Source organism: Pseudomonas sp. Fl5BN2 (genome assembly GCF_009908205.1).
Taxonomy (GTDB): domain Bacteria; phylum Pseudomonadota; class Gammaproteobacteria; order Pseudomonadales; family Pseudomonadaceae; genus Aquipseudomonas.
The window spans coordinates 1-57,225 of record NZ_JAAARL010000020.1; the positions used below are offsets into that span (position 1 = coordinate 1).

The window sequence follows — 57,225 nt, forward strand, 5'->3', positions numbered from 1 at the left end:
GGGGGGTGGGAGAGGGGAAAAAGAGACAGGCCCAAAACCAATCCCCGCCCCTGCCCCGCCACACTCAGCAACTTCGCCAGGTTGGCGACAACCCGTCCGCCCGTGGCGGCAAAGGGATGGCCCGCCGCCAGGGAGCTGCCTTTGACGTTGAGCCGTGCACGATCGATGCTGCCCAAGGGGGCGTCGAGGCCTAGCCGGCTCTTGCAGTATTGCGGGTCCTCCCACGCCTTGAGGGTACACAGCACCTGGGCGGCAAAGGCTTCGTGGATCTCGTAATAGTCGAAGTCCTGCAGGCTCAGCCCATTACGTGCGAGCAATCGTGGTACCGCGTATACCGGGGCCATCAGCAGTCCCTCGGCAGCGTTGACGAAGTCCACCGCAGCGGCCTCGCCATCGCGCAAATAGGCAAGGATCGGCAGGCCGCGTTCCTTGGCCCATTGCTCACTGCCCAACAATACCAATGAGGCACCATCGGTCAGCGGCGTCGAGTTGCCGGCGGTGAGAGTACCCAGGGCACTGCGATCGAATGCCGGCTTGAGGCTGGCGAGCTTCTCCAGGGTCAGGTCCGGGCGCAGGTTGTTGTCTCGGGTCAAGCCAAGGAAGGGCGTGAGCAGATCGTCGTGCCAGCCTTCGGCATAGGCAGCAGCCATTTTCTCGTGGCTTTCCAGGGCCAGCTGATCCTGTTCGGCACGTGGAATGTCCCAGGTCTTGGCCATCTGCTCGCAGTGCTCGCCCATGGACAAGCCGGTGCGCGGTTCGCTGTTGCGCGGCAATTCTGGCTTGAGGTGATGAGGCCGCAGTTGCAGCAGGATCTTGAGCTTGTCGGCGGTGCTCTTGGCCCGGTTGGCCTGCAACAGGATCTTGCGCAATCCTTCGTTGACCCCGATCGGTGCATCCGAGGTGGTATCGACACCGCCGGCAATACCGCAGTCGATCTGCCCCAGGGCAATCTTGTTAGCCACCAGCAATGCCGCTTCCAAGCCAGTGCCGCAGGCTTGCTGGATGTCGTAGGCCGGGGTAGTGGGCGACAGGCGCGACCCCAGCACGCATTCCCGGGTCAGGTTGAAATCCCGGGAATGCTTGAGCACCGCCCCCGCCGCCACCTCCCCCATACGCAAGCCATGCAGGTTGTAGCGCTCGATCAGGCCTTCGAGCGCCGCGGTGAGCATCGCCTGGTTGCTGGCGGTGGCGTAAGGACCATTGGAGCGGGCAAAGGGGATACGGTTACCGCCGATAATCGCTACGCGACGCAGCTGTGTCATGGAAAGCTCCCTGTTCTGTGAATGCGACTTCGGTAAGTACCTCCCCACTAGCTTAGGAGGCTTCTCACTGATCGAACGACTGCATGCCATTCATGGTCCACACTTTGAACCCCAGCCTGCGGAGTGCGTTCCATGTCCGACCGTTATATCGACTTCGCCAATTCGTCCATCGGCCAGCGTCTGGTCGGGGCCCTTGGCCTGCCGTCGCCGGTACGTCTGGAGCGCTGGCAGGCAGGCCGCCTGCGGCCCATCGAGGGCGCGCTGCTGATTGGCGGCGGCGCCCTGGCGCAGCAGGTCAGCGCCCTGGCACCGCGCCTGACCGATGCAATCTACAGCTACGGCACCGATCCGGGCCTGGCCACCCCCTGGATTCCCGGCCACGGACCCAGGCTCAAGGCTGTGGTGTTCGATGCCAGCGAGCTGCTGCAGACCGATCAACTCAAGCAATTGCGCGAGTTCTTCCAGCCATTGCTGCGAAGCCTTGAACCCAGCGCCCACCTGGTGCTCCTCGGACGTGCCCCGGAAACCCTCGAAGACCCCTTCGCCGCCAGCGCCCAGCGTGCCCTGGAAGGCTTCAGCCGTTCCCTGGCCAAGGAACTGCGCAACGGTGCCACCCTGCAATTGCTGTACGTGGGGGCCGGTGCGGAAGAGCAACTGGAAGGTGCGCTGCGCTTCTTTCTCTCACCCAAGAGTGCCTTTGTCTCCGGGCAAGTGATCCGCTTGCAGCCCTGCGCCACCCAGGTCCAGGACTGGAGCCGCCCGCTGGCCGGACGCAAGGCCCTGATCACCGGCGCAGCGCGGGGCATTGGCGCAGCTATTGCCGAAACCCTTGCCCGAGATGGCGCCCAAGTGCTGCTACTGGATGTGCCCCAGGCCAAGGCCGAGCTGGAAGCCTTGGCCGCCCGACTCGGCGCACGCGCCATCAGCCTGGATATCTGCGCCGAGGACGCGCCGGCACAGTTGATCGAGCAACTGCCGGACGGCATCGACATCCTGGTGCATAACGCCGGCATCACCCGGGACAAGACCTTGGCCAACATGACCGCGGAATTCTGGGATGCGGTGCTGGCGGTGAACCTCAACGCGCCACAGGTACTGACCCAGGCCCTGCTGGACCACGGTCGCCTGCACGACCATGGGCGGGTGATCCTGCTGGCTTCCATCAGTGGCATCGCCGGCAACCGTGGCCAGACCAACTACGCCGCAAGCAAGGCCGGGCTGATTGGCCTGGCCCAGGCCTGGGCACCGTTGCTGCACGCACAGGGCATCAGCATCAACGCCGTCGCGCCTGGTTTCATCGAGACTCAAATGACCGCCAAGGTGCCTTTCGCCCTGCGCGAAGCCGGGCGCCGCATGAGCTCCCTGGGCCAGGGCGGCCTGCCCCAGGATGTCGCCGAAGCGGTGGCCTGGCTTGGCCAGCCGGGCAGCGGCGCGGTCAGCGGACAGGCCTTGCGGGTCTGCGGTCAAAGTGTCCTGGGAGCTTGAAAATGACGGCGCACTGGCACGAACTGAACATCCCCTCGTCCTTGCCTGCGCTGTTCCTCAAGGCTGCGCTGCGCCGGCGAATCAACGGCACGCAGTTGCCCGAGCAGGGCCTGCGTTGCTGGGTCAGCCTGCAACCCAAACAGCTGGAGGCCTATCGCAAGGTCTGCGGCTTTGTCGATAACGGCCTGCTCCCTGCCACCTATCCCCATGTATTGGCGTTCCCCTTGCAGATGCAACTGCTGACAGCCCGGGATTTTCCTTTTCCACTGCTGGGGCTGATTCACCTGGCCAACCGGATTCGTGTATGGCGGCCCATGGGTAACGTCAGCAGCGTGCGGGTCGGGGTCCAGGTACGCAACCTGCAACTCCATGCCAAGGGCGCGGTGTTCGATCTGGTGACCACACTGGACGATCTGCTGGGACCGCTTTGGGAAGCCGAAAGCCGGATGCTCTGCCGCGGCGTCAAACTGCTGGGAGAACCTGCGGGGCAGATCCAGCCCTCTGGCGAGTGCCTGAATGAAGTCAATCGCTGGCAGGCCGAGAGTGATATCGGCCGGCGCTATGCCAGGGTTTCCGGCGACTACAACCCTATCCACCTGAGTGCCTGGAGTGCCCGCCTATTCGGGTTTCCCCAGGCCATTGCCCACGGCCTGTGGAACAAGGCACGGACCCTGGCGGCGCTGAACGAGCACTTGCCGGCGGCGAACCTGGAAGTCACGGTGCAATTCATAAAACCCGTGCTGCTGCCTGCAGAGGTCAGGCTGTTGGCCAGTGCGGCCGGTCCAAGCGGTGAATTGCAGTTGTTGGGCAACGGCGATCTGCAACACATGCAGGGTGGCTGGCAGCCGATCGCCTGAACGGCCTTCAACCGCGACGGATCAACACGACACCAGCGACGATCAGCAACAACCCGGCAATCTTGCCAAGGCTGACCGGTGCCTCGCGAAACCCCACCCAGCCAAAGTGATCCAGAGCCAGGGCCATGCTCAATTGACCGGCCAGCACCAGCGCCATGAACAGCAAGGCACCGATCCGCGGCCCGGCGAAGGCGGCAGTGGTGATGAAAAACACCCCCAGCAGGCCACCGCACAAATGCCACCAGGTCAGTCCCTTGAGGGCCCCCAGCGAAGGCATCTCGCGCTGCATCAGCACCAGGATCAGCAACGCCGCGGTGCCGACAAAAAATGAGACCAATGCCGCAGCCAGCACACTGCCAAGCTGCTTGGCCAACTGGCCGTTGATCCCGGCTTGCAGGGCGAGAAAGGCACCCGCAAAAAACGGCAGGCACAACAACCACCAGACTGGGGACACCATCACAAGCTCCTGAAAAGTTTCGGTCGCGCAGTATAGGCCGGAGCCTGGTTCAAGACCCTCCCCCAAACTAATGACGGCAAGGGCAATTGCAGACCCTGCTCAAGCCAGGACCAGAGCTTATTAATTGTGTGTATATAACTTTAGTTTAACGCGAACTGAGCTCAGCTCATTACATTTTATATGTCGTTGTTTTAAATGAGATTTTTATAAAAATACTTTCAAAACGATACTTTAATACTAGTTACTTTTGAGTAAATAAATCCTATGAAAATAAATCATTAATACCAAGATCATAATTGTTCAAAGTCCCCTGCAAGCCTTTTATGTAGACAACGGACGAAGGCATCTCCAGCACCAGAACTGGAGGGCTATCGAAAATAACGAACGTTGTTACAGGTGCAAGGGATAACTCTAATGAACACTCAATTTGGATGGAAAGCGTGTACGGCACTGGCCATGATCCTGACCCTCAGCCTGACAGGCTGCAGCGGCGGCGGCGGTCATAAGAGCGGCGGTAGCGACTCATCTACTAACAGCGCCAGCGGTGGCACCACCGGAGGAACTGGCGGCACAGGTGGTGGTACAGGTGGTGGTACAGGCGGTGGCACAGGTGGTGGTACTGGTGGTGGTACTGGTGGCGGTACAGTGACCACCAGCAGCCTGGTGTCCGATCTTGGCACCACCGTCAGCGGTCTCGGCACTGGCGTCAGCGGTCTGGGTGATTCCCTCGCCGCAGTTCCGGTGGTCGGCGGTGTCGTGCAGAGCGCTGTCAACACCACGGGCAATGTCGTAGACACCGTGGGCGAAGGCTTGACCAATGGCCTGGGCCAACTGGGTACCAATCCCAAGGCTCTGAGCACAACCACAGCAACCGTTGGCAATGTGGCCAGCGATGTGGGCACCGGAGTCACCGACCTCAGCGGCAAGCTGGCCGCCACGACCCAGAGCGTTCCGGTGGTCGGTGGTGTAGTCACACAAGTGGCGCCTGTGCTCGGCGGTGTCGGCACCCAGGTGACCATGCTCGGCAATACCCTGAGTACCGTCACCAGCAGCGGCCCCGTAGGCACACTGAGCGATGGCGTGGGCGACAAGGTACTGGTCCCCGTGGTGAGCCTGGCGGAAGGCGTGACCGGCAAGGTCGGCAGCGCTACCGGCCTTGGCGCGCCGGTCAATGGGCTGCTCAATGGCGTGGCCGACGCGGTCGATAACACCGGCAACAAGGTCAGCGATACCGGCAACGGCACCCCTGGAACCGATCTGCTGGGCAATGCCCTGAGTAATACAAGTAGCGCCGTAGGCACTGCGGGCGGTTACCTGGGCGGTTCTGGCAGCGGCACCGGTAGCGGCGGCACTGGTGGTAACAACGGCCTGCTGGAAACCGTCGGCGGCGCCGTGGCGAACCTGAGTAACGGCCTCAACACTGGCAGTAGCAATGGCACCGTCAGCGCCGGCGGTGTCACCGGTGGCGCGGTAGGCGGCCTGATCGCCTCGGTAGGCGGCGCCCTCGGCGGCAGCGGCACCCCCAATCTGCTGGTCACCGCGCCTCTGGCCAGCGTCGGCGTGAACCTGGGCTCGGCATTGAACCCTGTCACCAGTTCGGTCTCCGGCCTGACCCAGCAAGTGGGCGCAAACAGCGGCCTTGGCGGCCCCGTCAGTGGTCTGCTGGGCCAGGTGGGCGGCGCGGTCAGCAACACTGGTAGCAACGGCGCCGGAGGCACCGGCGGTAATCCGGTCGGTAGCGCCCTGGGCGGCACCCTCGGTGCAGCGGGCGGTACTGTGGCCTCGGTAGGAGGGTTGGTCGGCGGCAGTACAGCCCCTAGTGGCGGCCTGGGTGGTGTGCTGGGTGGTTTGACCGGCGCCCTGGGTGGTACCAAAAAATAATTTGCACCTGGCCGATTCGACGGCCTCCCCTACAGCGCCTACGCTTGGTTGAGGGCGAGAGATTCAGCTGGATCTCTCGCCTTTTGTTTATCCAGAGCATCATATCCCGGCACCAGATCAAGGCCCTGACCCTGAACGACGCTTGGCATGAGGATTTTTAGCACCGCCGCAGTTTGACCATGGAGTGTCCTATGCGCACATTGGCCAGTTTGTTGTTACTTGGATGCTGCACTTCCGCTTACGCCGACTCCCTTCCCCGCTTTCTCAACAGCAACGACAGCATCAACAACCTGCCGATACCCAACCTGCCGGTAGATGCCTACCGCCCGGTGACTCCAAAACCGCAGTTACCCGAACAGCCCGTTCCCCCTCAAGGGCAGCAGCCGTTGATGATGGGCACCAAGGTCACGGTGCGCCAGGTTCAAATCGAAGGCGGTACCATCTACCCCCTGCAAGAGCTGGCAGCGATCTACCAGCCCCTGATCGGTCATGAGGCCAGCTTTGGCCAACTGATCGAAGCCACACGTAGCATCACCCGGCGCTACCAGGACGACGGCTACCTGCTGTCCTATGCCTTCATGCCACAACAGAAACTCGACCAGGGCACCCTGCGGGTGGTGCTGGTGGAAGGCTATATCAGGGACTACCAGCTGCAGGGCGACATCGGCCCGGTGTCCGCCTACCTGGACAAACTGGTGAGCAAACTCAAGGCTGAGCGCCCACTGACCCGCAAGACCTTCGAGCGCTACACCACATTGATGAGCCGAGTGCCCGGAGTGACACTACAAGCCGTAGTGCCACCACCGGGAACCACCGATGGCGCAACCAGATTGGTCGCCGTAGCCAGTCGCAAATCCATCACCACCAGCCTCAACAGCACCGACGACAACCGCAACGGCCTGCAGGCTCTGGTAGGCGTCAGCAGCAACTCACAAACCGCCTGGGGCGAGCAGCTCAGCCTCAGCGGGCTGTTCCCACCGGGCAAGGACAAGGAGCACTACTACCGCCTGGACTACAGTCAGCTGCTGGGGTCGGAAGGAACGCAACTGAACCTGTATGGCGCACGTTATCGCAGCGATCCGCGTACCAATGTACAACTGGATAACGGACTTGAGCTGGAGCCCCATCGCGAAAACGACCGCTTCTCCATCGGCGTCAGCCACCCGTTTATCGCCTCGCCCAATGAAATGCTCACCGCAGGCACACGCCTGTACGCGGTGAACGACAAGACCCGCTACCAGGTCACCAACAACCCGCTGACCCTGGAAGAGAAAACAGACATCCGCGCCCTGGCGCTGGAAGGCGACTGGAGCAAATCCGACCCGCGCCAGTTGCGGATCCTCAGTGCCGGCCTGTATCGCGGGCTAGACAGTATGGGGGCCAACACCAACAACAGCCTCTACGACCTGGACTTCTTCCGTCTGCGCCTGGCTGGGGTGCAAAGCAACCGCTTCTTCGATAACTGGCAGGGCGTGCTGTCCGGCGCCCTGTACTGGAGCCAGGACAACCTTCCCGACAGCGAACGGGCGAGTTTCGGCGGCCAGAACTTCGCTCGCGGCTACCCCGATGACCAGGCCACCGGCGACAAAGGCTGGGGCGTGGCCTATGAGGTGAACTACAGTTTCAACCGCGAAGGACCCTGGGTCCGGGTGTTGCAACCCTATGTGGTGCTGGACCGCTCGAAAACCTGGTTCAACCAGTTGCCGGTCAAGGGCAGCAGCCTGTCATCGGCCGCCGTTGGCCTGCGCTTCGGAGACTCCAAGCACTACAACATTGCCCTGGAAGCCGCCAAGCCGATGTCCGACGAAGCCCTGGACACCTACAATCGCCAGCCGCGCTACACCCTGAGTTTCAGCTATCAACTCTGATCCATTAGGTGACTAGACCCGCCCATCGGCGGGTCTTTTTTACCCGCGGGCCAAAGGCTCGGTTGGTGTGAGGAGCTACCGCTGAATCGAAGAAAGGCAGGTACCTCGGCCAGTGCCGGGACGGGGCCCGGACCGGAGCTGGAAATCAGGGACCAACTATATGCAGGCGAGGTTGGGGAAACAGATTGTTGAGGGTTTCCAGCAGGCGCACGTGATAGATCGGCTTGCGGAACAGATCCAGTACCTGCAGGCGCAGCAGGTCGCTGACGTCGTCCATATCGGCGTGGCCCGACATGACAATGACCGGTAGATGCTGACGCGAGGTGTGTTCGCGCAGGCGCTTGATCAACGACAGGCCACTCTCCTCTGGCATGCGCAGATCAGTGATGACCAGGGCAATGTCGGGATGGCGGGTGAGGTGCTGCAAAGCCAGCTTCACCGAGGTCGCGGTAAAGCAACAGAAGCCCTCACCTTCCAGCAACTCGGCGAGTTCCATCAGCGCGTCCTCTTCATCATCCACAAGAAGAAGTTGCTGGCGTGGGGTGGAGGGTGTGTTCATCAACATTACCTTGAGCGGACTGTCCGGCGACCTTTACTGCAAGTGCGATAGCAGCCTCAAGGTAGGGATCGCGTTACCGTCGCACCTCCCAGATCCGTGAGGATATTGTTGAAGATCGCCAGGACCCGGTCACCCATTGGCGTGACGAACGCCACCACGATCACGGCCACCATGGCGATCACAATCGCGTATTCAATGGCCGAGGCGCCATCCGTCTCCTTCAACAGCAGGCGAGCACGAAGCAACAGGCATTCAAACAGCATGACGCACCTCCTTGGGGAGTCCCTGCAGCGTGCAGCCATTCACTCGCTCACTGGCTCATGGAGTAGGACGGGTAACCGTGGCACCTCCCAAGGCGACCAGTACGTTGTTGAAAATGGCCAGTACCCTGGCGCCCATTGGGGTCACGAACGCCACCACGATGACGGCCACCATGGCGACCACGATTGCATACTCGATCGCTGAAGCGCCTTCGGTACGGTCAAAAAACAGGCGCGCCCTGAGATACAAATATTGAAGAATCATCCTAGCTCTCCTTTGCGCCACTTGGCGCTGATGGAAGCGCACGGGAACAAAATCCCTTGATGCCACCAGAGCATTGTCAACAAAGTCCGGACCAGCAACTGTAAGAACTGATTAATCAATAAGTATTAGTTGGAAGGTTGGCGCCAAAAATCCAATCCCAATTGAGATTGCCCTACTTTTGTTAGCTATTTTTGGCTAGTTAATGGCATTTCGTCCTAGCTCTACTACCTTCACATAGCGAAATAGTTGCATGTTCATAGCTGCCTGATTGCGAAATTAACTCGTTTGGAAGCACGGGCCGGTAGTGCAGCAGGAAAGGGAGAGCCCTCATGAACAGTCGCGTCACCATGGGCCTGGCCGGACTTCTTCTGGTGGGTGCGGTGTTTTTCGGCTACTGGGGACTGATGCTCAGCCGGCAACCCGTGCCACCACCGCCAGCTCAACCGACGGCCCCCAGCGTCGTCGAACAAACCACCAGCAGTGCCGAGGACCAGACTCGCCAACCGGTGGTGGTCCTGGTTCGCGACGTGCCGCCTTTCATGCCCCTTACCGCCGCCGATCTGGCGCTGGAAAAATTGCGCACTGCACCGGCTGGCAGCCTCAGCGCCATCAGTCAGGCAGTGGGCCGCACGCCCTGGCGGCAATTGAACGCCGGGACCTGGCTCAACCAACAGAGCTTCGACAGCGGTGGTGCCCTGGCGCGGATGATCCACAGCGATGAGCGGGCCCTGGCAGTCGCCGTCGACGAAGTCATCGGCGCGGCGGGGCAACTGAGCCCGGGCGACTATGTCGACGTGCTGCTGTTCCTGCGCCAGGACACCAGCAACCCGCAGCAATCGGCACAGATCGCGGTGCCTGCCATGCGCGTGCTGGCTGTGGGCGAACAACTGGGACTGACCAACGACGGACAACCCGCCTCACCCACCCTGAGCAGCGATGACAAACTCAAGCAGGACCAGCGCCGGGTTGCTGCCCGCACGGTGGTCCTGGCCGTTCCCGAACAACTTTTGAGCCGGCTGATGCTGGCCACCCAGGTCGGCGTGTTGCGCCTGGCCGTACGCAGCAGCGAGGAACAGCGCCTGGCTCATTATTGGGCCGGCAATGCAGACGCCAGTGACCACCTCGATGTGGCCAACGGCAACCTGTTCCAATTCACTCAACTGGCCCTCGGCAGCGCCCCCCGCAGTCCGGTCGCCCACGGTGGCGCACCACGATCGGCGGTGGAGGTGATCCGAGGTAACCAGGTCACTCAACAAACTCCCTGATTGAGCAAGGATGCACTACATGCGCAGTCGTTCCATGCCGCTGTTCACTTGCCTGCTGACCCTGAGCCTGGGGCCATTGCTCTGGACCCAGGCCCTGGCCGCTCCGGCGGCAAGCTGCTCGAACCTGGCGCCATTGCCCGCAGTGCTGGAGGTTGGCGAAGGCTTGCAACAGGAACTGCAATCCCCAGTAGCGATCACCCGGCTGGCGGTGGGCGATCCGAAAATTGCCGATGTCCACGTCAACGGCAGCCAGGCCTTTCTCCTCACCGGCATGGCCCCAGGTGCCACCAGCCTGATGGTCTGGACCTCCTGCTCCAGCACCCCACGGCAAAGCATGGTGTTTGTCCAGGGCCGCGCCACCGCCGACATGACCAGCACCCGCCTGCCGGCCACCGACGATCCGCTGCTGCCCAGCCAGGTGCAGACCGACATCCGCTTCGTCGAAGTCAGCCGGACCAAACTCAAGGAAGCCAGTGCCTCGATCTTTGGACGCGGGCACAACTTCCTGTTCGGCTCCCCCGGCACCGCCCCAGTCACCAGTGGCACCGCCGGGGGCGCCACGCCGGTCTTTGGTGGTCGCCGGAGCAACATTCCCCTGGATAACGGCACCTTCAATATCGGCTTCGGCAACGGCCGGGTGCTGGCCTTGATCAATGCGCTGGAAGGCAGTGGCTTCGCCTACACCCTGGCGCGTCCGTCCCTGGTGGCCCTCAGCGGACAGAGCGCGAGCTTCCTCGCCGGCGGCGAGATCCCGATCCCGGTGCCCAGCGCCGGTAGCAACAGCGCGACCATCGAATACAAGGAGTTCGGCATTCGCCTGACCCTGACCCCGACCATCGTCGACCGCGGTCGTATCTCGCTGAAGGTTGCACCAGAGGTCAGCGAACTGGACTACAGCAACGCCGTGACGATCGCAGGGGCCCAAGTTCCCGCCCTGACCATTCGCCGTACCGATACCAGTATTTCCCTGGCCGACGGCGAGAGCTTCGTCATCAGTGGCTTGATCAGCACCAGCAACAGCTCCCAGGTGAACAAGTTTCCGGGACTGGGGGACATTCCGGTACTCGGCGCCTTCTTCCGCGACACCTCGATCAAACGCGAGGAGCGCGAGCTGCTGATGGTGGTCACGCCCCATCTGGTCCAACCCTTGGCCGCCGACGCAAAACTGCCGGCCTTGCCCGGCGAACGCCTGCGCAACTACGACCCGAATTTCTATCGCATGTTCTTCCTCGAAAACGGCAACTTCGACAAGCGCAGTGGGCTATCGCAATGAGCCAGAACCTGAGCCAGACGTTCCTCGCCATCACTCGCAACAACACCGACCTTGAGTGGCTGCAAGGCGCCCTGGCGCCCCTGGGCCAAGTGGTAGGGGCCGATGGCAGCCTCGATGAGTTACTGGCACTGGTGGACGTCACCTTCGCCAACCTGGTGTTCGTCGGCCTTGACCGCGAGCATGTGGTAGCCCAGGCCGCACTGATCGAAGGTGCCCTGGAAGCCAAGCCGATGCTGGCGATCGTCGCCCTCGGCGACGGCATGGACAACCAACTGGTACTCAATGCCATGCGCGCCGGCGCGCGGGATTTTGTCGCCTACGGTTCGCGCTCCAGTGAAGTTGCCGGCCTGGTCAGGCGCTTGAGCAAGCGCCTGCCAGCAGTGACACCCAACACTCAGCTGGGAGGCTTGACCGTGCTCTACGGTACCCAGAGTGACGGCGATGGTGCACTACTGGCCGGACACCTGGCACTGGTGGTGCAAAAGAGCGGCCAGCAAACCCTGCTGCTGGACCTCGGCCTGCCCAGGGGCGACAGCCTCGCGTTGCTGGGGCTGGAGAGTTCGTTCCACTTCGGCGATGCCCTGCGGCACCTGCGACGCCTGGATACCACCCTGATCGACAGCGCCTTCACCAGCGCCGAAGCCGGTTTGCGGATCCTCGCCTACGCCAGTCACGACGAGCCCCTGGAGCACACCAGCGCGGCGGAGCTGTACATGCTGCTCAGCGCCCTGCGCCAGCACTTCCAGCACATCGTAGTGAACCTTGCCGGGCAACCGGACAGCGAAGCCCTGCGCACCTTTGTCAGCCATTGCGACAAGCTGCTCTGGCGCACCGATCAGAGCGTGCTCGACTGCCGGCGCAACCTCGCGGTGCTCAATCACTGGCGCGAAAAAGGCATGAAACTCGAACACGCGCGCCTGCTGGTGGACCGCTACCTGCGCGCCGTCGCACCGGACTCCGAGACCCTGGGCAAGACCTTCGGCCTGGAAGTGATCGCGGTACTGGCCTACAGCCCGGAGGTGCGCCTGAACGCCAAGAACCAGGGCGTCACCTTGTTTGAAATGGCCCCCCGTGAAGCCCTGACGCAAAGTATTCGCGTCCTGGGCGAACGCCTGGCCAAACGCTCGGAAGGCCTGCCCCAGCCCAAGGCCGGCTGGCTCAACCGAATCATGGGGGCCCGATGAGCGGCGAAAAACTCTTTGGCGGCCCACCCCGCACAGCGCCGGGCAACAGCGACCACGAAGGCCTCAAGCTGGTGTTGCATCGCTACATCATTGATGCCATCGAAGAGTCGGGAAAAAACCTCCTGGAAAGCTCCCGGCAAAACCTCTCGCAATTCGTAACCGACAAGGTCGCGGAGTACATCGCGCGCATGCACCTGGCGATCTCCCGTTATGAAATGGAGCGGCTGGCAGAAGAGATCGTCGACGAGCTGACGGGCTTCGGTCCCCTGGAAGTACTGCTACGCGATCCTGCGGTAACCGAGATCCTGGTCAACGGTCCGCACCGCGTGTTCGTCGAACGCGAAGGCGTGCTGCACCAGAGCGACCTGCGTTTCATCGACGCCCACCATGTGGAGCGGGTGATGCAACGAATTCTCGCGCCCCTGGGCCGGCGTCTCGATGAGTCCTCGCCAATGGTCGATGCGCGCCTGCCCGACGGCAGCCGGGTCAACGCAATCATTCCACCCATTGCCCTGGACGGCCCCTGCCTGTCGATTCGAAAGTTCCGCAAGGACATGCTCAATAGCAGCGACCTGATCGCCATGCAGACCATCGACCTGGCGATCTTCGAGTTTCTCCAGGACGCGGTGGGCAAGCGCTGCAACATTCTCATCAGCGGCGGCACCGGCACCGGCAAGACCACCCTGCTGAACATTCTCAGCCAATTGATCAACCCGTATGAACGCCTGGTGACTATCGAAGACGTGGCCGAACTGCAACTGGTGCACCCCCACGTTGTTCGCCTGGAGACTCGCCCGCCAAATGCCGAGGGACATGGCGAGGTCAAGGCCAGCGACCTGATCCGCAACGCCCTGCGGATGCGCCCGGACCGGATCATCCTCGGCGAGATCCGTGGTGTGGAAGTGCTGGATGTACTGACCGCGATGAACACGGGCCACGATGGCTCCATGAGCACTGTGCACGCCAACAATGCGCAGGATGCCCTGCTGCGCCTGGAAACCCTGGTCGGCCTCACCGGGCGCCAAGTCGCCGAGCGCACCCTGCGGCAGATGATCTGCGCGGCCCTGGATGTGGTGATCCAATTGACCCGCCTGCCCGATGGCCGACGCTGCGTCAGCGAAGTAGTGGAAGTGGTGGGCCTTCGCGAGGACATCTATGTCACCAACACCCTGTTCCGCCTGGACCGCCGCAGCGGCTTCGGCTTCCAGCGCGAGGCGCTGAATCCGGCCGGTGACAAACTGCGTCGCGAGAACGGACTGGGCGTCAATTGAACCGGCGAGGTAGCCCATGATCGGTCTGCTGCTCACATTGATCTGCCTGCTGCTACTAGGACTTTCCGGCTGGCTGTTCTACCACGGCGTACGCAAGACCGAACGCGAGCGAGTGCTCAATCGACTGGCCGCTGGGCAACCCGACCAGCCCCCACCACGCAACTCATGGAGCGGCCTGGAGCGCGCCTTTGCCCGCGCCGGCCTGGGCCAGCCCAGTGAGCGCCTGGGCCTGTGGCTGGCGGTCTGGGTGGTCCTCATGCTGCTGGGCTACTTGCTGGAGGACTGGTTCGGCCTGCTGAGCTGCCTCCTCATCCCACCGTTGCTCCTGCGGATGTACATCGCATGGCTGTTTCAGCACCGGCTCAAGCGCATGATCGAGCAACTGCCGCCCCTGCTGGACCACAGCGTGCGCAGCCTCAAGTCCGGACGCACCCTGGCGGACGCGGTGCTGGGCGCCATCGAGGCCAGCAACGATCCGCTGAAAAAAGCCATGGGCAGGGTCCAGCGCAACGTGCAACTGGGGGTCAACCTGCCGGACGCGGTCAGTGACTTTGCCGAATTCTACGAGCAGGACGAGTTACGCATGTTCGCCCTCGGCCTGAAGGTCAATCACCGCTACGGCGGCAACGCCAGCGAATTGCTGGAAAACCTGATCAAGCTGATTCGCGAGCGCGAGCAAGGGGCCCGGCAATTGAGCGCGATGACTGGGGAAACCCGCATGACCGCTTGGGTCCTGGGACTCTTGCCGCTGATTCTGGTGAGTTACTTCATGCTCACCAACCCAGGCTACATGCTCGGTATGTGGCAAGACCCCGCCGGGCAGAAGATGCTGATCACCGCCGTGTGCCTTCAGGTCTTTGGTTGCATCGCCCTTTGGCGCATGTTGAGGAGTATTTGAATATGCTTCTACTGGCCGCCGCACTGCTGTTTCTCGGGGCCTTGCTGCTGCTCGGCAACGGCATGCTGGAGCAGCGCCGACGCGAGCGCCAGATTGCCCAGCGGCTGCAAGGCAACATGACCCACGACAACCGCCTGGGCCACTGGCTGCGTCAACTCGGCGACAGCCGTTTCGGCCAGCGGGCGGTCAGCATGGACAGCGAGACCAAGGTCCTCCTCAACCGCCTTGGCTGGCGCCGTGCCAACCAACGCTCGCTGTTCGCTGCCTTGCAGATCGCCACTCCGCTGGTGGTGATCTGCCTGACGATCTTCATCCAGGAAGTGATCTATCCCCACGCTGAGAACAAATGGCTGTTCCCGATGCTCTCGACCGGGGTCGGCTACCTTTTGCCCAAGCGGGTCCTGGCCTACGCAGCTCAACGCCGGCAGAAGCATATCGCCCTGGAGATCTCCACCTTCATTCCCTTGCTGCGCATTCTGTTCGAGTCGGGGATGGCCGTGGAACAGGCCTTGCGCGTTCTTGGCAACGAAGCCCGGAAGCTTATGCCAGAGCTGACCCACGAGCTGCGCCTGATCCTGGCACGGGTCGACTCGGGCCTGGAGCTGGGTCAGGAACTCAACCAGACCGCCACCCTGCTAGCGGTAGACGAGTTCACCGACACCTGCGTGATTCTCCAGCAACTGATCCTGCAGGGCGGCGGTGCGATGAAGTCGCTGCAGGCCCTCAAGCAATTGCTCGACGACCGGCGCCTGACCCGCCTGCAGGAATACATTTCGAAAATGTCGGCAAAAATGTCGGTGGTGATGATGCTGTTTCTCTTCCCCGCCTTGTTGATTGTCCTCGCCGGGCCGGGCTTCACTGCCATCGCCCGGGCCTTTGCTTCCTAGAGGGAACCTGATGAAAGTACTGATTGCCGCAGCAAGCCTGTTGCTGCTCGCTGGATGCACCAGCAACGGCCAGGTGCAGTGGGCGGCCCTGACCAACTCCACCAGCTGCGCCAAACTCAGCTCCGAGCAGGAACTGGCGGTGAACCTCGCCGATGAAATGGCCAGCGACGGCAAGCTGCACGCCAGCCTGGCCAATCTGCAGAACTTGCCGGACAACCTCGCCGAGGTGCGGGTGCGCAAGGCCCGGGTCTACCGGCTACTGGGGCGCAGTGAGGCTGAACCGCTGTACCGCAGCCTGCTGGGTTCATGCCTCGCGGCCGAGGGCGAACACGGCCTTGGCCAACTGGCGGCGGCCCAGGGTGACAACGGTCAGGCCCAGGCCCACCTGCAACGGGCAGCACGCCTGGCACCGACCAATGAAAAAATCCGCAATGACCTGGGGGTCGTCTACCTCAACCAGTTGCGCATCGAAGATGCCCGCTTCGAGTTCCTCACCGCCATCGAGCTCAAGCAATCCGAACCCCTGGCCGCCATCAACCTGGTGACCCTGCTGCTCTACCAGGACAACTGGAAGCAGGCGGCGGCAGTGGTCAGCCAGGCCAACCTGAGCCCACAGCAATTCGCTCAGGCGCAGGCTCGTGCCGAGGAACTCAAGACGCCATCGAAAACCGCTGCCCGGGTGACTCAGGTGGCCACCGGGTCCGCCACCGTGCAGCCTGCTGTCGCACCCGCCAAGGAGCGCTGATGATGAAACTGCCCATGTTCTGTTGCACTGCCCTGCTGGCGATGCCCCTGGCCGCAATGGCTATCGACGCCGGACCGTCTTCGCCCCAGCAGCAGGAAACCGAAGGTTGGCTGCTGTTGCAGAACCGCAACCTGGCAGCCTCGCCACAACCGCAGACGGTAACGCCCACCGAGCGCGAGCTGGCGTTGCAACGCTGGTTGAAAAAGTACAAATACGAGATTCCGGATCTGTATGACCCGAACGCCGGAGGCAAAGTGGAAACCAAATGATCGATAGCTGCAGCCGGCGGTCACCATCACCGCCGGTGCCTGTAGGTCAGTATCAGTGCGCCGTGACCCGCTGGCGCAACCCCGAATTGCTCGGAGACAGGGCCAAGGCAAGCTGTGTGCGGTTGTGCATGTGGGTCAACCGCAGTACCTGGGACACGTAGAGCTTGACGGTGTTTTCGGTGATCCCCAACTCGCAGGCGATCTGGTAGTTGGTCTGGCCCTTGCCCACCAGCCGCGCCACATCCAACTGCCGTGGTGAAAGCTGATTGAAGATGGCCGGTATCTCAATGCTGTCCGCGTCGCTGGCATTTTCGCCCCCGGCGCCTTCACCGTGGCTGGTGGACGGTGTACGCCGGACCTTGTCCAGGTCCTGATACAGGTCGTCGATGGACTCCGAGAGAAACTGCAGCTTCTGGTTCAGGTGTCCCAGGTGCAGGTTCTTCTGGCGCTCTTGCAAGACCACTTCCTGGCGTTGCAAGCCTTCAAGAAGCTCGTCCAGGTCGATGGGTTTTTGATAGTAGTCGGCGATTCCGGCGCGCAGTGCCTTGATCACATCCTGCTTGTCGGCCTGCCCGGTGAGCATGATGGCTTCGAACACTCGCTGTTTGCCGGCAATCCGTTGCAGTTCCTGCACCAGTTGGATGCCGTCCAGACCGGGCATGTGCAGGTCGCAGAGCACCAGGGAGATTTCCGGGTCCTTGTTGAAGCACTCCACAGCCTCGCGGCTGGATTCACAAGGAACACAACGGTAGCCACTGCTTTCAAGAAATTCGCAAAGTTCTTCGACAATCAGCGGCTGATCATCGACCACGAGCACTTTCATCTGTGAGGTGAGCTTGTTCACGTGCGACTCCGTGCGGGCCAATCGCTGACTGACCACTCCTGTCCTGCCAGGCATGATCCGGGCAGCCACACCTTAAAACCTAGACCTACTTTCCGACTATGTACATAGCATTAATCGGCCTGGCGACTAGTGGATCAAGGTCACAGTTAAGACCATTCCAGCCAGGACGAAGGGGGCAAATGGGTATTTTTTTGACAGCCGCGCCACAGGTTCTGCTTCGGGAGATTGAAGTCCTTGTTCCTGCTGCGGCCAAACCCTGGGGGCAATCAGCAAGCACAGGAAACTGCAGAGTCCGGCGCCGATAAAAGCCCCCAGCAAGTACTGGGTATCGGAGGCCAGCCCCAGGGCCGCCATCAGCTTCACATCCCCTGCCCCCATCCTTCCCGTGGCATATCCAGGCAGGGTCAGCAGCAAGGCCAGCAGCAGCGCCCAGCCACCTTGCGCGGCACTGGCCCCCAGCCAAGTGTTGCCGGTCCACAACAGGTACAGGGTCGCCAATAGCGCGGCGCCCAGGGTCAAAGCATTGGCGATGTGCCGCTGACGCAGATCCTGCAGCGCGCAAATTGCCAACCAGATCCACAAAACCAAGAATTGCATCGGCTAAAACGGTCCTTTCCGCCGGAATGATCCTATGCTCAATGGACATAGTGGTTGTCAGGGTAGACGCACTGATGAAACCGGGCCTCCCTAGAAAGCAGAAAGGCGCTGCGGCAATCGAGTTTGCTGCGGTCTTCGTGATTTTTTTCGCGGTGTTCTATGGCTTGGTCAGCTATAGCGTACCGCTGCTGATGATGCAGTCCTTTCATCAAGCCACCGCCGAAGCGATTCGCCGTGCGGTGATGGTTGACCCCAACACCGCCAACTACGCCAGTGCCGTGCAGAACCTCGCCAACAGCGTGGTTCAGAGCCAGACCCAGTGGATTCCCCCAGCCTTCAACTTCGCAGCCACCGACTACACCTCGGTGTACAGCGCTGGCGTGTTGACGGTCTCGGTGAACTACCCCACCAGCAAGCTGACTCAAGTGCTGCCGCTGGTGGTACTGCCGGTGATCGGTGCAGTGCCCAACCTTCCCACCACTCTTTCCGTCAGTTCGAGCCTGCAATTTTGACCTCTGGTGACAAGCTCTTCGGGCGTTTCCTGGGCCGTCAGCCACTGGCCATCGACGAGCCCCAAGCCGCTGTACCACCCCAGGCCATCGGCCTGCTGCTGGTGCTGGATCAACAGGGTCGAGTCCTGAGCATGAGCGGGCCGCTGCGACATGCCCTGGCCCAATTGCCTCCCGGCATCGAAGCCGCCCACCTGAACGACTATATCGTTCCCGGCAGCACTCAAGCCCTTGAAGGCCGGCCTGCCGACTGGAGCGGGCAAGTACTGGACCTGGAGTTTCGCGGGCTCGGCCGCAAGACCTTGCACCTGCGGGGCTGGGTCCAGCGCTGGAGTCAGGAATGGCACCTGCAACTGTTGGACATCGGCGACCTGATCCAGCAACGCCAACAGGCCCTGAGCCGTGAACAGTGCCAAGTCTTCGCCGCACAGATCAGCGAGCAACTGCGTCTGTGCAACCTGACGCGCCTGGCGGATGTCCTGCACGAACAACTGGCCGACCTGGCCCGGTACTGGCACATCCCCTGCCTGGGCCTGGCCCTGCTGGACGAGCAGGAACAGGGCTGGGTCATTCACAGTTGCTACACCGCCCACGACGCCCCACGGCTTTGGCAGGACGGCCAGGTACTGGGTACCGGCCTTGATAGCCTGAACGGCAATACACCGCTGCGCCTGAACCAGGTCCAGGGCCTGAACGAACACCCGCGCCTGCAAGGCATCTTCGCTCACCGCGAAGGTTTCCTGGTGCCCTATCGGGATGATCACGGCGTCGCCGCCTGGCTCCTGTGCGGTGGTTATACCGTGCAGCAGCACGCACCGAACCTGCTGGATCGCGACTGGCTGATGCTCACTGCAGCCCTGGCCGGACCGCTGCTCAGCCGCCTGCGCGAGCATCGTCACCACCTGCACCTGGAACGCCTGGAGGCCCTGCAAGGACTGCTGGGCGCCGGTTGGTGGGAACTTTGCCCGGGCACCAGCGAAGTCCTGTTGGCCAGCCAGCTGGCTACCAGCCTGCAGTTGCCCGAGAACAGCATGCGGCTACCTGTCCAGGCCTGGCTGGAACTGATTCACCCCGCCGATCGGGATGAGCTCGGCAGCCGCCTGCAGGCGTTACAACTGGGCAAGCCCCTGCTGCTCTGCGTACGCCTGCACACCCCAGACCCAACAATGCCCGCGCGCTGGTACCGCTTGCAGGGGCAAGCCCTGGGCCAGGGTGAAAACCAACGACTGGTGGGCTTCATGCTGGACATCAGCGATATCAAGAACCAGCAGCAACAGGCGGCAGCGGCCCACGCCCGCCTGGACAACCTGATCGCCAGTTCACCGGCGGTGATCTACGTCCAGCGCTACCTCGAAGGCGCCTTGCAGCCGAGCTTTTTCAGCGCCAGCCTGCAACCTTTACTGGGCTGGAACCTGGAGGACTGTACAGACGGCAGGCTGGTGGACTGGGTCCATCCCGAGGATCGAGACCTGTACTTCCAGCGTTGCCGCCAGCTGCTGCGCGAAGGCAGTGTCCACAGCCGCTATCGACTGCGGGATCGTGATGGTGATTACCACTGGGTTCTGGACGAAGCCAAACTGCTGCGCGATGACCTGGGCCTGCCGGTGGAAGCCGTCGGCCTGTGGCTGGATGTCACTGAAGCCACCCTGGCCACCGAGCAGGTGCGCCAAAGCGAAGAGCGCTACCGAATCCTGGTGGAGGATTCTCCGGCCATGATCTGCCGCTACCGCCCAGACCTGACCCTGACCTTCGGCAACCGGCCCTTGGCCGCGTACCTGGAATGCTCCGCCGAGGATCTGCCAGGGAGCAACCTCGGGAACTGGCTGTCCGCCGAACAGCGCGAAGGCTTCGAGCGGCGAATCAGCCTGCTGAGCCCGGAGTTTCCGGTCAGCACCGCTGAAATAAACCTGCAACTACCGGGACGTGAACATGCCTGGTGGGTCTGGTCGGATCGCGGGGTGTTCGATGACCAGGGGCGACTCCAGGAGATCCAGGCCGTTGGCCGTGACAACACTGAAGTCCGGCGCTCCCAACAGCAGCTCACACAAAGCGCGAAGATGGCCACTCTCGGCGAAATGGCCACCGGTCTCGCCCATGAAATCAACCAGCCACTGAACGTGATGCGCATGGCCATCGTCAACGTACTCAAGCGCCTGGACAACGGCGACATCCAGATCGACTACCTCACTGACAAGCTCAAGCGCATCGATACCCAGGTCCAAAGGGCCGCCCGAGTGGTGGATCACATGCGGGTATTCGGCCGGCGTTCGGAGGTGGAGCAACAGCCGTTCAATCCGGCTCAGGCCATCGATGGCACCCTCTCGCTGCTGGCCGAGGGCATGCGAGGCAAGGGGCTTGAGCTACGCATCAGCGAAATGGGCTTCGAAGTCCAGGTCATGGGGTTTGTCGACCAGTTGGAGCAAGTGCTGATCAACCTGCTGGTGAATGCCCGGGACGCCCTGCTGGCCCAACGGGAAAAACACAGTGATTTCAAACCCTGGATTTCCGTCTACGGCCAACGCGACGAACACAGTGTGCGCCTGTGGGTCGAGGACAATGGCGGCGGCATCGATCCACGACTGTTGGAGCGGATCTTCGAACCTTTCTTCACCACCAAGCCGGTGGGTGTCGGTACCGGGCTGGGCCTGTCAGTGAGCTACGGCATCGTCGAGAACATGGGTGGGCGCCTGAGTGTCAGCAACGGTCAGGACGGCGCACGCTTCTGCATCGAGCTACCGATTGCCCCGGCAGATCAGATCACCAGGTAAGCCTTGCCGGTCTGTCCACAGGTCAAGTTGGCACCCACCTCCACATCCATCAGGTTGATCCCAAGGCCGGACAGCAGGTTATTCAGCAACGGATCCAGCACCGGACTCAGGAGGCCGGTGATCACCGGTGTGAGCAGGCTGCTGACCCCGCTAATGGCCGAGGCTAGCCCAGTGACAATCGCCCCGAGCGGGTTGTTGCTGACCGGTTTGTAGACGATCAGGTTGATCCCCGCCAGGGTGCTCGCCAGGCTGGAGACAATGTTGCTGGTGGGCGCCGCCGTCTGATAGCTCGGGGTCTGGTTGACGTTGGGCGGCACCGGGTACGGTGAGACCGTGCTGGAGAACACCAGATCCTGGGTATTCTGCGCCACGCTGGTGTTGACCATCACCGCAATTCCTCCTCCCGCGTAGTGCACCACTGGATCACAGTGACCCGGCAGGATCAGGAACTGATAACAAGTACGGATGCCCAGGTCCACCAGAGGCAGAGGGTTTACCGTGGGCTCGGCGGATGAGGAGAAGGCATTGGTGGGGTCGATCTGGCCCACCTTCAAATCGGCTATCGAGGTGATGGTGTGAGCGGTGAGACTCTTGGTCCCGCTATTGTTCACCGGGCAGCTGTAGTCGGTGACATAAGCGATCGCCCCACCAGCATCCAGGCTCAGGTCGATTTCCGAGGACGATGCGAGTGCCGGATACAGTTGCTCACACCCGGCGCCCAGCAGGCACAATGCCGACCCCAGGGTCGCCACCAGGTTCAAGCTCAGCAGGCTGTTCAATACCGGGGTTAGCGGCGCCACCAGATTGCTGACCGCCGTCGACAGCCCCGACACCGCCGACAGGACCGGCAAATTGATCCGTACCAGGGTGCGCACCTGCGCAGTGCGCACATAAATGCGGTTAGCTCCGGTGGGATTGGCCTTGGCCAGGGCGGGGTCGCCAATGGCCGACAACTGTGGCGGCTCGATGACTTTGGTCTGCACCGTGATATTGGCCAGCCCCAGCACGGTGATCGGCAAGGTCGCCGCTACCGCACTGTTGCTGTTGGACAACTGGATCATTGCCTGCAGCAGTTGGAACAGTTGCAGGTTGGCATTCAATGCAGAGCTCGGCAGGCCAGTCTGCAGTTGCAGGATATCCCCCAGTCTCAGCGGCGCCGCATTGATCGCGGCGATCTGCAGGTTGCCCAGGGCAGTCAACACATCGGCGGTGGCGCCATTGGCCTGGACCACGGTGATCGCCGCCTGGACCAGTTGCGTCACGCTGGTGGTGGTATTGAGCAGTTGGGTGTAGTTACCGGCCGCCACGCCAAGGTTGATTGCCAGCTGATTGAGGTAGCTCAGCAGGTTGATATTGGTGTTGAGCAAGCCGTTCCAACCCACAGCGCTCAGGTTCAGGCTGCCTCCCAGCATCCCGCCCACCAGCGGGTTGAGAATGCTCGACTGCGCGGTGCTGACCGTGAGCAGAGTGCTTTGAATACTCAATTGCGCCACTGTCGGGGTCGGTGCTGCGGCAACGGCCGTGGCGCTCAGCGGGGTGGTGAGATTGATCGGCCCCGGAGAAAACAGCCCGGCAATTCCTGAGGCCACACTGATGGGCACGGTATTGGAGACAATCACCCGCACGGCAGCGGATTGCGTGGCGTCGACATTGAAAGTGCGCAAGCCGTTGGCCCCGGTGGTCAGGGAACCGCAATCGGTGGTCAGGCTGCTGCCGGTAGCCACAGCAAAGCCATTGCGCGTCGCATTCTGCCCGGCATAAGTGGCGGCAGTCAGGCCGCTCTGGCAATTGCCACCACGACTGACCGCTTCCAGCGCGGCGTTGTCCGCCACCCGCTGCAGCCTGCGCTGCTCCATGTAGAGGCGACCGCTGTCCACCACCAGCAACATGAACAACAACGCCAGGCCCAGGGTCATCGCCGCCATCAGGCCGATGGCTCCGCGCTGGTGGACCGGGCCGGAAAACCGCTTCATGGGAGACATCGAGGCACTCCTTTACCGGCTCGCAGCCGAGCGCTATCTCCAAGGATGAAAGCAGTGTAGTCAAAGCCCGGAAGGCACGCTGGCAGGCTGCCAGCTCCATTGACTGGTGGCAGGTAAAGTCACCGCCAGCACCTCATGGCACTCCCGGGAATCGATGCAGCGAAACGGCGAGTGAACTCAGCGGGGCGGATAGTTCTGCAGGATGCGCATCACCGTGGTCCGTACCGCCGCGCTGCGATCGGCGGGATTGGGCGAGCTGCTGAGCATTTGTTCGTCACTGCCGCGCCATACCAGCTTGCCGTCCTTGCCATCCAGCAAGTCGATCTGGATGGTCGCCACCTTGTAACTGATGTTACGGGTTTCGTTGTACACCGGTCCGCCCCAGTAGCCATTCCATGGGCCACCCCAGCCGCCGCCATAATTGGTGGTGACTTGCTGCTGGCGGTCCTCGACGATCAGGTATGCCTGCACATTCAAGTCGGCCCGGGCAGCGCCCTGGGCCGGACGCAGGCCGCGCTGGTCCAGTTGCTCGGCCACCGCCTGACGGATGCGCTGCTCGGTCAGGTCGCTCTTGATCCGGGGATCGTCAGGGCGATATTGCAGGGCCGGTTCTTTCCAGCCCCAACTGTGGTAGGCGCCAAAGTCCCGGCTGGCGTCGAAGTCATGGTTGACCTGGTCGGCGGCGCAAGCACTGAGCAAGGCGGCACACACCAGTAACGCGATTCGATGGAACATGCTGTTTCTCCGCGTGAAGACAAAAACCGGGGAGCCGGCGACCGACTAACTGGGAGGATAGGCCGCCATGGCCTTTTGCACCGCTTCGCGTAGCGAATCGGCTCGTTCACTCAGGCTGCCCCGACTGCTGGTTTCGGCGCTCGCACTCCATACGGGCTGGCCGTTGGCGCCGTCATATAGATTGACCCGGACCACCACCACTTCTACCTCATAGGTGCGCACCACCGGTGTGCTGCCGTACATGCCGTAGCCCGGCCCGTAGCGGTTATAGCCGCCGTAGCCGCCATAACCGTAGTCGTCCTGGACCTGGCGCAAGCGCTTCTCCAGATGCAGGTCGGCGCTGACCCACAAATCCGCCGGCCGATTGTCATGCAAGGGCCGTAAGCCACGTTGATCCAGCGCGCCGCTGACCGCTTCGGCAATCTGTGCCGAGTCGGCCCAGGCCGAACCGTTGGGCAAGCGACCGTTGAGCCAGGCCCAGCTGCGGTAGCGCCCATAGTCACGCTGTGGCGCCGGGTAGGCGCTGCGGTCAAAGGTATTCGCTGCTTGCGGCGGAGCCGGCGGCAACGGGTTGGAACTGGCGACATAAGGGTTGCTGCCCTGACAGGCGGCAAGCCCGGAACACAAAAGGATCAGACCCAGGCGGCGTTTCATTGCGCACTCCGTTAGACCGGCCGGCACAGCCAATGCAGATAACGCCCAAGCCCGGCAAAACTTGGGTGTCGTCGGTGAGCCAATTCCATCTCCAGCAGATCCGTCAGCTCGGCACGAGCCTGGAACTCCACCGGCATGTAATCGTGAAAAACCCGCACCCCGCTCTGGGTTTCGACTCGCCACAAGCCCTCAAGTTGCGCCGCCAGTTCACGAGGATCAAGCGGTTGTTGCGGAGTCAGGCTCTGCTTTTCGCCGGCCATGTCGTTCTTGCGCATCTTGCGGAAATGGCCCTTGAGCAGGTTGCGATAAATCAGCGCATCGCGGTTGTAGAACGCCAGGGACAGCCAGCCATCGGCGGCGGTCAACTGGTGCAACACCGGTAGGATCGCATGAGGCTCGGCCAGCCATTCCAGCACCGCGTGGCAGAGCACCAGGTCATAAGGCTGGGTCAGTTGCCCCAGCAGTTCTTGCCAGGGTGCCTGGATGAAGGTTGCCTGCTGCCCGGCCTCGACAAAGCGCTGGCGGGCGCCTTCGAGCATCGGCTGCGCCGGCTCGGCCAGCGTCACCTGATGCCCGTGCTGTGCCAGCCACAAGGACATGTGCCCAAGGCCAGCGCCAATGTCCAGCACCCGCAGCGGCCGCTCGGGCAGGCTTTCCTTGAGATCGGCCTGCAGCACCGCCAGACGGATCGCGCCCTTGGCCCCGCCATAGATCTTCTCGGCGAAACGGGTCGCCAACTGGTCGAAATGCCGATCACTCATGAGCAGAACCGCCGTTCACTGTCCGCCAGTTTGCTGCTCACCACCTGGTCCAGGTCCAACCCCAGCTCGCTGCACAGCAACAGCAAGTAGAGGACAATGTCGCCCACTTCTTGCCCGGCGTGGGCCAGCTTGTCCGCCGGCAATTGCCGGGACTGGTCCTCGGTCAGCCACTGGAAGATTTCCACCAGCTCCGCCATCTCGACGCTGGCGGCCATGGCCAGGTTCTTCGGGCTGTGAAATTGCCGCCAGTCGTTGCGATCGCGAATGGCGTGCAGGCGTTGGGTCAGTTGGTCTAGGTTCATCGGGGTCTCCTGAAGGCGTATAGCTTCCGGGGGATGGGCGTGGGACGCAAGAGCACTTTCACCAGCAAGCCGGCTCCTACAAGATATGCAGCCCCTGCCAGCTTCTATGCTTAACAGGGAACTCACCCCAGGCCTCCATGGCCCAAGGTTGAGCTCAGGCACCAAGCCCTTCTTTCATCAGGACGCACACATGCAGGTAGAAAGCTTCTTCGAATGGCTTGGCCAGGCCATAGGTTCGGTCATCCGGTTTATCGTCGACCTGCTCAGCGGGTTGTTCAATACCCTGACCCACGCCGGTGGCAACTTTGTCGACGGACTGTCCCGCGCCCTGGGCATGGACACCTCGATCATCAGCATCCTCACCTTGATCATCGGCCTGATGTGCCTCTACTCGGCGATCCGCGCCTTCATGCGCGCCTCGATCATCATCGGGATCATCTGGCTGGTGCTCGGCCTCTGGCTCCTGAGCTGGATCATCCACTAAGTTCATGCGGTTGCTGCGCCGGCCGCTTTAAACCTCGGCGCGTCCCGGCGCCGAGGCTACAATGCCGGCTCTCGCAAGGAGCCCGCATGTCCCCCCTGATCACCGATTGGCGTCATCGCCCCACCCATCGTCGCGTCTGGGCCCTGGCCGCGCCGATGATCCTGTCGAATATTTCCGTGCCCCTGGTGGCCCTGGTGGACAGCACGGTGATCGGTCACCTGCCCCATGCCCATCAGTTGGGCGCGGTGGCCGTCGGCGCCAGTCTCTACACCTTTCTGGCCTGGGCCATGGGTTTCTTGCGCATGGGCTCCACCGGGTTTGCTGCCCAGGCCGCCGGCCGTGGTGACGGCGCGGCCTTGCGGCAGATTCTGCTTCAAGGCTTGCTGCTGGCGCTGGGCCTGGCGCTGTTGCTGGGAGCCATAGGCGTGCCGCTGAGCGGCGCGGCCTTGCAGCTGATGCAACCCTCGGCGGAGCTGGATCAGATGACCCGGGCGTTTTTCCACACCCGCCTGCTGGGCCTGCCCGCTGCCCTGGCCAGTTTTGCCCTGGTGGGCTGGTTCCTTGGCACCCAGAACGCCCGGGCGCCGCTGACCATCCTGCTCAGCACCAATCTGGTGAACATCGCTCTGAACCTGTGGTTTGTCCTCGGGCTGGACTGGGGCGTGGTGGGTTCGGCCCGGGCCTCAGTGATCGCCGAATGGACCGGCGCGCTGATCGGCCTGGCCATGACCCGCCCGGCCCTGCGGGCCTACCCGGGGCAGATCGTCTGGGCGACGCTGCGCCGCTGGCAGAGCTGGCGCCCGCTACTGGCGGTGAACCGGGACATTTTCATCCGCAGCCTGGCCCTGCAATCGGTGTTTTTCCTGATCACCGTGCAAGGCGCACGACTCGGCGATGCCACGGTGGCGGCCAACGCCCTGCTGCTCAATGGCCTGCTGCTCACCGCCCACGCCCTGGACGGGCTGGCCCACGCGGTAGAGGCCCTGTGTGGCCACGCCATCGGCGCCCATGATCGCCCCGCCCTGCGCCGCTCACTGGTGGTGGCCGGCGGCTGGTCGCTGCTGGCCAGCCTGGGGTTTGCCGTGCTGTTCCTGCTGGGAGGCCACCTGTTCATCGAAATGCAGACCAACATTCCCGAGGTCCGCCAGACCGCCTTCACCTACCTGCCCTACCTCGCCGTGCTGCCCTTGATCGCGGTCTGGAGCTACCTGCTGGACGGTCTGTTCATCGGCGCCACCCGAGCTCGGGAAATGCGCAACGGCATGCTCCTCACCGTGCTCCTGCTGCTGCCCTTCGCCTGGGCACTGCAAGGCTTCGGCAACCACGGCCTGTGGCTGACCTTTCTGCTGTTCATGCTCCTGCGCAGCCTGACCCTGGCAGCCTTCGCCTGGCACCTGGAGCGACGCGACGGCTGGTTTGCCGGGACTCACTGAAGCCCCCCATAAGCCAATGAATCCTGGCCGAGCGACATGACAGGCCAGTCGAAATCTGTTCGCCGCCCCACTGCAGCGAAATCGACGAGGTTGCCTGTCACTGGCCTGGGTGTTGTACTCGCCCGCGCCTTGGCGGGAACTTGCCAATGGTTCTTTCGCAGAGCAGAACAACCGGTCAAACAGCTGTCGCCGCACTCAACTTCATACTGAAATCTCGCAGCTGCCTTCGAGGTAATCCTGACTATGGCCAACCGCTCCTATCTCTACAGCCTGAGCAATCGACCCACGACCTATGAGGACCGTCCCGAGAGCATTTGCGGACTGTCTGAATGGCCGTACTACGTCCCCTTCATCTACCGTCTGCTGTTGTCTGGCGACCCGCAGCTGTGTGCCTCGCTGATAGCGGACGGATTCGAGGAAGACGAGCCTGAACACAAGAGCAGAGTCTATGCGATCAGCAGCCCCTTCGATCCCGGCTTTGAACGAGTGCGGCGCTTCGCGGACATTATCCGGACGGCTGTATCCCTGCCCCCCTCAATCGAACCCCAGGCTAGCGCCGTGCAACACAAGGGCACCTTCCTGGGACGCCTAAAACAGCTCTTCTCAGCAAAGCAGGAGACAGCCCCAGCGGCGTCGCCGGCACAGACTGCGACAGTAGCCGAACTTCTCGCCGCCCTGGACGAAAGCATCGCCTTCCTCGAAGCACATCGTGACCGTTATCTGCTGCTGGAAACGATCGAACTCGACTCCATGCTCGTCTCCGGGGAAGCGGCACTGAAAGACTCCGTGGAGCAGGAAATCGCCAGATGCCGCTACATCGGCAGGACCGTCGATGCCCTGCCCAGCGACCTCGTGCAAGCAGGGCAAGTGCTCAGAAGAGCGGCCACGCAAAAATCGGCGCCGCCCTTGGACGCCCTCTTCGGACTCCACCTGGACGACGACTACGACAGCACCTACAACGACGCGACCCAATACCCGCTGGGCCTGGAATGGAGCGAAGACCTGTACTTCGAGCTGTTGAACCTGAGCGAATTCCAGGCACAGGATGCCTAGGCGTGGTAACCGACAGCCGCAACGCGGTGCACACGGGTGTTCCCCGGCTCACTGATTCGGCGTCGACTCGACAAAGCCGCTGACCCGATCCAGTACCGGAGCCAGGCCGCGCAAGGGCCGGGACAAGGCCGCCACCAGAGTGGCGTGGCCAGTGCGGGAGAAGTAGAACTCCTGCACCGGCACTCCCGCCGCTCGCAGCTTACAGGCCAGACCGCCGGTATTGCGCTGCGGGTTGACCAGGGAGTCTTCGCTGGACGCGATCAACAGTGCCGGTGGCGCGCCCCGGCTGACATGGTTGATGGGCTGCGAGTCCGGCGGCGAGTCGGGGTAGAAAAACACCGGGCGCACCTCGGGGTTGCGGATCGGCAGAAAGTCATAGGGCCCGGCAAGGCCGATCCAGCCCTTGATGATCTGCGGCGTCAGCCCGACTTGCCCCAGCAAGCGCGAGTCCAGGGCGAGCATGGCCACGTTGTAGGCGCCGGAACTGTGCCCCATCAGATACAGCCGCCGCGGGTCGGCGCCAAATTCGCCGATATGCTCATGGGTCCAGGCCACGGCGCGGGCCGCGTCTTCGAGAAAGGCCGGGTAGCGCACCTGCGGATACAGCCGGTAGTCCGCCAGGACCGCCACCATGCCCCGAGAGGCCAGGGCCTCGCCGACAAAGTCGTAGTCGCTGCGCGAGCCGCTGTTCCAACTGCCGCCATAAAAGAACACCACCACCGGCGCACCGGGAACCGCCTGCCGGGGCTGATAGACATCCAGCTTCTGCCGGGGATCGCTGCCGTAGGCAATGTCCCGAGTCTTGATAAAGGTACTGCCGGGTGTCAGGGAATTGAGCACCTTGAGCGGCGAACAGGCCGCCAGCAGGCTGAGCACCAGGGTGCTGAACAACAGACGCCAGGCGCCCTTGGATGTATTGAGCATCAGCAAGCCTCGTTGCGCCCACCATGGACGCCTCTTCGCAGGCTAGCTGCAAATGGGACGGAGCCCCATCTTCTGTGGCAAACCTGGAAGCCGCGCAAAAAAAAACGCGCCCTCCATCGGAGGGCGCGGCTTTGTGCGGGGGCGGGACGGGCATCACCGGGGATGCCCGGCCCCTCAGGACGACAGGTAGGACGAGCGGGTCAGGCCCAGACGCAAGGCGTCGAGGAACTGGGTACGCTCGGCGGTAGTGATCTTGGCACTGGCCACCTTGTCGCGGTAATGAGTCATCAACTCCTCCGGCGACAAGTGCACGTAGCGCAGCATGTCTTCGATGGTGTCGTGGGTCTCGATCCCGGCGTGGTACACGCTGCCGTTGGCGCGCTGGTAGATGTTCACCGAATCGGTGTCACCAAACAGGTTGTGCATATCACCGAGGATTTCCTGGTAGGCGCCCACCAGGAAGATCCCCAGCAGGTAGTCCTCGCCTTCGTTGAGGCCATGTACTGGCAGGCTGGTCTCGATGCTCTGCTCGTCGACGTACTGCTTGATCTTGCCATCGGAGTCGCAGGTCAGGTCTTGCAGCACGGCGCGGCGCAGCGGCTCTTCGTCGAGGCGGTGCAACGGCAGGATCGGCAGAACCTGGCCGATGGCCCAAGTATCCGGCAGGCTCTGGAACACCGAGAAGTTGCAGATGTACTTGTCCGCCAGCTTGTCATTGAGTTCGTCCAGCACCTGGCGGTGGGAACGCTGACGGGCCTTCAGCGAGTTGTGCAGGCGGCGGCAGACTGCGAAGTAGCATTGCTCGGCCAGGGCTTTCTCGGCCAGGGTCAGCTTGCCATCGGCGTACTGCGAGGCCACGTCGCTCATGTAGTGAGTGGCGCGCCAGTAGGTTTCGGTGACCATCTCGATGTCGGTCGGACCCAGCAGGTCCACCAGCCATTGCACGGTTTCCGGCAATTCGGTCTTGTTCTCGATCTGTGGCACGTCGTCGTTGTGCTTCTCGACGTCGGTCACCTGGACCACCAGCATGGCGTGGTGGGCGGTCAGGGAGCGGCCGCTCTCGGAGAAGATATGCGGGTGCGGCAGGCTCTGCGCGTCGCAGAATTCCTTGAGCATGCCCACCACCACACCGGCGTAGTCATCCATGTCGTAGTTGATCGAGCTGGCGTTGCGCGAGTGGGTACCGTCGTAGTCCACGCCAAGGCCGCCACCGACGTCGATGTGATCCACCGGCAGGCCAAGGTTGCGCAGCTCGCCGTAGTAACGGATTGCTTCCTTGAAGCCATGCTGGTAGTCCGCCAGGTTGGCGATCTGCGAACCCATGTGGAAGTGCAGCAGGCGGATGCCCTGGTCCAGGCCGGCAGCGCGGAAGCGCTCCACCACCGACAGCAACTGCGCCGCCGACAAGCCGAACTTGGATTTTTCACCACCCGTATCGGCCCACTTGCTTGAGGCCAGGGACGACAGGCGCACCCGCAGGCCGACCTGTGGCTTGACCTTGAGCGCCGCGGCCTCTTCGATCACCAGGCCCACCTCGGACTCTTTCTCGATGACGATGAACACGTTGTGGCCGAGCTTCTGGCCCATCAGCGCCAGACGAATGAACTCGCGATCCTTGTAGCCGTTGCAGACGATGGTGCCGCCCTTGGGCGCCAGGGCCAGGACCGCCAGCAGTTCCGGCTTGGAGCCGGCTTCCAGGCCGATGGAAACGTTCTGGGTGGCAATGATGTTCTCGATCACCGCTTCCTGCTGGTTGACCTTGATCGGGTACAGCGCGGTGTACTTGCTCTGGTATTCCAGGCGCTCGATGTTGGCGTCGAAGGCGCCGGTCAGCTGGCGCACGCGGTCCTGGAGAATGTCCGGGAAACGCACCAGCAATGGCAGGGACAAGCCGCTCTTGCGCAGCTCCTCGACTTGTTCGAACAGATCGATGGGCAAGCTGCTCGGGCCGTTCGGACGAACTTCGACGCGACCGGCGTCATTGATCGCGAAATACCCGGCCCCCCAATGGCGAATCCCGTAAACACTGCGGCTGTCCGCAACTGTCCATTGGCTGCCATCGTCTTTACGTGTGCGTCGTACGGACATCGAAGTCCCCTATAAAGAAGTCATAGAGCGCCGCCCCCAATCCAGGGCTGGCGCAGTCTAAAGAATGAAAATGACGATTAGCCTGCAAGCGCAATAGACCGCGCTCGCAGGGCTGAGTTTAGAAACCGTTCATGAACAGGCTCTGTGAAAACCATGCAGACGACACTGGAGTCCTGAGTTCATCAAGACCGCATCCAGTCAGAGGTGGTTTTCACAGAGGCTGCTAGCCGCCGGACTTCTTCGCCTTGAAACCGTGCTTGATCAGTTCCGCCAAGAGTAGCTCGACGTGGTCGCCCTGGATTTCAATGACGCCGTCCTTCAAGGCGCCACCAGTGCCACAACGTTTTTTCAACGTCGTGGCCAAGTCCTTGAGAGCGTCTTCGGCCAGGGGCACGCCGGTGACGGTGGTCACCGTCTTGCCGCCACGGCCCTTGCTTTCGCGACGCACGCGAGCAATGCCGTCGCCGGCTGGAATCACGGTTTGTTTGCAGATGCAGGCGGTCACCGGCTGGCTACAGTCCGGGCAATGTCGACCTGCGTCGGTGGAAAACACCAGGCCACCAAGGGCGGCGAAGGATGCGGCTTTTTTGGCCACCGGCAATCCTCTTGGGAGGACAAAGACTGGTCGAAGCATATGGCGCTGCCATCGACCGCGAAGCCCCACTCAGGCAGGGGCAGCGCTACTGAACCGGCGGTGCTTATAAAAAGCAGTGCCAGCTCAGCTTGAAAAGTCGCGCAGTGTAACGGCAAAAAGCCGACTTGCTAAGAGCCAATCGGCGTCAATTTATGCAACTTTAACGACGTCGAGCCAGATAGCGTTGCAAGGCGGCCAGGGAGTCCGGGCAATAGGGCTTTTCGTGGATTTCCCGCAGCACCTGATCCAGCGGAATAAAGTGCGCTTCAAGGACCTCTTCCGGCTGCAGGCGCAGCGGACCGTCCCACACTGCAGAGAACGCCGAGCACCAGAGGCGGTTGCCGGTGTCCTCGAAGAAGAAGTGATCATGGGCGGTTAATTCGACCCCGCTCACTCCCAGCTCTTCTTCCAGTTCCCGGGCGGCCGACTCAGCGTAGCTCTCGGTGGCCTGGACCATGCCGCCAGCGGCAACATCCCAGTAGCCCGGGTAGATGGCCTTGCTCAGCGTACGCCGGTGCACGCAGAGCTCACCGGCGGAATTGAACAACATGATGTAGGTGCCACGGCCAATCAGGCCGCGCTCGCGCAGCTCCGAGCGGACCATGGCACCCAGCAACTGGTCTTCGCCATCGACCCAGGCAATCTGTTCAGCGTCGGAGGCGGCGCGATGAGCCGCCTCATTGGTGGTTGCGACCATGGATCAGCCTTGATTGAGCAGTTGACGCAAGTCGATGACCGCCGCGTTGGCCCGGGAGATGTAGTTGGCCATGACCAGCGAGTGGTTGGCCAGGATGCCGAAACCGCTGCCATTGAGGATCATCGGGCTCCAGACCGGCTCCTGGGACGCCTCCAGCTCACGGATGATCTGCCGCACGCTGACCGTGGCGTTTTTCTTCGCCAGTACGTCGGCGAAGTCCACTTCAATCGCTCGCAGCAGATGCGACAGCGCCCAGGCCTGGCCACGGGCTTCGTAGAACACGTTATCGATCTGCAACCACGGGGTTTCCTCGAGTTCCTCATCCATCTGCGGGGCCTGCCCCGGGGCGAGCACTTCGGTTTTCAGCGCCGTATTGAGCTTGACCCGGCCGACACTGGCCGACAAGCGCTGGGACAGCGAGCCCAGGCGCGTGCCCACATCACCCAGCCAGTTATTGAGGTTGTCGGCACGGGCATAGAATTGCGCGGTCTTCTGATTAGGATCGGACAGGCGTGCCTGATAGCGGCTCAGGGAGTTGATGCCTTCCTGATACTCCGACTCACTGGACGGCAGTATCCAGCTCTTGTTGTCGAAGTTGAAACGCGGCTCGGCCTTGGCCAGATCGGCGTCTTCGGCGGACTGCGATTGGGACCGTGCGAAGTCCTTGCGCAGGGCGCGGGTCAAGTCGCGGACCTGGACCAGCACGCCGTATTCCCAGCTTGGCATGTTGTCCAGCCACAGGCCCGGCGGGAAGCGGTCGTTGGAGATATAGCCCCCCGGCTTATCGAGCAGGGTACTGGCCACAGTCTTGAGGGTTTCCACGGTGGTGTAGCCCACCACCATCTGCCGCCCTTCTTTCTCGGCGGCAATCTGCGCGTTTTGCTGGACCGGGAACAGCGCCGGCTCCTGACTCCAGTACCAACCCAAGGCGCCGGTAACCAATAGGTACAGGCCCAACAAGGTGAGCAGGGCGCGACTGAACAGCAGGCCACCGAAATAGCTGCGTGTCGCCGACTTGGGTTCGGCAGCACGCTCCGGCGCGCTGCCTGCGCGATTCTTCCAATCCAGCATGGCTATGTCCTTTCAATCACTTGGGTTCATCGGTTCGACCACAACCCTACTCCATCGTGCATTGCCTTGACGGGATAAATCTCCCGGCAAATGCGCACCGCGCAATGATTGCGAATCAGGTCGACACTATAGATGAAGCACAGTCCAGAGCCTATGCGACCAGAGGGTCAGAAACTGAATTACGGCGCTTTGCACATTATTGACGTACGACACTCATGGGACGCGAAAGTGGTGCTAGCATAGAGCCACCAGTCGATCTCAGCATGCACCCTCACTAGTAGTCAGGATATGACCGAGCCAGAAGACCCCAGCCGTGAGCGCCTCAAGCACCACTTTGCCCAGCGGGTAATTCATCAGGCACGTCAGATTCTTGAGATATGGCAGCGTCTGCAGCGCAGCGAATGGTCAACCACCGACATGTCGGAACTGTGCGAAGCCAATCTACGCCTGCTGCGTTTCGCCGAACGTTTCGAACAACCTGAACACACTCAGCTGGCCCATAGCATCAGCCAATCGCTGGAAGCTGTGGACGCCAATCGCGGTCGCCTGAGCAGCACCCTGATCACCGATCTCAATCGCCTGATGCAGCGCCTGTCACGCACCGGCCTGCGCCATGGCGACCAGCTGGAACAAACCTTCCTGCCGCCGCTGCGCAAGCCGATCTACATCATGCTGCAGGATCACGAGCGGGCCGAGCGCCTGGCCAAGCAACTGGAATTCTTCGGCCTCAGCGCCCAGTCCCTGGACAGCATCGCAGCCTTCCGTTCGTCCATGGCCGAACGGTTGCCGGCGGCGATTGTCATCGACGTTGATTTCTCCGGCCCCGGCATGGGCCTGACCCTGGCGGACGAAGCCCAGGTTGGCCTCGAGCAAAAGTTGCCGCTGTTGTTTTTCAGCCTGCATGAAACCGATACCCCGACCCGCCTGGCCGCAGTGCGCGCCGGCGGCCAGGAGTTCCTGACCGGCACCCTGGAAGCTTCCAGCCTGTTGGAAAAAATCGAGGTGCTGACCTGCGTCGCCCAGTACGAACCCTATAAAGTGTTGATCATCGACGACTCCCGCGCCCAGGCCCTGCACACCGAGCGCCTGCTCAACAGTGCCGGGATCGTCACCCGCACCCTGATCGAGCCGATCCAGGCCATGGCCGAGCTGGCGGACTTCCAGCCGGACTTGATCATCCTCGACATGTACATGCCGGCCTGCACCGGCACCGAGCTGGCCAAGGTGATCCGCCACAATGACCGCTATGTCAGCGTGCCAATCATCTATCTGTCCGCCGAGGACGACCTGGACAAGCAGCTGGATGCCATGAGCGAAGGCGGCGACGATTTCCTCACCAAGCCGATCAAGCCTCGACACCTGATCACCACCGTGCGCAACCGCGCAGCCCGGGCGCGCAACCTCAAGGCGCGAATGGTCCGCGACAGCCTCACGGGCCTGTACAACCACACCCATATCCTGCAACTGCTGGAAGACTGCAGCTTCCGCTCGCGCCGCGAAGACAAGCCGCTGAGCTTTGCCATGCTCGATATCGACCACTTCAAGCGGGTCAATGACAGCCACGGCCATCCCATGGGCGACCGGGTGATCAAGAGCCTCGCGCTGTTTCTCAAGCAGCGCCTGCGCAAGACCGACTTCATTGGCCGCTACGGCGGTGAAGAATTTGCCATCGTCATGCCCGACACTGACCAGGACGCCGCGTGCAAGGTGCTGGACGAGATCCGCCAGCGCTTTGCCGAGATCCACTACCCGGCCCAACCCCACGACCTGTGGTGCACCTTCAGCGCCGGGGTGGTCGAGATGGAGCAAGACTCCGACAGCTTGATGATGGCCAGCCAGGCGGACGAGGCGCTGTACCGCGCCAAGCATGGCGGACGCAACCGGGTGCAGGCCGCGCGACAATCAAGTCAAAGTGCCACTTTTTCATCGGACTCCACTGATTCGGTCATAACCCTGTAATACAAACGCAATAAATTCAGGCGCTTACCATTTTTCCGTTGGTAGAGCCCCGATGCGCCTGAAGCTGCTGACCAATCTCAATACCCTGCTGTTAGTTGCCGTTTGCCTGGCCCTGGGGGCGACGCTCTGGTGGTCGCAACGGGCCCTGGAGCGCCCCTATCTGCTGATGGAGCGCTACCTGGGGCTATCCCAGCAGTTTCAGAACCAAGTGGCGCGCAATATCGAGGACTACCTGGCCAGCGGCGACGCCCTGCGCCTGAGCAGTGCCGCACAGGCCATCGAAACCCTGCAAGGCGAACTCAGCGAACTGCCGCCGCAACTGGCGCAAAGCCTACGCCCGAGCCTGGCCAGCCTCGACGACTTCAGCAAGACCGACCTGCTGGCAGCAGGCAAACTGGCGGGCGACCCCCAGGCCCTGCTATTGCAGGCCGAACGTGAACTGGGTGCCAACCTCGAACAGCTCAGCCAATACACCAATGGAGCCAAGACTGCTGGCGCCGCGGCCTACCTGCCGCTGCTGCTGAACGCTGCGCAACACCTGGGCAAACTGTCCCTGGCCCGAGACAAGCTGGTGAGCAGCGGTCGCAGCGAGCTGGCTGCCGACGTCGAGCGCGAGGTGAACAACATTCGCGGCCAGGCCGAGCTGATCGAAGCCCTGCCTTTATTAGGCGTGGCCACCAGCAGCGAGTCCGGCACCGACGACTTCGCGGCCTTGATGGGTCTGGAAAACACCCAGAAGGCGGCGACTGAAGACGCGGGTGTCGGCCTCAAGCGTGAACTCCACGGCCTGCTCAACCGCTACCCCACGGAACTCGAGCGTACCCGTGAGCAGATCCAGAAACGTGCCGACCTGAGCGCCGCGACGCTGCTGAAGATCACTGCCGTGCGCCAGGCGATCGCCGAACTGGAACCTGCGGTGCGCGCCCAGCACGGGCAGATCCAGGGCGAAGTGCGGCTGATGCAAGGGCTGATGATCGGCCTGATCCTGCTGATCGCCCTGGTCATCGACACCTTGCAGCGCAAGCTGGCCCGGGTCCTGAGCAACCTCGCCCCGGCACTCTCGACCTGGGCCGAAGGCGACTTCAGCCGCCCGATCCAACTGGGCAAGACCAACCACGAACTGCACGCTATCGAAGAGTCGCTGAACCGCCTGCGGGCCTACCTGGTGGACCTGGTGGGCACCATTCGCCAGAACGCCGAGCAAGTGGCCGGCAGCAGCCGTGCCCTGGCCGACCTCAGCAGCGGCCTGCACAGCGGTGCCGAGCGCCAGGCCGGCGACACCGCCCAGATCCGCGATGCCCTGGGGGAGCTGGAGGCCACCATCCAGCAGGTTGCCGGTGATGCCAGCCAGGCTGCCGATGCCAGCCGCAGCGCCGGGCTGGCCGTGCAACAGGGACAGAAAGTCATCGGCCTGAGCCTCACCGGCCTGCACGCCCTGGTGGGTGAAGTGCAGGGCAACGCGCAGATGATCGAGCACCTGGCACAAGAGTCCGCCACCATTGGCGGGGTGCTGACGGTGATTCGCTCCATCGCCGACCAGACCAACCTGCTGGCTCTCAATGCTGCCATCGAAGCCGCACGCGCCGGGGAGATGGGCCGCGGCTTCGCGGTGGTCGCCGAAGAGGTGCGCTCCCTGGCCCAGCGCACTGCCGGCGCCACGGCACAGATCCAGACCCTGATCGCCGGCCTGCAAAGCGCCGCGCAGCAATCGGTGGAAGGCATGCGCGCCCAGGTCGAACACGCCGAAGCCACTGCCAGCCAGGCCCAGGCTGCCGACGGTGCCCTGGACGAAATCGTCGGGGCGATCCAGACCATTGCCGACACTGCGGTACGAATTGCTGATGTCACCGCCCAGCAGAGCGGCGCAGTCAGCGAGATCCGTGATCACAGCGAACGCATTCATCAACTGGGTGGCGACAACCTGCTGCGCATCGGCGAAGGCCGAAGCCAGGGCGAGAACCTGCTGGACCTGGGGGGCCAGTTGCACACGGCGGTTCAGGCCTTCCGCGTCTGAATCAGGCCCCTCGCCAGCCTTGAGCACTCTCCTAGAGCGGATCATCGGTGAAACGGGCGCCAGGGATCCCCTCCAGGCCACCTTGCTGGCAAGTGACCGGATTTAATCGCTTGGTCACATATTTTGCGCAAACATCGGTCATCGTGCTGGCTATTGCCGAGAACTGGACAGTCATAAAGTCTTTCCGGCATAGTCGCCGGGTTCTGACAACAGCACCTCGATAACAAGGAACAACCGATGGCCACCCTACTGGTTCTTCACGGCCCCAACCTGAACCTGCTTGGCACCCGTGAACCGGGGGTCTACGGCGCAACCACCCTGGCCCAGATCAACCAGGACCTGGAGCAGCGGGCCCGTGATGCCGGGCACCATCTGCAGTACCTGCAGAGCAATGCCGAGTACGAATTGATCGAGCGCATTCATGCCGCACGGGATGAAGGCGTGGACTTCATTTTGATCAATCCAGCAGCTTTTACGCATACAAGCGTCGCTTTACGTGACGCGTTGCTGGCGGTGAGCATCCCATTCATCGAAGTGCATTTGTCTAACGTGCACAAACGCGAACCTTTCCGCCATCACTCCTACTTCTCCGACGTTGCGGTGGGAGTGATCTGCGGCCTTGGCGCCAGCGGTTACCGACTGGCCCTGGAGGCCGCCCTAGAGCAGCTTGAACAACAAGCTAAACGCCCCTGACCGACCCTTGGGAGTTGATGATTCATGGATATCCGTAAAGTTAAGAAACTGATCGAACTGCTGGAAGAGTCCGGCATCGATGAGCTGGAGATCAAGGAAGGCGAAGAGTCCGTACGCATCAGCCGTCACAGCAAGACTCCAGCCCAGCAGTACTACGCTCCTGCGCCAATGGCCGCACCTGTCGCGGCACCTGCTGCTGCCGCTCCGGCCGCTGCTCCTGCTGCCCCGGCGGCACCCGTGCTGAACGGCACCGTTGCTCGCTCGCCGATGGTCGGCACCTTCTACCGCAAATCTTCGCCTAGCTCGCCAGCCTTCGTTGAAGTCGGCCAAAGCGTGAAGAAGGGCGACACCCTGTGCATCGTCGAAGCGATGAAGATGATGAACCACATCGAAGCTGAAACCAGCGGTGTGATCGAGTCCATCCTTGTCGAAGACGGCCAGCCGGTTGAGTACGACCAACCGCTGTTCACCATCGTTTGAACCGCGGAGAGCCAACGATGTCTGCGAAGTTGGAAAAAGTTCTGATCGCCAACCGCGGTGAAATCGCCCTGCGGATCCTGCGCGCCTGCAAAGAAATGGGCATCAAGACCGTCGCCGTCTACTCCAAGGCCGACAAGGAACTGATGCACCTGGGCCTGGCAGACGAATCCGTCTGCATCGGACCTGCGCAAGCCGCACAGTCCTACCTGCACATCCCGGCCATCATCGCGGCAGCAGAGGTCACCGGCGCCACGGCAATTCACCCTGGCTACGGCTTCCTCGCGGAAAACGCTGACTTCGCCGAACAGGTGGAAAACTCCGGCTTTGCCTTCATCGGCCCGAAAGCTGACACCATCCGCCTGATGGGCGACAAGGTTTCGGCCAAGCACGCCATGATCGCTGCCGGCGTACCCACGGTTCCAGGTTCTGACGGCCCGCTGCCGGAAGACGAAGAAACCGCGTTGCGCATCGGCCGTGAAGTCGGCTACCCAGTGATCATCAAGGCTGCTGGCGGCGGCGGTGGTCGCGGCATGCGCGTAGTGCATAAAGAAGAAGACCTGATCGCCTCGGCCAAACTGACCCGCTCAGAAGCTGGCGCGGCGTTCGGCAACCCGATGGTCTACCTGGAGAAGTTCCTGACCAACCCACGCCACGTGGAAGTTCAGGTGCTGTCCGACGGCCAGGGCAATGCCATCCACCTGGGCGACCGCGACTGCTCGCTGCAGCGTCGTCACCAGAAGGTCCTCGAAGAAGCACCGGCACCGGGCATCGACGAAACCGCACGCCAGGAAGTCTTCGCCCGCTGCGTCAAGGCGTGCATCGACATCGGCTACCGTGGCGCCGGCACCTTCGAGTTCCTCTACGAGAACGGCAGCTTCTACTTCATCGAGATGAACACTCGTGTCCAGGTAGAGCACCCGGTTTCGGAGATGGTCACCGGTATCGACATCGTCAAGGAGATGCTCAGCATCGCCGCCGGCAACAAGCTGTCGTTCACCCAGGATGACGTGGTCATCCGCGGTCACGCGCTGGAATGCCGGATCAACGCCGAAGACCCGAAAACCTTCATGCCAAGCCCAGGCACGGTCAAGCACTTCCATGCCCCGGGCGGCAACGGCGTGCGCGTCGACTCGCACCTGTACAGCGGTTACGCGGTTCCACCGAACTACGATTCGTTGATCGGCAAGCTGATCACCTACGGGGCAACCCGTGACGAAGCCATGGCGCGCATGCGCAATGCGCTGGACGAAATCGTCGTCGACGGGATCAAGACCAACATCCCGCTGCACCGCGACCTGACCCGTGACGAAGGCTTCTGCAAAGGGGGAGTGAACATTCACTACCTCGAGCACAAGCTGGCCGAGCAACACTGATCGGCACTCGCCACACCGCCAAGGCCGCTTCCGAGCGGCCTTGGCGTATCTGCTTATCTCCCAGCGCCCTGTAGGAGCGAGCTGGCTCGCGAACCGCGCAGCGGCCATTGCGTACATTCCCTGATCAGCCGCTATCGCAAGCAAGAACCAGGCATCCCCCTCGCTCCCACGGGTCGTCTCGCGTAAACTTGCGCGCTTCTCGCGGCCCGCTAGGCTGCACATCACATATTTTCAAAGGTGCCCGCCATGCCTTGGCTGCAAGTCCGTCTCGCCATCAGCCCAGAACAAGCCGAAACCTACGAAGACGCTTTTCTTGAAGTCGGTGCCGTCTCGGTGACCTTCATGGACGCCGAGGATCAGCCGATCTTCGAACCCGAACTCAATACCACGCCGCTGTGGTCCCACACCCACCTGCTGGCGCTGTTCGAAGGCGGCACCGAAGCCGCTAGCGTGCTCGCCCATCTGGAACTGCTGACCGGCAGCCCGCTGCCCGAGCATCACAGCGAAGTCATCGAAGACCAGGATTGGGAACGTAGCTGGATGGACAACTTCCAGCCGATGCGTTTTGGCCAGCGCCTGTGGATTGTCCCAAGCTGGCACGCCGCCCCAGAGCCAGACGCGGTCAACCTGCTGCTGGACCCGGGCCTGGCCTTCGGCACCGGCACCCATCCGACCACCGCCCTGTGCCTGCAATGGCTGGACGGCCAGGACCTGAAAGGTTGCGACGTACTGGACTTCGGCTGCGGCTCCGGCATCCTCGCCATCGCCGCCCTGTTGCTGGGCGCCAAGCAAGCCGTGGGCACCGACATTGATGTACAAGCCCTGGAAGCCTCCCGAGACAACGCCGGGCGCAACAACATCGCCGAGGCCTTGTTCCCGCTGTACCTGCCCGAACAACTGCCGCAAGTACAAGCCGATGTGCTGGTGGCCAACATCCTCGCCGGCCCCCTGGTCTCCCTGGCTCCGCAACTGTCGAGCCTGGTGAAGCCCGGTGGACGCCTGGCGCTCTCGGGGATCCTCGCCGAACAAGGCGAAGAGGTCGCCGCCGCCTATGCCCAGGACTTCGATCTGGACCCGATCGCCAACCTCGATGGCTGGGTGCGCATCACCGGCCGTCGGCGCTAGAATGGCCGCCTGCATAATCCGGATGGCCGCATGACCGACAGTTTCGTCACCCAGTGCCCGCATTGCCAAACCAGGTTCCGTGTCAGCCATGCTCAATTGAGCGTGGCCCGCGGAGTGGTTCGCTGTGGCTCCTGCCTGCAGGTGTTCAACGCTGCTCGGCAGCTGCTTGAGCAACGCGCAGCCAAGGAAGGCGTAACGTCCAGGCCTGCCGCCAAACCGACCGCCGCGCCGGCAGCCACTGCGCCGCCGACACCGGCCCCGGAACCGGAACTGCAGCCCCCTCCGGCACCGATTCCAGCTGCGCCCCCCGTCCAACGCGCCATCAGTCAGAAGCAATGGTCGGCCGCCGAGATGGATCTGGACCACCTAGACCTCGACGAGGAACTGGCCAAGCTCGAACAGCGGGAAATCCAGCCAGCCAAGGCCTTCGGCCAGGAGCGCGAACACCAGGAAGAGAGCCTCAGCGCCCGCCGTGATCCATTGGACAGCGACGAAGCCCACTGGCCCGACGGCCTGTTCGGCAGTGCCGCCAAGAACGATAAACCCGAGCCTCTCGCCACCAAGACACCAGCATCCCAGGACGAAGCCAGCCAAGAGCCTGCCAGGTCCGGTCGTACCGAACCGTCGCTGTCTTTCAACCTGGCGGACCTGGATGACGAGCCGCAGGCACCGCGGTTGCGCCCGGATGATGACCTCGCTTCCCTGGACACCCACTCTCCTGCAGAGGCCATCGAGCACGACGACAAACCAGAGGCCACCGCCCCAGGCAAGAAACGCCGCGAGCGCAGTGAGCCCGGGGTTCAGGAAGACGTGCTGCTGGACCTGGTGGACGATCCGATCCATCTCGACTGGCAGAAACGTCGTTCACCCTGGGGACGACGCCTGCTCTGGATGCTGCTGATCCTGCTGGCTGCTGGCGGCCTGGTGGGTCAATACGTCGCCTACCACTTCGACGAACTGGCGCGCCAGGACCAGTACCGTCCGTGGTTCCAGGAGCTGTGCCCGGAGTTCGGCTGTACGGTACCGTCGCGCGTGGACATCGCCCGGATCAAGAGCAGCAATCTGGTGGTGCGCAGCCACCCGGAGTTCAGCGGAGCGCTGGTAGTGGATGCCATCATCTACAACCGTGCGCCCTTCTCCCAACCGTTCCCGTTGCTGGAACTGCGCTTCGCCGATCTCAATGGCCATCTGATTGCCAGCCGCAGCTTCAAACCCGGGGAATACCTGGGTGGCGACCTGCAAGATGTCGCGGAAATGCCGCCGCAGACACCGATCCACATTGCCCTCGACATTCTCGACCCCGGACCGAAAGCCGTGAACTACAGTCTGAGTTTCCACTCGCCTGAGTAAATCGGCTAGACGAGTTGATGGAAAACGCTGGATTGACGACAGTTTTATGACTGCGTCGCTCAGATTAATCCTGAGTCGATAACGGAAGAACTGTTCAGATTTTATCCAATTCAGCCTTTATCCGGTCATCGAGAGCGGGTATCATGCCAACCCTTTTTCGAACTCTCATGATCCGGCCCCACAACAGGGAAGTCCTATGTCGGCGGTACGCATCGGCCCATATACAGTGCACAACGGCTTGATTCTCGCCCCAATGGCGGGTGTCACCGACCAGCCCTTTCGTCAGCTTTGCAAGCAATTGGGCGCGGGCCTTGTAGTCTCGGAAATGGTCACCAGCGACATGAGCTTGTGGAACAGCCGTAAATCGCGGCTGCGCATGATCCACGAAGGCGATCCCGAGCCACGCTCGGTACAGATTGCCGGTGGTGATGCACAGATGCTGGCAGACGCCGCCCGCGCCAACGTCGAGTTGGGCGCACAAATAATTGATATCAACATGGGTTGCCCGGCGAAGAAGGTCTGCAACAAGGCCGCCGGCTCCGCTTTGCTGAAAGACGAAGCCCTGGTCAACGAGATTCTCCAGGCGGTGGTGGCCGCGGTGGATGTACCGGTCACCCTGAAGATCCGTACCGGCTGGGACCGGCAGAACAAGAATGGCCTGACGGTGGCGAAGATCGCCGAGCAGGCGGGCATCACGGCACTGGCGGTCCATGGTAGGACCCGGGCCGATCTGTACACCGGCGAGGCCGAGTACGACACCATCGCCGCGATCAAGCAGGCGGTGTCGATTCCGGTCTTTGCCAACGGCGACATCGACTCACCCGAAAAGGCCCGGCAGGTGTTGCACGCCACCGGTGTCGACGGGCTGTTGATCGGCCGGGCCGCCCAGGGGCGGCCATGGATTTTTCGTGAGATCGAACACTTCCTGCAGACCGGTGAAACCCTCCCGGCGCTGGAGCTGTTCGAAGTGGAACGTATTCTGCTAGAGCACCTGGCCGCGCTGCATGTCTTCTATGGGGATGTCATGGGCGTACGCATTGCGCGCAAGCATGTGGGCTGGTATCTCGCAACCCTGCCGGGCGCCAGGGAGTTTCGCGCCCACTTCAATCGTTTGGAAGATACGGAAGCACAATGCGCCAACGTTCGGGAGTTCTTTGCCGGGCGTTACAAGAGCCTGGAAGCAGGGGACGGAGAGGGGGTGGCCGCATGACGATGATGACCGAGACTTTAGTGAGTGGAACAACACCCGTGAGCGACAACGTGAATTTGAAACAGCACCTCAATACACCCAGCGAAGAAGGCCAGACCCTTCGCGGGAGTGTCGAGAAGGCGCTGCACAATTATTTCGCCCACCTTGAGGGCGCGGCCGTCACGGATGTGTACAACCTGGTGCTCTCCGAAGTCGAGGCTCCCTTGCTCGAAAGTGTGATGAACTACGTCAAGGGCAATCAGACCAAGGCCAGCGAACTCCTGGGTCTGAACCGAGGTACCCTGCGCAAGAAACTCAAGCAGTACGATTTGTTGTAAGCATTCAATCAAACCAGAAAGGCGCCCGCGTAAAAAACGGTCGCCTTTTTTGCTGACTCCTTTGCTTTTGATGGAAATTGAGATGACCGACCAGACTACCCGCCTGCCGATCCGCCGCGCCTTGATCAGTGTTTCCGACAAGACCGGGATCCTTGAATTCGCCAAGGAGCTGGAAGCCCTTGGTGTGGAGATCCTCTCCACCGGCGGGACCTTCAAACTGCTGCAGGACAACGGCGTGTCCGCAGTGGAAGTCGCGGATTACACCGGTTTCGCGGAAATGATGGATGGCCGGGTGAAGACCCTGCACCCGAAAATCCACGGCGGTATCCTTGGTCGTCGCGGTATCGACGACGCCATCATGAACGAACACGGGATCAAGCCGATCGATCTGGTCGCCGTCAACCTCTACCCGTTCGAAGCCACCATCTCCAAGCCGGGTTGCGACCTGCCGACCGCCATCGAGAACATCGACATTGGCGGCCCAACCATGGTCCGCTCGGCAGCCAAGAACCACAAAGACGTGGCCATCGTGGTCAACGCCAGCGACTACGCCAGCGTCCTGGAAAGCCTCAAGGCCGGTGGCCTGACCTACGCCCAGCGCTTCGACCTGATGCTCAAGGCCTTTGAACACACCGCGGCCTACGACGGCATGATCGCCAACTACATGGGCACCGTGAACCAGGCTGCCGAGACCCTGAGCACAGAAGGCCGCAGCGAGTTCCCGCGGACCTTCAACAGCCAGTTCATCAAGGCCCAGGAAATGCGCTACGGCGAGAACCCGCACCAGAGCGCGGCGTTCTACGTGGAAGCCAAGCCGGCCGAAGTCGGCATCGCCACCGCCACCCAGCTGCAAGGCAAGGAGCTGTCGTACAACAACGTGGCCGATACCGATGCCGCGCTGGAATGCGTCAAGAGCTTCGTCAAGCCGGCTTGCGTGATCGTCAAGCACGCCAACCCGTGCGGCGTTGCCGTCAGCCCGGACGCTGAAGGCGGCATCCGCCAGGCCTATGAGCTGGCTTACGCCACCGACACCGAATCGGCCTTCGGCGGCATCATCGCCTTCAACCGCGAGCTGGACGCAGCCACTGCCAAGGCGATCGTCGAACGTCAGTTCGTTGAAGTGATCATCGCCCCTTCCGTGACTGAAGAAGCCCGCGCCATTGTTGCCGCCAAAGCCAACGTGCGTTTGCTGGCCTGCGGTGAATGGTCGGCTGATCGCGCTGCCGCCTGGGACTACAAGCGCGTCAACGGCGGCCTGCTGGTACAGAGCCGCGATATCGGCATGATCAGCGCCGATGACCTGAAGGTGGTGACCAAGCGCGCACCTACCGAGCAGGAAATCCACGACCTGATCTTCGCCTGGAAAGTTGCCAAGTACGTCAAGTCCAACGCCATCGTCTACGCCAAGAACCGCCAGACCATCGGGGTCGGCGCCGGCCAGATGAGCCGCGTGAACTCCGCCCGGATCGCCGCCATCAAGGCCGAGCACGCCGGTCTGCAGGTAGCCGGTTCGGTAATGGCCTCCGACGCGTTCTTCCCGTTCCGCGACGGCCTGGACAACGCCGCCAAGGTCGGTATCACCGCGGTGATCCAGCCAGGCGGCTCGATGCGTGATGCCGAAGTGATTGCCGCTGCCGACGAAGCCGGCATCGCCATGGTCTTCACCGGCATGCGTCATTTCCGTCACTAAGCACTCGCCACAGTAGGAGCCGGCTTGCCGGCGAAAGCGGTCCCGCCCAACAAGCGAGGCGCCCCGATCGCCGGCAAGCCGGCTCCTACTTTTGCTTTCCTGAATTAGCGTCATCCGAGGTTTTTGAAATGAATGTACTGATCATTGGTAGCGGCGGTCGTGAACACGCCCTGGCCTGGAAAGTCGCTCAGGACCCACGGGTTCAGAAAGTGTTCGTCGCCCCGGGCAACGCCGGCACCGCCATCGAAGCCAAGTGCGAGAACGTCGCCATCGACGTCCTGGCCCTGGAACAGCTGGCAGATTTCGCTGAGAAAAACGTCTCCCTGACCATCGTTGGCCCGGAAGTGCCGCTGGTGGCCGGCGTGGTCGACCTGTTCCGCTCCCGTGGCCTGGACTGCTTCGGCCCGACCGCCGGCGCCGCGCAGCTGGAAGGCTCGAAGGCCTTCACCAAGGACTTCCTCGCGCGCCACAAGATCCCGACTGCCGACTATCAGAACTTCACCGAGATCGAGCCGGCCCTGGCCTACCTGCGGGAAAAAGGCGCGCCGATCGTGATCAAGGCCGATGGCCTGGCCGCCGGCAAAGGCGTGATCGTCGCCATGACCCTGGCCGAAGCCGAAGAGGCCGTGCGCGACATGCTGGCCGGCAATGCCTTCGGTGACGCCGGCTCGCGTGTGGTCATCGAGGAGTTCCTCGATGGCGAAGAAGCCAGCTTCATCGTCATGGTCGACGGCAAGAACGTGCTGCCCATGGCCACGAGCCAGGACCACAAGCGCGTCGGCGACGGCGACACTGGCCCCAATACCGGTGGCATGGGCGCTTACTCGCCAGCACCGGTGGTCACCTCAGAAGTACACCAACGGGTGATGGACCTGGTGATCTGGCCGACCGTGCGCGGCATGGCCGAAGAAGGCAACGTCTACACCGGTTTCCTCTATGCCGGGCTGATGATCGACAAGGCCGGTAACCCGAAGGTCATCGAGTTCAACTGCCGCTTCGGCGACCCAGAGACCCAGCCGGTCATGCTGCGCCTGCAATCGAGCCTGGTGCTGCTGGTGGAAGCCGCCCTGGCCCAGGCCCTGGACAAGGTCGAAGCGCAATGGGATCCACGCCCGAGCCTGGGTATCGTGCTGGCCGCTGGCGGCTATCCTGGTGACTACGCCAAGGGCGCAGCGATTACCGGTCTGGACGCCGCCGCTGAACTGGAAGGCAAAATCTTCCACGCCGGCACCGCGCTCAAGGACGGTCAGGTTGTAACCTCCGGCGGCCGGGTACTGTGTGCCACCGCCATGGGCGACAGCGTGGACGCAGCCCAGCAGCAAGCCTACCGCCTGGCGGCCAAGGTCGATTGGCAGGGCTGCTTCTACCGCAACGACATCGGCTACCGTGCCATTGCTCGCGAGCGTGGCCAGGAGTAAAGCCTGCCCTGACTCCGGCAAGGGCCTTGCGCCCTTGCCGGGCGGTCATTACGCCGCGCATAGTTATAATCAGGCATCAACCAATGAAGGGATTTCGCCGTGCGCTGGCTCAGGACTGCCCTAGGTCTCACTGTCACATTGCTGACTCTGCTCTGCTTGAATCCGGCCCTGGCCGCTCAAGGCAGTGGCTGGGCGGTTTTGCTCGACGAACAGGCCGACCTGCAACTCAGTGACATCCGCTCCCCACGCTACATCAACCAGTTCAGCCCGATCGAACTGGACAAGCTGACCGCCGCCGAGCCTGACGGCGCCCTGTGGTTACGCTTCAAGCTCCAACCAGGGACCCACGAGCAGATCCTGCGGATCTTCGCCCCCGACCTGTCCCACCTGAATCTCTACGTGCTCGACGGTGACAAGCTGATCGAGCAAGTGAACACCGGTTCCAGCCAGGCACAAACGGAAAAGCCCCTGCCCAGCAGAGACTTCATGCTGCCGCTGCCGCAAAGCGCCAAGCCGCTGGATGTGTATGTACGGCTAGTGTCCGAGCACGAACTGCGCCCCTACATCACCCTGCAATCGGCAGTGATGAGCGCCGCCAACCAGAGCCAGACGCTGATCTACGGCCTGCTCTTCGGCTGCCTGGCAATGCTGATCCTGCACAACCTCACACGCTTCGCCTACACCCGCTCTCGCAGCAGCTTGTGGCTGGCGGCCTGCGAGGGCCTGCTGACCCTCAGCCTGTTGATGCTGCTGAACCTGCTAGGCCCCTGGCTACCAGACTTGCAGCCGCTGCAGACCCCGGGAGCCTATGTGGCCCTGCTGCTGACTGCGCCCTGCGGGATGATGTTCGCCTACCGCTTTTTCGCCCCGCTGGGTCCGCACCCGCTGAATCGCCTGCTGCTGGGCAACATCCTGGTAATCGGCCTGTTCGGCCTGTTGCTGCTGTTTGTCAGCACCCTGCCGCTGAACATCATCACCTATGGCCTGGTGGCCCTGGCCGGCCTGAGCATGCTGTTCGTCGGCGGCTATCACTGGCACAAGGGCTATCGTCCGGCCCGCTTGTTCGTCGCCGCAATGGTGATCTTCAACCTCGGTACCCTGGTGATCCTCCCGGCCCTGCTGGGCCTGACCCTGGTCGCACCGCAAGGGCTGATCATCACCCTGATGAGTGTGGTGTGCATCGCCGGCCTGCTGATGAGCATTGCCCTGGGCGAACGCCAGCGCAACATCACCGAGAACCGCTTCAGCGTCAGCCGCGACCTCGCCGCCAGCACTGCCGAGGTCAATGCCAAGGCTGAATTCCTGGCCAAGATCAGCCACGAGATCCGCACCCCGATGAACGGCGTGTTGGGCATGACCGAACTGCTGCTGGGCACACCGCTGTCGGTCAAGCAGCGCGACTACGTGCAGACCATCCACAGCGCCGGCAACGAACTGCTGACCCTGATCAACGAGATCCTCGACATCTCCAAGCTGGAATCCGGGCAGATTGAACTGGACGACGTACAGTTCGACCTCAATGCCCTGATCGAAGACTGCCTGAGCATCTTCCGCGCCAAGGCCGAACAGCAGAATGTCGAACTGATCAGCTTCATCCAGCCCCAGGTGCCGCGGGTCATCAGCGGCGACCCGACGCGCCTGCGCCAGGCCCTGCTGAGCCTGTTGGAAAACGCCCTGAAGAAGACCGACGAGGGCGAAGTGCTGATCGTCGTCGCCCTCGACGAACGCAGCAGCAAGCCGCGCCTGCGCATTGCCGTGCAGGACAGCGGCCAGCCGATGGACGCCGAAGAGCGCGACGCCCTGCTGCACACCGAGCTGCACAGCAAGAACTTCCTCGCCACTACCCGCCTGGGAGGCAATCTCGGGCTGGTGATCGCGCGCCAGTTGATCCTGCTGATGCACGGCGAATTCGGCATCAAGAGCGGCGCTCAACAAGGCAGCACCCTGTGGCTGACCCTGCCCCTGGACGCCGAGCGCCTGGAGCAACCCACCGCCGATCTCGACGGCCCGCTGCAAGGCGCCCGGGTGCTGGTGGTTGATGACAACGACACCTGCCGCAAAGTCCTGGTGCAACAATGCAGTGCCTGGGGCCTGAACGTCAGCGCTGTGCCTTCGGGTAAGGAGGCGTTGGCACTGCTGCGGACCAAGGCCCATCTGCGGGACTATTTCGACGTGGTCCTGCTGGACCAGAACATGCCCGGCATGACCGGCATGCAACTGGCGGCGAAGATCAAGGAAGACCCGAGCCTGAACCACGACATCCTGTTGATCATGCTCACCGGCATCAGCAATGCGCCGAGCAAGGTGATTGCACGCAATGCCGGGATCAAGCGCATCCTCGCCAAGCCGGTGGCCGGCTATACCCTCAAGACCACCCTGGCCGACGAACTCAGTCAACGGGACAAGGCACCCGCCGCGCCCTACAACCTGCCCTTCAATACCCCGCCGAGCCCGGCGCCGGTCACTGTGCCCAGCGACTTCCGCATCCTGGTGGCCGAAGACAACAGCATCTCGACCAAGGTCATCCGCGGCATGCTCGGCAAGCTCAACCTGCAGCCCGACACCGCCAGTAACGGCGAAGAGGCCCTGCAGGCAATGAAAGCCCAGCGCTACGACCTGGTGCTGATGGATTGCGAAATGCCGGTGCTGGACGGGTTCTCCGCCACCCAGCAACTGCGGGCCTGGGAAGTCGGCAACCAACGGGTGCGCACCCCGGTGGTGGCCCTTACCGCGCACATCCTCGCCGAGCACAAGGAGCGCGCGCGCCAGGCCGGCATGGACGGGCACATGGCCAAGCCGGTGGAGCTCTCGCAACTGCGCGAACTGGTGGAACACTGGGTCACCCAGCGCGATCTGCGTGAGCGCAGCGCCGCACACACCAGTTGAGCCGACAGCCCGGGCGGCGCCTGTTAAACTCTGGCTCGCCCTCCTTAGTCGTGAGCTCCCACCATGCTCCACGTGCTGTTCAGCGTTTACCTGAAGATGCTGGTGCTCTATAGCCCATTCTTCGTGCTCTCGTGCTTCATCAGCCTGACCCGCGGCTATTCCCCCAAGGAGCGGCGGCGCCTGGCCTGGAAAGTCGCCTTGGCGACCCTGGTCTCCAGCATCCTGCTGTACCTGTTCGGCCGGGTGATCTTCAGTGTCTTCGGGATCACCGTGGATGCCTTCCGCATCGGCGCCGGCAGCGTGCTGTTCATCTCCGCCCTGGGCATGGCCCAGGGCAAGTCCGCGGTCCAGACCGACAACGTGCAGCAGGACGTGACCATCGTCCCGCTGACCATTCCCCTGACCGTGGGCCCCGGCACCATCGGTGCGCTGCTGGTGATGGGCGTCAGCCAGCCCCACTGGGACGACAAGCTCACCGCGATCCTGAGCATCGCCCTGGCCAGCTTTACCGTCGGCGTGGTGCTGTACCTGTCGAACCGCATCGAAGGCATTCTTGGCGAGCAAGGCTTGCAGATCGTCAGCCGCCTGATGGGGCTGTTCGTCTGTGCCCTGGCGGCGCAAATCATCTTTACCGGGGTTCGAGGGTATCTGGTGCCCTAGGCATCCGGGATGCCCCCAGCGCCCTTACATGGAATCACAGGCAACGGAATGCAGATGCCCCAAAGACCTCCCGGCAAGCACCGCTCCCGGATGCCGTGCTCAGCTCTGGCCTCCCTACGATTCCTGATCGACCAACGCCTGGGTTACCTGCTGGCATTGCTGGTATTGCTCGCGCAGCCGGCCATGGCGGCAGACCTGCCAAACGCAGAATCGAAGAAGCGCCTCGACTACCTCAGTGGCTACAGCGAGCAGTTTGGCGACTTCCACGTGTTTCGCGGCAGATCCTCCATCAGCACCTTGGAAATCACCTACAAAGGCCGGCCCTACCGGCCACTGAATGCCTGGCAGATCACCGATGTCAGGCCCACCGGCGCGATCCAGGGCGGCCAGCCGGTGCTGCTGGCGACCACTATCGAATGGATGGGCGTCGGCACGGTGGTGATTGCCGTGCAGAACGACACGCCGCTGGCCCGCATCCTCAGCCCGGTCAAAAGCGCGAGCGAACCCGACTGGGGCCAGCCGCAAGCAGGACGCAATGATCTGCTGCTGTTCCCCGAGGGCGCACGAGCCTTCGTGCCATCGACCGGGCAAGTGCTGTGGTTCGACAATCAACTGCCCGGCTGGGGTCTCTCGCACCACTCCATGCTGGTGTCAGTCGCGCCGGACAATCGCAGCGCCGCGTTCCTGGGCAAGGAAAGCTTGCTGCTCAGCTCGGTGGACCAGGGGGTCTATGCCCATTGGCCGATCAGCAAGGAGCTGAATGCGAGTCAGATCTGGCCGCTGTTCAAGGAGTCCTACGCCCGTGCCCGAAAAGCCCTGGAGCAAGGTCGGAGCATCGACGGGAGGCGCCTGCAACATGCCCTGGAAGTGGATTGGGTCGCGCAGAATTTCAGTTGGCAAAAGGTCCAAGGGGTCTGGCAACTCAAGGGCCTGGGCCTGACCTCCAGCCCTATCAAGGGGAGCAGAGAGTGATGCCGAACCTTCTACCTCGACCCTTTGCATGGTCCACCCAGCGCCTGCTGCAGCTGGTTGTCGTGGTGCTCCTGAGCGGTTGCGCCAACCATGGTGCCGAACGGCCCAGCGATATTCGCACCGAAGACGCCAAGACCACGCAAGCGGTCCTGGAACTTCAAGTGACCTTCGCCAAGGCACCCGACTACAAGCCCGATACCTCAGGCCCCTATGCGTCCAGCAAGTACGTGAAAATCGACGGCTACCCGAGCATCCAGATTCCGTTCTACCAGAAGGGCATCGGTTTCGAACTGGGAGTACTCGGCGACCCACGAGCGCTGCTGGCGTTGCCTTATCCCTCGCCCAAGAGCGATTCGGCCACCACCTCCCTGCGGGTCATGGGCCAGAAGCTGGACCCCACTCACTATCGCTTCCTGGTGTTGCCGCTGTCGGGCTGGAACAGCCTCAACAGCTTCGAGGTGGCCTTCGCCCACAACGGTCGGCAAGAAGCCATGACCTTCAGCTACAGCACCCAGGACGTGTGCGAGAACAGCTTCGCGGTGACCACCCCGACCTATGGTTTCGCCCTTTCCGTGGCCGCGCGCTTTCCTGGCAACGCCCGAGGTTGCCTGAAACCCTGCGATGCGCGCCCAGGGTATGCGGGGCATTGCGCCTACTACTCCGGTTTCTTGCTGGTACCGAGCCTGTAAGCAAAGCCGCCCGTGCCCTCCTGGAAGGATAAGGAACAACACAATGCCCTACAGCGCCGACGCTGCTTTCGTACAGGAGCAATGGCAGGACGAGTGCTTCCCACGGGGAAACGCCCTGATCCTGAACAGCGGTTTCTACTGCCTGTTCGACCTGCCCTACGCACATTCCCAACCGCTCAACAAAGTCTGGATTCCGGCCCTGGATTATCCCCGCCCGGATGAACCTGACTTCGTCACGCCCCTGGGATTTTCCGCCGACGGCCCGCAGCCTTTTTACGCCAAAGGCGGCGAGACTGCCGGCTATGGCGGCGACGGCTTCCTGGCATTGCAGGAAAAGGGCTCGGACAAACTGATCTGGTTGATTACCTTCCGGGACACCAACCCCTTCAGCCGGGTAGAAATCCACGACCAGCACATCCAAGCCGAGTCGACATCCGGGGTCAGGGTACGAATCCCCATCGAGCGGCCCGACCAGTTGACTCTGGTCTGGCCATAAACTGAACACCCAGGCCGAGTGCCCATGGAAAAACTTACCCGCCTCGCCGCCATCGACCGCTTGAGCCGACAGCGCCTGCTGTCCCTCTCTGCGCTAGAGCGCTACGACCAGCTCTTGAACAGGTGGAGCATCGATGACGGCGACCCTGAGTTCGCAACGCTCCCGGCAACCCTGCGCCAAGAACTGTTGCAGCATCAGGAGCCCCCCGAAAACGTGCAAGACCCGCACTATGACCCACTGATACTGCTCAACCTGCGCGCGGAATACCGCAGCGTCACCGCCCAGTACTTGACCCGCTGCCTGCTTGAAGCCGGCTGTGGCGAACACCAGGTCGACGAGCCAGTCGAGCCGCTGCTCGCCTGCCCTTGCTGCGGTTATCTGACCTTGGGCGCGCGCGGCGAGTATGAAATCTGTGACCTGTGCCACTGGGAAGATGACGGCAGCAATGCCGCCGATGCACTGAGCGGGCCGAACCACATGACCCTGCGCCAGGCTCGGGAACAATTCGCCCGAAGCCGGGATACTTTACCCTTGGACAAATGGCCACGGGCCAGCGAGAACGCCCGATGATTCCCAAGCAACTGATGGCATTGATCGAAGCCCAGCCAAACCCCAGGCCCCGCATCGAAACCGCCAAGGTGACCCACGCACTGAAGACGCTGGGCATTGCCCTGGACAGCGAGTTCGCGCAGATCTACCTGGCCTGCCACCCCGCCGACTTCGAAAGCCGGGCGAGCTACGAAGTGCTGATGGACATCGCCGAGCCCACCGAGCAGATCCTCATCGGCACTGAATTCATCCATGAAGTGTGGGAGCTGCCAAAGAACTTTATCGCCTTCACCTCATTGCAAGCCGAAGGCGGCTACTTGCTGGACAAGGACTCTGGCGGCGTCTGGGATTTTGGCCTCGAGAACTGGGAGGACTTTGTCGCCGGACGCATGCCGGCCAGGTGGGGCAGCTTCTTCGAGTTTGTCACCTGGCTGCTGTCAGCCGATGCTCCGGATGATGACTAGCCCCTCCGCCGTACCGTAGGAGTCGGCTTGCCGGCGAAGGCGACCGCCAGATCGCTATCGCCGGCAAGCGGCTTCCAGCAGGGCTGAGTTCAGGGCTTCTGGCCGTACCAGCGCGGCGTGTATACCCACTCGCCGCCTTCTGCGCGTGGAAACACACAGGTGGTGGACGAGCCCACCAGCACCATGGTGCGCATATCCACTTGCTCCGGAGTCAACTCGCCCAGGGTGATCACCCGCAGGGTCTGCCCCGGACGGCCGATATCGCGCCCCAGCACCACCGGGGTTTGCGGCGTCCGATGCTGGCGCACGATTTCCAGGGCCCGCCCCAGTTGCCACGGCCGGGAGCGGGAGATCGGGTTATAGAAGGCCAGGGCCAGGTCAGCCTGGGATGCCAGGTCCAAACGTTTCTCGATGATCTCCCAGGGCTTGAGGTTGTCCGACAGCGACAGCACGCAGAAGTCGTGCCCCAAAGGCGCACCGGCCTGTGCAGCGGTGGCCAGGGAGGCGGAGACACCGGGGAGCATTTCCAGGTCGACGTTGTGCCAAGCCGGGTCGCTGGACTCGTGCAGCGCTTCCAGTACCGCAGCGGCCATGGCGAATACGCCCGGGTCACCGGACGACACCACCACCACTGAGCGGCCTTGAGCCGCCAGTTCAAAGGCATGCCGCGCGCGCTGCATTTCTTCGCGGTTGTCGGTGCAGTGCATGACCTGATCGGCGCGGAACGGGCCAGCCATGCGCACGTAGGTTTCGTAGCCGAGGATATCGTTGGCCCGGGCCAGTTCGGCCTTGACCGCTGGCACCATCAACTCCGCAGCCCCAGGGCCGAGACCGATCACCGCGAGGCGGCCACGCGGACGGCCGATCTGCTCGGGGTCCAGAGGCTGGCTGGCCACGGCAATAGCGATGTCGTCGCTCACGCTGAGGGCCGGCAGCAGTTGTGGCACGGCCTGTTGTGCCAGTTCCACAACGCTGCCCGGCGCCGAGGAAAAACGCAGGGGCACGCCCAGTTCAGCAGCGGCTTGATGCAGGGTGCGGTTGGCCATGTCGCTATCAGGGGCCAGCAAGCAAGCGAGGGATTGCACGGCAATTGTCTTCTGATGCAAGGCATCGCGCAGCGCATCGGCGCCGGTCAGTTTGCCGTTGCAGGCAATCAGCACACTGCGCGGGTAGATCAGCAGCTCATTGGCCGCAGCTTCACGCTCAGCGGAGCCGACGCGGATGGTCAGGCGTGCTTGCTGGTCTTGCGGCAACTTGGCTTGCGCCAGCCACGGTGCAGCGCCTTCGATGCGCACGCTTTCGCCGCCCAGCAGGTCGGAAACAAAGCGTTTGCCCAGTTCCAGATCGCCCAGGGCATAGCCACTCGGCGGGTTCAACAGGCAGGTGCCAAAGCGCAGTTCACCGCTGGTGGTGATGGCCGCCGCCACCCCCAGGCCCGCGGCGATTTCCCGGGCCATGAGGTTGACGCCGCCCAAGCCGCCGAGCAGTGGCACCACGGCACTGCCGTCTTCGGCCACCGCCAGTACCGGCGGCTCGGCGCCTTTTTCCAGCAGCAGCGGCGCCAGGGTACGGATGACGATGCCCGCCGCACACAGGGCAATGATCGGCGTGTCCTGTTGGTACAACTGGCGCAGGGTCGCACCAAATTCGGCGTAGACCCGGTCCGCGCCTTCGACCCGCTCCGCCAGGCCGTAAATCAGCGCATCGGGATACAGCTGCTGGATCTGACGCGCGGTATTCAGGCTGCCTTGGCCAAGGATCACGATGGCCGGAATCAAACGGGCCATCAGCCTTGCCACCTTTCGCCGGGAACGATGATCAGCGAGAAGTACGGCGAAGACATCGGCTCCACCTCATCCAGGGGCACGATCTTCTGGTTGGCCATGGTCGCACGCTCGACATACAACGCTCGCTGCGCCAGACCCAGCTCCTGCAGTACCTGGCGCACCTTGGGGAAGTTGCGCCCCAGTTTCATCACCACCGCCGCATCGGCATCCGCCAGGCGCCGCTTGAGCTCGTCATGGGGCAGCACACCGGAGAGCACCGACAGGCTCTGGTTGCGATACACCAACGGTGCGCCCAGTACCGAGGCACCACCAAGCATCGAACACACGCCCGGCACTACTTCGGCCTGATAGCGCTCGGCCAGGCGGTCATGCAGGTACATGTAGGAACCGTAGAAGAACGGGTCACCTTCACAGATCACCGCCACATCGCGGCCGGCGTCCAGGTGTACCGCCAATGCCTCGCTGGCACTGTCGTAGAAATCGCTGATTATCTGTTCATAGGACAGCGGCGCCTCCAGCACTTCGGTGGTCACCGGATACACCAGCGGCATCAAGGTCTGGGCTTGTTGCAGGTGCGCCTCGATGATACCGAAGGCGTTGCCCTTTTTGCCCTTGGCGACGAAATACGCCACCACTGGCGACTCACGCAGCAGGCGCAGGGCTTTGACAGTAATCAGTTCCGGGTCACCGGGGCCGACGCCGAGGCCGATCAAACGTCCAGGTTGCTGCATCATTCGATCTCCGTGGCCAGGGCATTGACGGCGGCGGCGGCCATGGCGCTGCCACCGAGGCGACCCTGCATGATCACGAAGGGCACGCCCCGGCTGTCCGCAGCGAGCATCGCCTTGGATTCGGCGGCGCCGACAAAACC

Annotated in this window: 54 protein-coding genes and 1 pseudogene (1 of these 55 only partly in view); 35 read left to right on the forward strand and 20 right to left on the reverse strand. The window is 62.5% G+C overall.

From position 1 onward, the window contains the following. On the reverse strand, positions 1-1,262 hold a 1,262-nt coding region (locus GV819_RS24815), incomplete at its 3' end, for an acetyl-CoA C-acetyltransferase (protein WP_161758685.1). A gap of 132 nt (positions 1,263-1,394) precedes the next feature. Here GV819_RS24815 and GV819_RS24820 point away from each other — a divergent pair. Together GV819_RS24820 and GV819_RS24825 are read left to right on the forward strand one after the other, a co-directional pair. Next, positions 1,395-2,747, forward strand: a complete 1,353-nt coding sequence (locus tag GV819_RS24820; RefSeq protein ID WP_161758686.1) for a 3-oxoacyl-ACP reductase — start codon at positions 1,395-1,397, stop codon at positions 2,745-2,747. 2 nt (positions 2,748-2,749) lie between these two features. Further along, entirely contained in the window at positions 2,750-3,604 is an 855-nt protein-coding gene (locus GV819_RS24825; protein ID WP_161758687.1) for a MaoC family dehydratase, read from the forward strand. A gap of 7 nt (positions 3,605-3,611) precedes the next feature. On the opposite strand, the gene GV819_RS24830 is transcribed toward GV819_RS24825, so the two are convergent. Next, positions 3,612-4,061: a DMT family transporter gene (locus GV819_RS24830; protein WP_161758688.1), complete on the reverse strand. Its 450-nt coding sequence runs from the start codon at positions 4,059-4,061 to the stop codon at positions 3,612-3,614. 645 nt (positions 4,062-4,706) lie between these two features. Here GV819_RS24830 and GV819_RS24835 point away from each other — a divergent pair. Further along, a complete protein-coding gene (locus tag GV819_RS24835) occupies positions 4,707-5,942 on the forward strand; it encodes a collagen-like triple helix repeat-containing protein (RefSeq protein ID WP_368668937.1) in 1,236 nt (411 codons plus the stop codon). 191 nt (positions 5,943-6,133) lie between these two features. After that, the gene (locus GV819_RS24840; RefSeq protein ID WP_161758690.1) at positions 6,134-7,810 is read left to right on the forward strand and encodes a ShlB/FhaC/HecB family hemolysin secretion/activation protein; all 1,677 of its coding nucleotides are present in this window, start codon (positions 6,134-6,136) and stop codon (positions 7,808-7,810) included. A gap of 145 nt (positions 7,811-7,955) precedes the next feature. On the opposite strand, the gene GV819_RS24845 is transcribed toward GV819_RS24840, so the two are convergent. Genes GV819_RS24845 through GV819_RS24855 form a run of 3 tightly spaced genes read right to left on the reverse strand, consistent with a single transcriptional unit; the run spans position 7,956 to position 8,894 of the window. Next, the gene (locus GV819_RS24845) at positions 7,956-8,369 is read right to left on the reverse strand and encodes a response regulator (protein ID WP_161758691.1); all 414 of its coding nucleotides are present in this window, start codon (positions 8,367-8,369) and stop codon (positions 7,956-7,958) included. Positions 8,370-8,425: 56 nt separating this feature from the next. Further along, on the reverse strand, positions 8,426-8,632 hold the full coding sequence (locus tag GV819_RS24850) for a Flp family type IVb pilin (RefSeq protein ID WP_161758692.1): 207 nt from the start codon (positions 8,630-8,632) through the stop codon (positions 8,426-8,428). A gap of 55 nt (positions 8,633-8,687) precedes the next feature. After that, on the reverse strand, positions 8,688-8,894 hold the full coding sequence (locus GV819_RS24855) for a Flp family type IVb pilin (protein ID WP_161758693.1): 207 nt from the start codon (positions 8,892-8,894) through the stop codon (positions 8,688-8,690). Positions 8,895-9,223: 329 nt separating this feature from the next. On the opposite strand from GV819_RS24855, the gene cpaB reads away from it, so the two are divergent. The 8 genes from cpaB to GV819_RS24895 are packed head-to-tail and all read left to right on the forward strand — an operon-like array spanning position 9,224 to position 16,686. After that, positions 9,224-10,159 (forward strand): Flp pilus assembly protein CpaB, encoded by a 936-nt coding sequence (gene cpaB / locus GV819_RS24860; RefSeq protein ID WP_161758694.1) that lies wholly within the window; start codon positions 9,224-9,226, stop codon positions 10,157-10,159. 19 nt (positions 10,160-10,178) lie between these two features. Continuing rightward, entirely contained in the window at positions 10,179-11,432 is a 1,254-nt protein-coding gene (locus GV819_RS24865; protein ID WP_161758695.1) for a type II and III secretion system protein family protein, read from the forward strand. Beyond that, on the forward strand, positions 11,429-12,616 hold the full coding sequence (locus GV819_RS24870; protein WP_161758696.1) for an AAA family ATPase: 1,188 nt from the start codon (positions 11,429-11,431) through the stop codon (positions 12,614-12,616). The genes GV819_RS24865 and GV819_RS24870 overlap by 4 nt, the downstream gene beginning before the upstream one ends. Then, positions 12,613-13,887: a CpaF family protein gene (locus GV819_RS24875; protein ID WP_161758697.1), complete on the forward strand. Its 1,275-nt coding sequence runs from the start codon at positions 12,613-12,615 to the stop codon at positions 13,885-13,887. Before GV819_RS24870 ends, GV819_RS24875 begins: the two co-directional genes overlap by 4 nt. A 16-nt stretch (positions 13,888-13,903) precedes the next feature. Next, on the forward strand, positions 13,904-14,785 hold the full coding sequence (locus GV819_RS24880) for a type II secretion system F family protein (RefSeq protein WP_161758698.1): 882 nt from the start codon (positions 13,904-13,906) through the stop codon (positions 14,783-14,785). A gap of 2 nt (positions 14,786-14,787) precedes the next feature. Next, entirely contained in the window at positions 14,788-15,672 is an 885-nt protein-coding gene (locus tag GV819_RS24885; RefSeq protein WP_161758699.1) for a type II secretion system F family protein, read from the forward strand. A 10-nt stretch (positions 15,673-15,682) separates the two neighbouring features. Then, entirely contained in the window at positions 15,683-16,417 is a 735-nt protein-coding gene (locus tag GV819_RS24890; protein WP_161758700.1) for a tetratricopeptide repeat protein, read from the forward strand. Beyond that, positions 16,417-16,686 carry a DUF3613 domain-containing protein gene (locus GV819_RS24895; protein WP_161758701.1) on the forward strand — a complete coding sequence of 90 codons (270 nt, stop codon included), beginning with the start codon at positions 16,417-16,419 and terminating at the stop codon, positions 16,684-16,686. Before GV819_RS24890 ends, GV819_RS24895 begins: the two co-directional genes overlap by 1 nt. 52 nt (positions 16,687-16,738) lie before the next feature. Here GV819_RS24895 and GV819_RS24900 read toward each other — a convergent pair whose 3' ends face one another. Together GV819_RS24900 and GV819_RS24905 are read right to left on the reverse strand one after the other, a co-directional pair. After that, positions 16,739-17,530, reverse strand: a complete 792-nt coding sequence (locus GV819_RS24900; RefSeq protein ID WP_161758702.1) for a response regulator — start codon at positions 17,528-17,530, stop codon at positions 16,739-16,741. Positions 17,531-17,656: 126 nt separating this feature from the next. After that, a complete protein-coding gene (locus tag GV819_RS24905) occupies positions 17,657-18,127 on the reverse strand; it encodes a prepilin peptidase (RefSeq protein WP_161758703.1) in 471 nt (156 codons plus the stop codon). A gap of 74 nt (positions 18,128-18,201) precedes the next feature. Here GV819_RS24905 and GV819_RS24910 point away from each other — a divergent pair, with 74 nt between their 5' ends. Next, positions 18,202-18,639 carry a TadE/TadG family type IV pilus assembly protein gene (locus GV819_RS24910; protein ID WP_161758704.1) on the forward strand — a complete coding sequence of 146 codons (438 nt, stop codon included), beginning with the start codon at positions 18,202-18,204 and terminating at the stop codon, positions 18,637-18,639. Next, positions 18,636-21,404 (forward strand): PAS domain-containing sensor histidine kinase, encoded by a 2,769-nt coding sequence (locus GV819_RS24915; RefSeq protein ID WP_161758705.1) that lies wholly within the window; start codon positions 18,636-18,638, stop codon positions 21,402-21,404. Before GV819_RS24910 ends, GV819_RS24915 begins: the two co-directional genes overlap by 4 nt. Here GV819_RS24915 and GV819_RS24920 read toward each other — a convergent pair. From GV819_RS24920 to GV819_RS24940, 5 genes are all read right to left on the reverse strand, one after another. Next, positions 21,389-23,386: a pilus assembly protein TadG-related protein gene (locus GV819_RS24920; RefSeq protein WP_161758706.1), complete on the reverse strand. Its 1,998-nt coding sequence runs from the start codon at positions 23,384-23,386 to the stop codon at positions 21,389-21,391. The genes GV819_RS24915 and GV819_RS24920 overlap by 16 nt on opposite strands. A gap of 177 nt (positions 23,387-23,563) precedes the next feature. Continuing rightward, positions 23,564-24,121, reverse strand: a complete 558-nt coding sequence (locus tag GV819_RS24925) for a DUF4136 domain-containing protein (RefSeq protein ID WP_161758707.1) — start codon at positions 24,119-24,121, stop codon at positions 23,564-23,566. Positions 24,122-24,166: 45 nt separating this feature from the next. Next, a complete protein-coding gene (locus GV819_RS24930) occupies positions 24,167-24,775 on the reverse strand; it encodes a DUF4136 domain-containing protein (RefSeq protein ID WP_161758708.1) in 609 nt (202 codons plus the stop codon). Between the two features lie 11 nt (positions 24,776-24,786). Next, positions 24,787-25,536, reverse strand: a complete 750-nt coding sequence (locus GV819_RS24935) for a methyltransferase domain-containing protein (RefSeq protein WP_161758709.1) — start codon at positions 25,534-25,536, stop codon at positions 24,787-24,789. Beyond that, positions 25,533-25,838 (reverse strand): MazG-like family protein, encoded by a 306-nt coding sequence (locus GV819_RS24940; protein ID WP_161758710.1) that lies wholly within the window; start codon positions 25,836-25,838, stop codon positions 25,533-25,535. Before GV819_RS24940 ends, GV819_RS24935 begins: the two co-directional genes overlap by 4 nt. 190 nt (positions 25,839-26,028) lie before the next feature. Here GV819_RS24940 and GV819_RS24945 point away from each other — a divergent pair, with 190 nt between their 5' ends. The 3 genes from GV819_RS24945 to GV819_RS24955 all read left to right on the forward strand — a co-directional run bounded on the left by GV819_RS24945 (position 26,029) and on the right by GV819_RS24955 (position 28,808). Next, a complete protein-coding gene (locus GV819_RS24945) occupies positions 26,029-26,322 on the forward strand; it encodes a hypothetical protein (RefSeq protein ID WP_161758711.1) in 294 nt (97 codons plus the stop codon). A gap of 86 nt (positions 26,323-26,408) precedes the next feature. Next, positions 26,409-27,755, forward strand: coding sequence for an MATE family efflux transporter (locus GV819_RS24950; protein ID WP_161758712.1), 1,347 nt, complete (start codon positions 26,409-26,411; stop codon positions 27,753-27,755). Positions 27,756-27,998: 243 nt separating this feature from the next. Next, on the forward strand, positions 27,999-28,808 hold the full coding sequence (locus tag GV819_RS24955) for a DUF7822 domain-containing protein (protein WP_161758713.1): 810 nt from the start codon (positions 27,999-28,001) through the stop codon (positions 28,806-28,808). A 48-nt stretch (positions 28,809-28,856) separates the two neighbouring features. Here GV819_RS24955 and GV819_RS24960 read toward each other — a convergent pair whose 3' ends face one another. The 5 genes from GV819_RS24960 to GV819_RS24980 all read right to left on the reverse strand — a co-directional run bounded on the left by GV819_RS24960 (position 28,857) and on the right by GV819_RS24980 (position 34,222). Then, a complete protein-coding gene (locus tag GV819_RS24960; RefSeq protein WP_161758714.1) occupies positions 28,857-29,732 on the reverse strand; it encodes an alpha/beta hydrolase in 876 nt (291 codons plus the stop codon). Between the two features lie 174 nt (positions 29,733-29,906). Beyond that, positions 29,907-31,820 (reverse strand): arginine decarboxylase, encoded by a 1,914-nt coding sequence (gene speA / locus GV819_RS24965; protein ID WP_161758715.1) that lies wholly within the window; start codon positions 31,818-31,820, stop codon positions 29,907-29,909. Between the two features lie 223 nt (positions 31,821-32,043). Then, entirely contained in the window at positions 32,044-32,415 is a 372-nt protein-coding gene (locus tag GV819_RS24970; RefSeq protein WP_161758716.1) for a translation initiation factor Sui1, read from the reverse strand. A 199-nt stretch (positions 32,416-32,614) separates the two neighbouring features. Beyond that, positions 32,615-33,151 carry an NUDIX hydrolase gene (locus GV819_RS24975; protein WP_161758717.1) on the reverse strand — a complete coding sequence of 179 codons (537 nt, stop codon included), beginning with the start codon at positions 33,149-33,151 and terminating at the stop codon, positions 32,615-32,617. Between the two features lie 3 nt (positions 33,152-33,154). Then, positions 33,155-34,222 carry a DUF2333 family protein gene (locus GV819_RS24980; RefSeq protein ID WP_161758718.1) on the reverse strand — a complete coding sequence of 356 codons (1,068 nt, stop codon included), beginning with the start codon at positions 34,220-34,222 and terminating at the stop codon, positions 33,155-33,157. 288 nt (positions 34,223-34,510) lie between these two features. Between GV819_RS24980 and GV819_RS24985 the strand changes: the two genes are divergently transcribed. The 18 genes and pseudogenes from GV819_RS24985 (at position 34,511) to GV819_RS25070 (ending at position 54,567) form a co-directional block, all read left to right on the forward strand. After that, positions 34,511-36,181, forward strand: a complete 1,671-nt coding sequence (locus GV819_RS24985) for a response regulator (RefSeq protein ID WP_161758719.1) — start codon at positions 34,511-34,513, stop codon at positions 36,179-36,181. Positions 36,182-37,679: 1,498 nt separating this feature from the next. Beyond that, positions 37,680-38,195, forward strand: a pseudogene (locus GV819_RS33850) (methyl-accepting chemotaxis protein); the annotation flags it as partial. A gap of 237 nt (positions 38,196-38,432) precedes the next feature. Further along, on the forward strand, positions 38,433-38,888 hold the full coding sequence (gene aroQ, locus GV819_RS24995; RefSeq protein WP_025130565.1) for a type II 3-dehydroquinate dehydratase: 456 nt from the start codon (positions 38,433-38,435) through the stop codon (positions 38,886-38,888). Between the two features lie 24 nt (positions 38,889-38,912). Beyond that, the gene (accB, locus tag GV819_RS25000; protein ID WP_161758721.1) at positions 38,913-39,368 is read left to right on the forward strand and encodes an acetyl-CoA carboxylase biotin carboxyl carrier protein; all 456 of its coding nucleotides are present in this window, start codon (positions 38,913-38,915) and stop codon (positions 39,366-39,368) included. Between the two features lie 17 nt (positions 39,369-39,385). Further along, a complete protein-coding gene (gene accC, locus GV819_RS25005) occupies positions 39,386-40,741 on the forward strand; it encodes an acetyl-CoA carboxylase biotin carboxylase subunit (RefSeq protein ID WP_161758722.1) in 1,356 nt (451 codons plus the stop codon). 246 nt (positions 40,742-40,987) lie between these two features. After that, complete coding sequence (gene prmA, locus GV819_RS25010; RefSeq protein ID WP_161758723.1) at positions 40,988-41,866, forward strand: 50S ribosomal protein L11 methyltransferase; 879 nt, start codon at positions 40,988-40,990, stop codon at positions 41,864-41,866. 30 nt (positions 41,867-41,896) lie between these two features. Further along, positions 41,897-43,216, forward strand: coding sequence for a DUF3426 domain-containing protein (locus GV819_RS25015; protein WP_161758724.1), 1,320 nt, complete (start codon positions 41,897-41,899; stop codon positions 43,214-43,216). A gap of 196 nt (positions 43,217-43,412) precedes the next feature. Continuing rightward, positions 43,413-44,426 (forward strand): tRNA dihydrouridine synthase DusB, encoded by a 1,014-nt coding sequence (gene dusB / locus GV819_RS25020; RefSeq protein WP_161758725.1) that lies wholly within the window; start codon positions 43,413-43,415, stop codon positions 44,424-44,426. After that, positions 44,423-44,743 carry a DNA-binding transcriptional regulator Fis gene (gene fis / locus GV819_RS25025; protein WP_003186237.1) on the forward strand — a complete coding sequence of 107 codons (321 nt, stop codon included), beginning with the start codon at positions 44,423-44,425 and terminating at the stop codon, positions 44,741-44,743. The genes dusB and fis overlap by 4 nt, the downstream gene beginning before the upstream one ends. A gap of 82 nt (positions 44,744-44,825) precedes the next feature. Beyond that, on the forward strand, positions 44,826-46,433 hold the full coding sequence (gene purH / locus GV819_RS25030) for a bifunctional phosphoribosylaminoimidazolecarboxamide formyltransferase/IMP cyclohydrolase (RefSeq protein ID WP_161758726.1): 1,608 nt from the start codon (positions 44,826-44,828) through the stop codon (positions 46,431-46,433). 128 nt (positions 46,434-46,561) lie between these two features. Further along, entirely contained in the window at positions 46,562-47,851 is a 1,290-nt protein-coding gene (gene purD / locus GV819_RS25035; protein ID WP_161758727.1) for a phosphoribosylamine--glycine ligase, read from the forward strand. Positions 47,852-47,950: 99 nt separating this feature from the next. Then, the gene (locus tag GV819_RS25040) at positions 47,951-50,737 is read left to right on the forward strand and encodes a hybrid sensor histidine kinase/response regulator (protein WP_161758728.1); all 2,787 of its coding nucleotides are present in this window, start codon (positions 47,951-47,953) and stop codon (positions 50,735-50,737) included. A gap of 63 nt (positions 50,738-50,800) precedes the next feature. Then, positions 50,801-51,397, forward strand: a complete 597-nt coding sequence (locus tag GV819_RS25045) for a MarC family protein (RefSeq protein WP_161758729.1) — start codon at positions 50,801-50,803, stop codon at positions 51,395-51,397. A gap of 54 nt (positions 51,398-51,451) precedes the next feature. Beyond that, a complete protein-coding gene (locus GV819_RS25050; RefSeq protein ID WP_256667586.1) occupies positions 51,452-52,369 on the forward strand; it encodes a hypothetical protein in 918 nt (305 codons plus the stop codon). Further along, on the forward strand, positions 52,369-53,058 hold the full coding sequence (locus GV819_RS25055; RefSeq protein ID WP_161758730.1) for a hypothetical protein: 690 nt from the start codon (positions 52,369-52,371) through the stop codon (positions 53,056-53,058). The genes GV819_RS25050 and GV819_RS25055 overlap by 1 nt, the downstream gene beginning before the upstream one ends. Positions 53,059-53,101: 43 nt before the next feature. Then, positions 53,102-53,554: a hypothetical protein gene (locus GV819_RS25060; RefSeq protein ID WP_161758731.1), complete on the forward strand. Its 453-nt coding sequence runs from the start codon at positions 53,102-53,104 to the stop codon at positions 53,552-53,554. A 24-nt stretch (positions 53,555-53,578) separates the two neighbouring features. Then, positions 53,579-54,124: a CPCC family cysteine-rich protein gene (locus GV819_RS25065; protein ID WP_161758732.1), complete on the forward strand. Its 546-nt coding sequence runs from the start codon at positions 53,579-53,581 to the stop codon at positions 54,122-54,124. Continuing rightward, a complete protein-coding gene (locus tag GV819_RS25070) occupies positions 54,121-54,567 on the forward strand; it encodes an SMI1/KNR4 family protein (protein ID WP_161758733.1) in 447 nt (148 codons plus the stop codon). Before GV819_RS25065 ends, GV819_RS25070 begins: the two co-directional genes overlap by 4 nt. An 89-nt stretch (positions 54,568-54,656) precedes the next feature. On the opposite strand, the gene cobJ is transcribed toward GV819_RS25070, so the two are convergent. The 3 genes in view from cobJ to GV819_RS25085 are tightly spaced (each overlapping or abutting the next) and all read right to left on the reverse strand, a layout consistent with a single transcriptional unit that may run on beyond the window. After that, positions 54,657-56,354 carry a precorrin-3B C(17)-methyltransferase gene (gene cobJ / locus GV819_RS25075; protein WP_161758734.1) on the reverse strand — a complete coding sequence of 566 codons (1,698 nt, stop codon included), beginning with the start codon at positions 56,352-56,354 and terminating at the stop codon, positions 54,657-54,659. Further along, entirely contained in the window at positions 56,354-57,085 is a 732-nt protein-coding gene (locus tag GV819_RS25080; protein WP_161758810.1) for a precorrin-2 C(20)-methyltransferase, read from the reverse strand. Before GV819_RS25080 ends, cobJ begins: the two co-directional genes overlap by 1 nt. Continuing rightward, on the reverse strand, positions 57,085-57,225 hold the final stretch of the coding sequence (locus tag GV819_RS25085; protein ID WP_161758735.1) for a precorrin-8X methylmutase. It continues 486 nt past the right edge of the window; the window shows 141 of its 627 coding nt (coding positions 487-627); its start codon lies beyond the right edge, outside the window; it ends in the stop codon at positions 57,085-57,087. Before GV819_RS25085 ends, GV819_RS25080 begins: the two co-directional genes overlap by 1 nt.

Coding starts and splice junctions, on each gene's coding strand:
- GV819_RS24960 (WP_161758714.1), bottom strand. CDS start 29,732: ATGCTCAATACATCCAAGGGCGCCTGGCGTCTGTTGTTCAGCACCCTG.
- GV819_RS24845 (WP_161758691.1), bottom strand. CDS start 8,369: ATGAACACACCCTCCACCCCACGCCAGCAACTTCTTCTTGTGGATGAT.
- GV819_RS25060 (WP_161758731.1), top strand. CDS start 53,102: ATGCCCTACAGCGCCGACGCTGCTTTCGTACAGGAGCAATGGCAGGAC.
- GV819_RS24940 (WP_161758710.1), bottom strand. CDS start 25,838: ATGAACCTAGACCAACTGACCCAACGCCTGCACGCCATTCGCGATCGC.
- fis (WP_003186237.1), top strand. CDS start 44,423: ATGACGATGATGACCGAGACTTTAGTGAGTGGAACAACACCCGTGAGC.
- cobJ (WP_161758734.1), bottom strand. CDS start 56,354: ATGGCCCGTTTGATTCCGGCCATCGTGATCCTTGGCCAAGGCAGCCTG.
- GV819_RS24985 (WP_161758719.1), top strand. CDS start 34,511: ATGACCGAGCCAGAAGACCCCAGCCGTGAGCGCCTCAAGCACCACTTT.
- GV819_RS24980 (WP_161758718.1), bottom strand. CDS start 34,222: ATGCTGGATTGGAAGAATCGCGCAGGCAGCGCGCCGGAGCGTGCTGCC.
- GV819_RS25015 (WP_161758724.1), top strand. CDS start 41,897: ATGACCGACAGTTTCGTCACCCAGTGCCCGCATTGCCAAACCAGGTTC.
- GV819_RS25065 (WP_161758732.1), top strand. CDS start 53,579: ATGGAAAAACTTACCCGCCTCGCCGCCATCGACCGCTTGAGCCGACAG.
- GV819_RS24930 (WP_161758708.1), bottom strand. CDS start 24,775: ATGAAACGCCGCCTGGGTCTGATCCTTTTGTGTTCCGGGCTTGCCGCC.
- dusB (WP_161758725.1), top strand. CDS start 43,413: ATGTCGGCGGTACGCATCGGCCCATATACAGTGCACAACGGCTTGATT.
- GV819_RS24825 (WP_161758687.1), top strand. CDS start 2,750: ATGACGGCGCACTGGCACGAACTGAACATCCCCTCGTCCTTGCCTGCG.
- cpaB (WP_161758694.1), top strand. CDS start 9,224: ATGAACAGTCGCGTCACCATGGGCCTGGCCGGACTTCTTCTGGTGGGT.
- GV819_RS24865 (WP_161758695.1), top strand. CDS start 10,179: ATGCGCAGTCGTTCCATGCCGCTGTTCACTTGCCTGCTGACCCTGAGC.
- GV819_RS24935 (WP_161758709.1), bottom strand. CDS start 25,536: ATGAGTGATCGGCATTTCGACCAGTTGGCGACCCGTTTCGCCGAGAAG.
- GV819_RS24955 (WP_161758713.1), top strand. CDS start 27,999: ATGGCCAACCGCTCCTATCTCTACAGCCTGAGCAATCGACCCACGACC.
- GV819_RS24885 (WP_161758699.1), top strand. CDS start 14,788: ATGCTTCTACTGGCCGCCGCACTGCTGTTTCTCGGGGCCTTGCTGCTG.
- GV819_RS24830 (WP_161758688.1), bottom strand. CDS start 4,061: ATGGTGTCCCCAGTCTGGTGGTTGTTGTGCCTGCCGTTTTTTGCGGGT.
- prmA (WP_161758723.1), top strand. CDS start 40,988: ATGCCTTGGCTGCAAGTCCGTCTCGCCATCAGCCCAGAACAAGCCGAA.
- GV819_RS24975 (WP_161758717.1), bottom strand. CDS start 33,151: ATGGTCGCAACCACCAATGAGGCGGCTCATCGCGCCGCCTCCGACGCT.
- GV819_RS24905 (WP_161758703.1), bottom strand. CDS start 18,127: ATGCAATTCTTGGTTTTGTGGATCTGGTTGGCAATTTGCGCGCTGCAG.
- accC (WP_161758722.1), top strand. CDS start 39,386: ATGTCTGCGAAGTTGGAAAAAGTTCTGATCGCCAACCGCGGTGAAATC.
- GV819_RS24950 (WP_161758712.1), top strand. CDS start 26,409: ATGTCCCCCCTGATCACCGATTGGCGTCATCGCCCCACCCATCGTCGC.
- accB (WP_161758721.1), top strand. CDS start 38,913: ATGGATATCCGTAAAGTTAAGAAACTGATCGAACTGCTGGAAGAGTCC.
- GV819_RS25070 (WP_161758733.1), top strand. CDS start 54,121: ATGATTCCCAAGCAACTGATGGCATTGATCGAAGCCCAGCCAAACCCC.
- purH (WP_161758726.1), top strand. CDS start 44,826: ATGACCGACCAGACTACCCGCCTGCCGATCCGCCGCGCCTTGATCAGT.
- GV819_RS24855 (WP_161758693.1), bottom strand. CDS start 8,894: ATGATTCTTCAATATTTGTATCTCAGGGCGCGCCTGTTTTTTGACCGT.
- GV819_RS24880 (WP_161758698.1), top strand. CDS start 13,904: ATGATCGGTCTGCTGCTCACATTGATCTGCCTGCTGCTACTAGGACTT.
- GV819_RS25050 (WP_256667586.1), top strand. CDS start 51,452: ATGCCCCAAAGACCTCCCGGCAAGCACCGCTCCCGGATGCCGTGCTCA.
- GV819_RS24890 (WP_161758700.1), top strand. CDS start 15,683: ATGAAAGTACTGATTGCCGCAGCAAGCCTGTTGCTGCTCGCTGGATGC.
- GV819_RS25045 (WP_161758729.1), top strand. CDS start 50,801: ATGCTCCACGTGCTGTTCAGCGTTTACCTGAAGATGCTGGTGCTCTAT.
- GV819_RS25080 (WP_161758810.1), bottom strand. CDS start 57,085: ATGCAGCAACCTGGACGTTTGATCGGCCTCGGCGTCGGCCCCGGTGAC.
- GV819_RS24895 (WP_161758701.1), top strand. CDS start 16,417: ATGATGAAACTGCCCATGTTCTGTTGCACTGCCCTGCTGGCGATGCCC.
- GV819_RS24840 (WP_161758690.1), top strand. CDS start 6,134: ATGCGCACATTGGCCAGTTTGTTGTTACTTGGATGCTGCACTTCCGCT.
- GV819_RS25055 (WP_161758730.1), top strand. CDS start 52,369: ATGCCGAACCTTCTACCTCGACCCTTTGCATGGTCCACCCAGCGCCTG.
- GV819_RS24850 (WP_161758692.1), bottom strand. CDS start 8,632: ATGCTGTTTGAATGCCTGTTGCTTCGTGCTCGCCTGCTGTTGAAGGAG.
- GV819_RS24920 (WP_161758706.1), bottom strand. CDS start 23,386: ATGTCTCCCATGAAGCGGTTTTCCGGCCCGGTCCACCAGCGCGGAGCC.
- GV819_RS24945 (WP_161758711.1), top strand. CDS start 26,029: ATGCAGGTAGAAAGCTTCTTCGAATGGCTTGGCCAGGCCATAGGTTCG.
- aroQ (WP_025130565.1), top strand. CDS start 38,433: ATGGCCACCCTACTGGTTCTTCACGGCCCCAACCTGAACCTGCTTGGC.
- GV819_RS24870 (WP_161758696.1), top strand. CDS start 11,429: ATGAGCCAGAACCTGAGCCAGACGTTCCTCGCCATCACTCGCAACAAC.
- purD (WP_161758727.1), top strand. CDS start 46,562: ATGAATGTACTGATCATTGGTAGCGGCGGTCGTGAACACGCCCTGGCC.
- speA (WP_161758715.1), bottom strand. CDS start 31,820: ATGTCCGTACGACGCACACGTAAAGACGATGGCAGCCAATGGACAGTT.
- GV819_RS24910 (WP_161758704.1), top strand. CDS start 18,202: ATGAAACCGGGCCTCCCTAGAAAGCAGAAAGGCGCTGCGGCAATCGAG.
- GV819_RS24820 (WP_161758686.1), top strand. CDS start 1,395: ATGTCCGACCGTTATATCGACTTCGCCAATTCGTCCATCGGCCAGCGT.
- GV819_RS24925 (WP_161758707.1), bottom strand. CDS start 24,121: ATGTTCCATCGAATCGCGTTACTGGTGTGTGCCGCCTTGCTCAGTGCT.
- GV819_RS24875 (WP_161758697.1), top strand. CDS start 12,613: ATGAGCGGCGAAAAACTCTTTGGCGGCCCACCCCGCACAGCGCCGGGC.